Origin of the sequence: Thalassoglobus sp. JC818 (genome assembly GCF_040717535.1) — a bacterium.
Classification (GTDB): Bacteria; Planctomycetota; Planctomycetia; order Planctomycetales; family Planctomycetaceae; genus Thalassoglobus.
Genome location: NZ_JBFEFI010000005.1, coordinates 115343 through 173013, shown reverse-complemented (window position 1 = coordinate 173013; position 57671 = coordinate 115343). Strand labels below are relative to the sequence as shown.

Annotated in this window: 44 protein-coding genes (2 of these 44 running past the window's edge); 28 read left to right on the top strand and 16 right to left on the bottom strand. The window is 52.9% G+C overall.

The window, feature by feature from the left end:
* Together AB1L42_RS14675 and AB1L42_RS14670 are read left to right on the top strand one after the other, a co-directional pair.
* Window positions 1–293, top strand: the final stretch of a protein-coding gene (locus tag AB1L42_RS14675) for a PD-(D/E)XK nuclease family protein (RefSeq protein ID WP_367057040.1). The gene continues 2482 nt to the left of window position 1, outside the view; 293 of the gene's 2775 nt are visible here — the last part of the coding sequence; its start codon lies beyond the left edge, outside the window; it ends in the stop codon at window positions 291–293.
* Window positions 290–3538 (top strand): UvrD-helicase domain-containing protein, encoded by a 3249-nt coding sequence (locus tag AB1L42_RS14670; RefSeq protein WP_367057037.1) that lies wholly within the window; start codon window positions 290–292, stop codon window positions 3536–3538. Before AB1L42_RS14675 ends, AB1L42_RS14670 begins: the two co-directional genes overlap by 4 nt.
* A 67-nt stretch (window positions 3539–3605) precedes the next feature.
* On the opposite strand, the gene AB1L42_RS14665 is transcribed toward AB1L42_RS14670, so the two are convergent.
* Complete coding sequence (locus AB1L42_RS14665; RefSeq protein ID WP_367057034.1) at window positions 3606–4814, bottom strand: sialidase family protein; 1209 nt, start codon at window positions 4812–4814, stop codon at window positions 3606–3608.
* A 159-nt stretch (window positions 4815–4973) separates the two neighbouring features.
* The gene (locus AB1L42_RS14660; RefSeq protein WP_367057031.1) at window positions 4974–6437 is read right to left on the bottom strand and encodes a DUF1501 domain-containing protein; all 1464 of its coding nucleotides are present in this window, start codon (window positions 6435–6437) and stop codon (window positions 4974–4976) included.
* 456 nt (window positions 6438–6893) lie between these two features.
* On the opposite strand from AB1L42_RS14660, the gene AB1L42_RS14655 reads away from it, so the two are divergent.
* Together AB1L42_RS14655 and AB1L42_RS14650 are read left to right on the top strand one after the other, a co-directional pair.
* On the top strand, window positions 6894–7502 hold the full coding sequence (locus AB1L42_RS14655) for an RNA polymerase sigma factor (RefSeq protein ID WP_367057028.1): 609 nt from the start codon (window positions 6894–6896) through the stop codon (window positions 7500–7502).
* A gap of 196 nt (window positions 7503–7698) precedes the next feature.
* Window positions 7699–8520 carry a hypothetical protein gene (locus AB1L42_RS14650; protein WP_367057025.1) on the top strand — a complete coding sequence of 274 codons (822 nt, stop codon included), beginning with the start codon at window positions 7699–7701 and terminating at the stop codon, window positions 8518–8520.
* Window positions 8521–8559: 39 nt separating this feature from the next.
* Here the strand turns inward: AB1L42_RS14650 and tadA are convergent, their stop codons facing one another.
* Entirely contained in the window at window positions 8560–9048 is a 489-nt protein-coding gene (gene tadA / locus AB1L42_RS14645) for a tRNA adenosine(34) deaminase TadA (protein WP_367057022.1), read from the bottom strand.
* Between the two features lie 201 nt (window positions 9049–9249).
* Between tadA and holB the strand changes: the two genes are divergently transcribed.
* Window positions 9250–10251: a DNA polymerase III subunit delta' gene (gene holB, locus AB1L42_RS14640; RefSeq protein WP_367057019.1), complete on the top strand. Its 1002-nt coding sequence runs from the start codon at window positions 9250–9252 to the stop codon at window positions 10249–10251.
* A gap of 138 nt (window positions 10252–10389) precedes the next feature.
* On the opposite strand, the gene AB1L42_RS14635 is transcribed toward holB, so the two are convergent.
* Complete coding sequence (locus tag AB1L42_RS14635; protein ID WP_367057016.1) at window positions 10390–11802, bottom strand: PQQ-binding-like beta-propeller repeat protein; 1413 nt, start codon at window positions 11800–11802, stop codon at window positions 10390–10392.
* A 379-nt stretch (window positions 11803–12181) separates the two neighbouring features.
* Between AB1L42_RS14635 and AB1L42_RS14630 the strand changes: the two genes are divergently transcribed.
* The 5 genes from AB1L42_RS14630 to AB1L42_RS14610 all read left to right on the top strand — a co-directional run bounded on the left by AB1L42_RS14630 (window position 12182) and on the right by AB1L42_RS14610 (window position 18010).
* Complete coding sequence (locus AB1L42_RS14630; RefSeq protein WP_367057013.1) at window positions 12182–12625, top strand: tellurite resistance TerB family protein; 444 nt, start codon at window positions 12182–12184, stop codon at window positions 12623–12625.
* A gap of 85 nt (window positions 12626–12710) precedes the next feature.
* Complete coding sequence (locus tag AB1L42_RS14625; protein ID WP_367057010.1) at window positions 12711–13160, top strand: tellurite resistance TerB family protein; 450 nt, start codon at window positions 12711–12713, stop codon at window positions 13158–13160.
* Window positions 13161–13472: 312 nt separating this feature from the next.
* Window positions 13473–14870 carry a hypothetical protein gene (locus AB1L42_RS14620; protein WP_367057007.1) on the top strand — a complete coding sequence of 466 codons (1398 nt, stop codon included), beginning with the start codon at window positions 13473–13475 and terminating at the stop codon, window positions 14868–14870.
* Window positions 14871–15132: 262 nt separating this feature from the next.
* Window positions 15133–16377: a lactate racemase domain-containing protein gene (locus tag AB1L42_RS14615; protein ID WP_367057004.1), complete on the top strand. Its 1245-nt coding sequence runs from the start codon at window positions 15133–15135 to the stop codon at window positions 16375–16377.
* A gap of 208 nt (window positions 16378–16585) precedes the next feature.
* Window positions 16586–18010: a proline dehydrogenase family protein gene (locus tag AB1L42_RS14610; RefSeq protein WP_367057001.1), complete on the top strand. Its 1425-nt coding sequence runs from the start codon at window positions 16586–16588 to the stop codon at window positions 18008–18010.
* A 180-nt stretch (window positions 18011–18190) separates the two neighbouring features.
* Here AB1L42_RS14610 and AB1L42_RS14605 read toward each other — a convergent pair whose 3' ends face one another.
* The 3 genes from AB1L42_RS14605 to AB1L42_RS14595 form a co-directional block, all read right to left on the bottom strand.
* Window positions 18191–19180, bottom strand: coding sequence for an ROK family protein (locus tag AB1L42_RS14605; protein WP_367056998.1), 990 nt, complete (start codon window positions 19178–19180; stop codon window positions 18191–18193).
* A gap of 269 nt (window positions 19181–19449) precedes the next feature.
* Window positions 19450–20043 (bottom strand): hypothetical protein, encoded by a 594-nt coding sequence (locus tag AB1L42_RS14600; protein ID WP_367056995.1) that lies wholly within the window; start codon window positions 20041–20043, stop codon window positions 19450–19452.
* A 23-nt stretch (window positions 20044–20066) separates the two neighbouring features.
* On the bottom strand, window positions 20067–20372 hold the full coding sequence (locus AB1L42_RS14595) for a hypothetical protein (protein WP_367056992.1): 306 nt from the start codon (window positions 20370–20372) through the stop codon (window positions 20067–20069).
* Window positions 20373–20629: 257 nt separating this feature from the next.
* On the opposite strand from AB1L42_RS14595, the gene AB1L42_RS14590 reads away from it, so the two are divergent.
* The 9 genes from AB1L42_RS14590 to cydB all read left to right on the top strand — a co-directional run bounded on the left by AB1L42_RS14590 (window position 20630) and on the right by cydB (window position 30710).
* Entirely contained in the window at window positions 20630–22033 is a 1404-nt protein-coding gene (locus tag AB1L42_RS14590; RefSeq protein ID WP_367056989.1) for a trypsin-like peptidase domain-containing protein, read from the top strand.
* Window positions 22034–22342: 309 nt separating this feature from the next.
* Window positions 22343–23242, top strand: a complete 900-nt coding sequence (locus AB1L42_RS14585; RefSeq protein WP_367056986.1) for a hypothetical protein — start codon at window positions 22343–22345, stop codon at window positions 23240–23242.
* Window positions 23243–23415: 173 nt separating this feature from the next.
* Window positions 23416–24021, top strand: a complete 606-nt coding sequence (locus AB1L42_RS14580; protein WP_367056983.1) for a hypothetical protein — start codon at window positions 23416–23418, stop codon at window positions 24019–24021.
* A 96-nt stretch (window positions 24022–24117) separates the two neighbouring features.
* Window positions 24118–25245 carry an aldose epimerase family protein gene (locus AB1L42_RS14575; RefSeq protein ID WP_367056980.1) on the top strand — a complete coding sequence of 376 codons (1128 nt, stop codon included), beginning with the start codon at window positions 24118–24120 and terminating at the stop codon, window positions 25243–25245.
* Between the two features lie 277 nt (window positions 25246–25522).
* Complete coding sequence (locus AB1L42_RS14570) at window positions 25523–26482, top strand: hypothetical protein (RefSeq protein WP_367056977.1); 960 nt, start codon at window positions 25523–25525, stop codon at window positions 26480–26482.
* A 105-nt stretch (window positions 26483–26587) separates the two neighbouring features.
* Window positions 26588–27142: an RNA polymerase sigma factor gene (locus tag AB1L42_RS14565; protein ID WP_367056974.1), complete on the top strand. Its 555-nt coding sequence runs from the start codon at window positions 26588–26590 to the stop codon at window positions 27140–27142.
* Complete coding sequence (locus tag AB1L42_RS14560) at window positions 27135–27683, top strand: hypothetical protein (RefSeq protein ID WP_367056971.1); 549 nt, start codon at window positions 27135–27137, stop codon at window positions 27681–27683. Before AB1L42_RS14565 ends, AB1L42_RS14560 begins: the two co-directional genes overlap by 8 nt.
* A 288-nt stretch (window positions 27684–27971) precedes the next feature.
* Window positions 27972–29420, top strand: a complete 1449-nt coding sequence (locus AB1L42_RS14555; RefSeq protein WP_367056967.1) for a cytochrome ubiquinol oxidase subunit I — start codon at window positions 27972–27974, stop codon at window positions 29418–29420.
* 273 nt (window positions 29421–29693) lie between these two features.
* Entirely contained in the window at window positions 29694–30710 is a 1017-nt protein-coding gene (cydB, locus tag AB1L42_RS14550) for a cytochrome d ubiquinol oxidase subunit II (RefSeq protein ID WP_367056962.1), read from the top strand.
* Between the two features lie 126 nt (window positions 30711–30836).
* Here the strand turns inward: cydB and AB1L42_RS14545 are convergent, their stop codons facing one another.
* Window positions 30837–32354 carry a PQQ-binding-like beta-propeller repeat protein gene (locus tag AB1L42_RS14545; RefSeq protein ID WP_367056958.1) on the bottom strand — a complete coding sequence of 506 codons (1518 nt, stop codon included), beginning with the start codon at window positions 32352–32354 and terminating at the stop codon, window positions 30837–30839.
* 164 nt (window positions 32355–32518) lie between these two features.
* On the opposite strand from AB1L42_RS14545, the gene AB1L42_RS14540 reads away from it, so the two are divergent.
* From AB1L42_RS14540 to AB1L42_RS14530, 3 genes are all read left to right on the top strand, one after another.
* On the top strand, window positions 32519–33082 hold the full coding sequence (locus AB1L42_RS14540) for a DJ-1/PfpI family protein (protein ID WP_367056953.1): 564 nt from the start codon (window positions 32519–32521) through the stop codon (window positions 33080–33082).
* Between the two features lie 168 nt (window positions 33083–33250).
* The gene (locus tag AB1L42_RS14535; protein ID WP_367056948.1) at window positions 33251–34027 is read left to right on the top strand and encodes a DUF1080 domain-containing protein; all 777 of its coding nucleotides are present in this window, start codon (window positions 33251–33253) and stop codon (window positions 34025–34027) included.
* Window positions 34028–34743: 716 nt separating this feature from the next.
* The gene (locus tag AB1L42_RS14530; protein WP_367056943.1) at window positions 34744–37782 is read left to right on the top strand and encodes a sigma 54-interacting transcriptional regulator; all 3039 of its coding nucleotides are present in this window, start codon (window positions 34744–34746) and stop codon (window positions 37780–37782) included.
* An 83-nt stretch (window positions 37783–37865) separates the two neighbouring features.
* Here the strand turns inward: AB1L42_RS14530 and AB1L42_RS14525 are convergent, their stop codons facing one another.
* Window positions 37866–39299 carry a DUF1501 domain-containing protein gene (locus AB1L42_RS14525; RefSeq protein WP_367056938.1) on the bottom strand — a complete coding sequence of 478 codons (1434 nt, stop codon included), beginning with the start codon at window positions 39297–39299 and terminating at the stop codon, window positions 37866–37868.
* A 255-nt stretch (window positions 39300–39554) separates the two neighbouring features.
* On the opposite strand from AB1L42_RS14525, the gene AB1L42_RS14520 reads away from it, so the two are divergent.
* Window positions 39555–40406: an ABC-2 family transporter protein gene (locus AB1L42_RS14520; RefSeq protein ID WP_367056932.1), complete on the top strand. Its 852-nt coding sequence runs from the start codon at window positions 39555–39557 to the stop codon at window positions 40404–40406.
* A 31-nt stretch (window positions 40407–40437) separates the two neighbouring features.
* Here the strand turns inward: AB1L42_RS14520 and AB1L42_RS14515 are convergent, their stop codons facing one another.
* A complete protein-coding gene (locus AB1L42_RS14515) occupies window positions 40438–40575 on the bottom strand; it encodes a hypothetical protein (protein ID WP_367056928.1) in 138 nt (45 codons plus the stop codon).
* Window positions 40576–40639: 64 nt separating this feature from the next.
* Here AB1L42_RS14515 and AB1L42_RS14510 point away from each other — a divergent pair, with 64 nt between their 5' ends.
* Window positions 40640–41770, top strand: coding sequence for a methyltransferase (locus AB1L42_RS14510; protein WP_367056923.1), 1131 nt, complete (start codon window positions 40640–40642; stop codon window positions 41768–41770).
* Between the two features lie 12 nt (window positions 41771–41782).
* On the opposite strand, the gene AB1L42_RS14505 is transcribed toward AB1L42_RS14510, so the two are convergent.
* From AB1L42_RS14505 to AB1L42_RS14485, 5 genes are all read right to left on the bottom strand, one after another.
* Window positions 41783–43288, bottom strand: coding sequence for a sulfatase (locus AB1L42_RS14505; protein WP_367056919.1), 1506 nt, complete (start codon window positions 43286–43288; stop codon window positions 41783–41785).
* A gap of 245 nt (window positions 43289–43533) precedes the next feature.
* Window positions 43534–45102 (bottom strand): sulfatase, encoded by a 1569-nt coding sequence (locus AB1L42_RS14500; protein ID WP_367056914.1) that lies wholly within the window; start codon window positions 45100–45102, stop codon window positions 43534–43536.
* Window positions 45102–46520, bottom strand: a complete 1419-nt coding sequence (locus AB1L42_RS14495; RefSeq protein WP_367056906.1) for a sulfatase — start codon at window positions 46518–46520, stop codon at window positions 45102–45104. Before AB1L42_RS14495 ends, AB1L42_RS14500 begins: the two co-directional genes overlap by 1 nt.
* A gap of 137 nt (window positions 46521–46657) precedes the next feature.
* On the bottom strand, window positions 46658–48046 hold the full coding sequence (locus AB1L42_RS14490) for a neutral/alkaline non-lysosomal ceramidase N-terminal domain-containing protein (RefSeq protein WP_367056903.1): 1389 nt from the start codon (window positions 48044–48046) through the stop codon (window positions 46658–46660).
* A 4-nt stretch (window positions 48047–48050) separates the two neighbouring features.
* Entirely contained in the window at window positions 48051–49571 is a 1521-nt protein-coding gene (locus AB1L42_RS14485; protein WP_367056900.1) for a sulfatase-like hydrolase/transferase, read from the bottom strand.
* 276 nt (window positions 49572–49847) lie between these two features.
* Here AB1L42_RS14485 and AB1L42_RS14480 point away from each other — a divergent pair, with 276 nt between their 5' ends.
* Complete coding sequence (locus AB1L42_RS14480; protein ID WP_367056897.1) at window positions 49848–51200, top strand: formylmethanofuran dehydrogenase subunit B; 1353 nt, start codon at window positions 49848–49850, stop codon at window positions 51198–51200.
* Between the two features lie 266 nt (window positions 51201–51466).
* Here the strand turns inward: AB1L42_RS14480 and AB1L42_RS14475 are convergent, their stop codons facing one another.
* A complete protein-coding gene (locus AB1L42_RS14475; RefSeq protein WP_367056894.1) occupies window positions 51467–53479 on the bottom strand; it encodes a biotin/lipoyl-binding protein in 2013 nt (670 codons plus the stop codon).
* Window positions 53480–53630: 151 nt separating this feature from the next.
* Here AB1L42_RS14475 and AB1L42_RS14470 point away from each other — a divergent pair, with 151 nt between their 5' ends.
* The 3 genes from AB1L42_RS14470 to AB1L42_RS14460 all read left to right on the top strand — a co-directional run.
* Window positions 53631–54527, top strand: coding sequence for an efflux RND transporter periplasmic adaptor subunit (locus AB1L42_RS14470; RefSeq protein ID WP_367056891.1), 897 nt, complete (start codon window positions 53631–53633; stop codon window positions 54525–54527).
* Window positions 54528–54658: 131 nt separating this feature from the next.
* The gene (locus AB1L42_RS14465; RefSeq protein WP_367056888.1) at window positions 54659–56887 is read left to right on the top strand and encodes an efflux RND transporter periplasmic adaptor subunit; all 2229 of its coding nucleotides are present in this window, start codon (window positions 54659–54661) and stop codon (window positions 56885–56887) included.
* A 419-nt stretch (window positions 56888–57306) separates the two neighbouring features.
* Window positions 57307–57671 carry the start of a TolC family protein gene (locus AB1L42_RS14460; RefSeq protein ID WP_367056885.1) on the top strand. The gene runs 1624 nt beyond the window's last position, so the window shows 365 of its 1989 coding nt (coding positions 1–365); its start codon is at window positions 57307–57309; its stop codon lies beyond the right edge, outside the window.

Below are 57671 nucleotides of genomic sequence, written 5' to 3'. Positions count from 1 at the left end.
AGTGGGTCGATCTGCAGCTTCCACTTTATCGGCATCTCGCCAAACCGTTGGGAGTGACAGGGACTGTCAAGTTGGGTTACGTCACGCTTCCCAAGACGGAGTCGCTCATCGGGGCTCAACTCGCCGAATGGACTGAGGAAGAACTCAAAGATGCTGATCGCGTCACCCGTGAGACAGCTTCGAAAATCCTCGACGGAGAATTTTGGGTGGAACTGGAAAAGACTCCGGATTGGTATGAGCAGTTCTCAGCGATCTGTCAGGATTACATCTTCGAGCGCGAGGCGATCGTATGAACCGGACAAAACAGGGCTCACTCTTTTCTGACTCAACACCGACAGCTGGGGGATTCAATGGCCTGGATGGATCGGGGCTCACCATCCCTGCGGAAGAGCAGCGGCTGATGATTCGAGCTTCGGCCGGAACCGGGAAGACCTTTCAACTGGCGAACCGTTTCGTATCACTGCTTCGAACGTCTCCGCCCGACCGAATTCTCGCATCAACATTCACTCGAAAAGCCGCCGGGGAGATTCTCGATCGCATTCTCTTACGTCTCGCGAAAGCAGTCATTTCAGAAGATGATTTTCATTCCCTCCAGGAATTTGCTGGCGATCCGAAACTTCAACGAGAAGAGTGTGCCAGGCTTTTGACGAACCTCACGAGCCATCTTCATCGCCTCCGCGTTGGCACGCTCGACGGATTCTTCTCAAGGCTCGCAACGTGTTTCTCACTGGAGCTGCAGCTGCCTCCGAATTGGCGAATGATCGACGACCTCGAGGCTTCGCAGCTTCGGGAAGAAGCGATCAATTCGGTGCTGCATGCAGGTGAAGTTCAAGAACTGCGAACACTGGTGACGCAGATTGCTTCTGGAAATCCCGGAAGAAGTGTCCACTCTGTGATCCTGGATGCGATCGGCGACTTTTACGGTATTTATTGTGATTCCACCGGTGAAGCTTGGCGACCGTTTGGTGATCTGAAACCGCCATCACAAGCAGAGTGGGATGCCGCTACCGAACGTCTGCTCACTCTTCCGCTGAGTGAAAAACGTCTTGAGACTGCACGTCAGGGCGACCTGAAACGCGTGGAGAATCAGGACTGGGCGGGAATGTTGTCGAGCGGTCTGCTCATGAAGGCCGTCAACGATGAGACCTATTATCGCAAACCCTTGCCGGACGATTTGAAGCAGGTTTATCTCGAAATCTTCGCATTGATCCGCCGGCACGAACTCTTCATCTGGGGACGCAAGACAGAAGCGACCTACGAGTTGATCGAAAAGTTTGACGTCGAATACCGCCGCCTGAAACGACAGCGAGGAGGGTTAGAATTCAACGATGTGACGCGCTGTTTGGCTCAGTCGCTCGGAGAAAAGGCGACATCAGATCTCACCCATCGCCTCGACGGGCGCATCGATCACCTTCTCCTCGACGAGTTTCAAGACACTTCCCCGGATCAGTGGAATGTCCTGTATCCCTTCGCACGTGATGCAGTCGGGGCTGACGGAAAGTCGTTCTTTTGCGTCGGCGATGCAAAGCAGGCGATTTACGGATGGCGTGGGGGTGAGGCTGCCATTTTCGACACGCTCGCTTCGCAACTCAGCGGTCTCACACAGAAACCACTCAATAAAAGTTTCCGGTCATCGCCGGTTGTCATTGACGCTGTGAATCAAATTTTCCGTGGGATGATTGCTCACGACAATTTTGATCGTGAGATGAAGACCATTCAAAATTGGTCAGGTGCGTTCCCCGAACATGCGACAGCACGCACGGAGCTCCCGGGACATTTTTGTTTGCGAACGTCTCCCGACAAAAACGAAGACGGCGAAGATCTGCGAGGACAACTGTTCGAGTACGTCGCTCAGTTGGCGAAAGAGACGCTCGAAAAGCATCCACAGGGAACGATTGGGATTCTCACGCGAAAGAACGACGCCATTGGCCAGATCATTTTTGAACTTAATCGACTCGGAGTTGATGCGAGTGAAGAAGGCGGAAACCCGCTCACAGATTCGGCAGCGGTTCAATTGCTGTTGTCGCTGTTTCAACTGGCGGATCATCCCGGGCATACAATTGCACTGTTTCACGTGGCCAATTCGCCGTTGGGGCGAATTGTCAATCTGTCGCCTGATGACAGTGAGGAAGATGTTCATCGATTCGCGGAACGACTGCGTGAAAAACTGGTTCAGCGGGGATATGGAGATTTCATTTCATCTCTCGTTCCACAACTTGCGGTGCACTGTAGCCGTCGAGAACTTCGTCGACTCATTCAAATGACCAGTTTGGCGGACCAGTTCGACACGTTACCACATACGCTTCGACCGAGTGAGTTCGTCGAATTCATTGAGAATCAGAAAGTCAAAGAACCGACAGATTCCCGAGTTCGGGTGATGAGTATTCATCAATCGAAAGGATTGCAATTCGACACGGTGATTTTTGCGGAGGCGGATGGTTCCTGGTCGACGCCGGCACCGAAATTTTATTCGCTTCGTTCGCATCCCACCGAGCCTGCTGAAGTCGTCGTGACCGCTCGACGTCTGGAAGATCAACCGTTGTTCCCGACCGGCGTTCGTCGTGCTTTCGAACAGACGATCGAACGCGATATCACCGGGCAACTTTGTCTTCTCTATGTGGCATTAACGCGAGCCATCCATAATCTGCAGGTCGTGGTTCAACCCTGTAAGCCAACGAGCAAGGAAAGCTCTCTGCCAAAGACATTTGCGGGAATTCTACGGGCTGCCCTCGCTCCTGACAAACGGCGAACTCCTGAAACCATTCTGTACGAATCCGGTGATCCCAATTGGTTCGCAGGTCTTGCCAGGAAGGTCGAGAAGCCCAAAGACAAACCTGCACTTCAAACTCTGACGAAAGTTGAGTTCGTCAAAAAGTCGACTGTTCGTAATCTGGCTCGCGTGTCACCTTCTCAATCGAAGAAGTCGCCGAGAGTGCCGATGAAGACGGTTCTTCCCACCACGAAATCGCGCGGTCGCGAACGGGGAACATTGATCCACGCCTGGATGGAACAAGTCGTCTGGATCGAGAATCAGCCGCCCGAAGATGTCATGAGAAGGAGTTCGATCGCATACAGCTTCTCCTCTCAGGAATTAGACGGCGTGTATGCGGACTTTCTAAGGATGCTCCAGCGATCGGAAGTCAGAAAACTTCTCTCAGACGCGGAGTACCGAGCGAGCGTCTATTCATTGTTTCCTGAGAAACTGCAGGAAACGATTCAAAGTAAAGATGTCGTGATTGAGGTCCGCAATGAACGTAGATTTTCCGTTCCGGACAGAAACGGCCTGCTGGTCGGAAGTCTCGATCGACTCGTCACCTTCCGCGTCGATGGGCAAGTTGTGGCAGCGGATATCATCGACTTCAAAACAGATGGAATCGGCAACGACGTGATCGAATTTGAGGACCGGATGCAGGTCTACCGTCCTCAGCTGCGAAGTTATCGCCGGGCTGTCGAGAAGTTGTATGGGATTCCGCAGGAGTGCATCGCCGCCAGGATCGTCCTGCTTGCTGCCGGACGTGTGATTGAAGTTGATCCGTAACAGATCAAACAACAGGGCAAATTCGAATCCCAGACCTGCGAAAAGGCACGGGAACAATCAGCAACTGCTACGGATTTAATGAACCGGAAGATTCATCTTCGGAAGAAGAAGCCGCTTTGTCCGGGGATTGAAGCCACTCCAGGTTGAATCGTGCTAGGGTCAACGCATCTCCAGCAAAGCCCGGTTTCTTGCCGGTTCCGTAGAAGCAAAGAATCGTTCCGTCATGCGTGACTGCGATGTCGGAATACATGCTCGGGCCCGGTTCGAGAACCTTGCTGGTCGCCCATGAATTTCCTTCATCGCTGCTGATTTTCACGCTGAGGTTTTTACGTTGGCGACTCTTACCGGGTTCGGCCTTCCCTTTTCGGGCCCCGTCGAGGTTATGGGGATTCGAAAACAACAGCAGGTTTTCATCGCCATGGTCGTAACGGACCAACCCTCCCATGCAAATTGGCTCGAGCAATGACTCATCGAAGGTCGGCGTTGACCATCCAGAGATTCCGTCTTCGCTGATGGTGACCAGTCGACGATGTTTCTTCGATTCGTTGCGGACGTTCAGCATGACTCGACCGTCGCTCAGCTCGACAGCGACTGTTTCGTTCGGGTTGATCCACTCTTCAGTATTCGGAACAGCGATCTCTCCTGCTTGCCACGTCTTTCCTCCATCGTCGCTGTAAATCGTCGAAGTCACGGAGGGGCGATGGGCGTTTCCACCTTCACCGGTCGAGAGCCAGACAGGGATGAGAAGTCGCCCGTTCTGTAGTTGGATGCTGTGATTTGGCCCAGTCGCCAGAACTTTCCAGGGGTAATCCTTTTTGAACTGATTGAAAGCCTCCGTAATTTCCACCGGCTCGCTCCAACTGCGTCCATCGTCCTCGCTTTTCTGATAGAACGCACGCATGTACTCAAGGCAGAACACCATGTGCACAGTGCCGTCTCGATCGGCAATCAACACGGGATTGTTGTATGTCACGTGGGAGGTGTTGACGTTTTTGAGTCGCAGAGCGAAAGGGTTTTTGGGTTTCGGATCTGCAACTTCGACGATGCTCTCAGGCGGGCTCCATGACTTTCCATCGTCCTCTGACCGGCGCAGCAAGACGCGAATGTCGGACCAGTCGCCGCCACCGTGCCGTGCTTCGCACCAGGCCAAAACGGTGCCTTTCGCAGTAACGACAATTCCCGGGATGTGATAGAGATCGAAGTCCGGGTTGTCGCCGACTTCGAAAAGGTTCTGCTTACCGATGAAAGGTTCTACGCCTCTGGCAGATTGGGTCACTGCCAGACTCACGAAGAGAACGAAGAGGCCGGAGCAAGCGTTGGATTTCAAAATAGACTCCCGGTGTTGCGAGGTGAGAGGATTCCCGAACAGATCGCTACCAACAACGAATTGTTGGAGTTGGCTGTGAAGATGTTCAAGGTGTAGACAGCAGTCGTCTTAAGCGAAGATTTCTTTCACGACATGGCCTTCGACATCAGTTAATCGGAAGTCGCGCCCCGCGTGTCGATAGGTGAGCTGTTCGTGATCAACTCCGAGCAAATGCAGAACGGTGGCGTGCAGGTCGTGCATGTGAACTTTGTTTTCGACCGCTTCGTGCCCGAATTCGTCGGTCGCTCCGTAGCTGAATCCGGTACGAACACCACCACCTGCGAGAAAGTGTGTGAACCCCTTCGGATTGTGATCGCGGCCATCCGAATTTTGGGCAAAAGGATTCCGCCCGAATTCGCCTCCCCACCAGATGAGAGTGTCCTCCAGCAGGCCACGCTGCTTCAGGTCCTGAATGAGTGCGGCGACCGGTTGATCGGTCGCTTTGGCGTGGGTCGCGTGACGTTCCATTTTGCTGTGCTGATCCCAACGTGGGTTCGATCCATTGTCAGCATAGTTGACCTGAACGAAACGGACCCCTGCTTCGGACATCCTTCGAGCCATCAGGCACTGCCGCCCGAAGTCTTCAGTCTCCGGGTTGAGGAGTCCGTAGGCTTCGTGCATCGACTTCGGTTCTTGAGAAAGGTCGAGCAGTTGTGGTGCGTGATGCTGCATCCGCCACGCGAGTTCGTAGGATGCGATGACAGCTTGGAGTTCTGGATCAGGTTGCGAGCCAATTTGTTTTGCATTCAATTGGCGGAGCATTTCGAACTGCTCGCGTTGTTGAGCTGTGGACAGACTCGAGTTTTCGATGTGACGAATGGCAGCATTTCGAGAGGGCTGTTCGGCTCTCCCGAGCGGGGTCCCTTGATGACATGACGGCAGAAACGCGTTGGAGTAATTCCGGGGACCACCATTTGCAGAAGTTGGGCAGATCGTGACGAACGCTGGCAGATTTTCGTTTTCGGTTCCGAGCCCATAGCTGATCCAGGCGCCCATCGACGGTCGAATCAGATTTAGAGCACCGGTATGCAGGAAGAGAGTGCTCGGGCCGTGAGCGACTCCGTTCGTGTGCATACTGTGGATGAAACACAGGTCGTCAACTTGCTTCCCGATGTGCGGCAAGAGGTCAGACACCCAGTGGCCAGTTTCTCCGTATTGACGGAACTTCCACATCGGCCGCATCAACTTCTCTTCGGTGTCGTCACTGCCTTTGGCCAGCTTTCGAGCATCGCGAAACTTGAAAGACTCTCCGTGGTGTTTGAAGAGTTGCGGTTTGTAATCGAACGTATCGATCTGGCTCGGTCCTCCCTGCATGAACAGGAAGATGACTCGCTTCGCTCGCGGTGCGAACATGGGGGCGCGAGCGGTCAGCGGATTGGCTCTGAGAGATTGAGCGTGTTGCGAAGCTGCAGCTTCAGAAGTGGAAATATTCGGTCGGTCGGCACTGGCCTGCTGGGTCAGGAGGCTTTGCATTGCGAGCGATCCGAATCCGCACGCTGTCGATTTGAGCCAATGTCGACGATTGATGTGCATGAGGTGGGAGCCTTTAGTCAACAGTCGAAGATCGTAGGTGGGCTGACTCTGGCGGAGAGTCGGCCTTGAATCCTAACACATTCATCAACAAATTTTGACATCGACTTCCCCGATCGACGTAATTGATTGGCGGCGCGGGGTGAGTCACCCCCACACCTGGAATTCCTGACGACTGGTTCGAGTTGTGCTGTCCCCTCGCTGATTTGGCAAGGAGTTCGTCGTTTTCGAGGGTAATGAAACAGGGACAATCAGCTCAAAAAGCCCTCGAAGTGGGGCCAACTGTGGAGAGAGTGCCATTCTCTCCGTAAAAGTGTTCTACTGTCTGGTGCGTGGCATCCGCTGTCGAGAATGAACTCAGGCAGCGACCAGCGAGGCCAAAACCTCCTCAAATCCATTGGAAACTGTGGAAGATAGATGAAATCCTCAAATTCGGCACATTCTGTGGAATAAATGTCCGTGCGATTGGATCAAGATATTGAGGACATGCAGTCTGAGCGCTCATCACATCTGAACTCTGTCGGGGATCTCGTTGAAGATCACTACGCAGACCTATATCGATTCGCGTATCGGCTCTCCGGTAGTCACGCAGATGCAGAAGATCTGACTCAACAGGCATTCCTCACAGCTTGTCGTAAACGGCATCAGGTTCAAGATCTGGACCGGATTCGTGGCTGGCTGTTGACGATTGTCCGCAACTCTTTTCTCAAAGCTCGGCAACGGGACGAGAGAATGGTCGCGGCATTTGAGGAAGTAGCGGTTTCGTCCAACGACTCGGATTCTGAGACGTTTCTCTTCGACGAGGAGACGCTTCAGGCTGCGTTGAATGAGATTCCAGAACATTACAAAACCCCACTCCTTCTCCACTACTTCGAGGAGATGGGATACAAGGAAATCAGCGAGCTTCTGGGGGTTCCCATTGGAACTGTCATGAGTCGTCTTTCGCGGGCGCGAAGCGTCCTCCGTGAGCGTCTCTCCAGAGAAGATGGAACGTCAGACCTCGCTGAAGGTGATTCGTCCCGAGACAATCCTGCAACGGAAGTTCCGGCCGAACACCGGGATCGATAGAGCGTTTTGATTGAGTATTTTGCGTCGATTCGGATTCCCAAGCCCGTGATTCTGAGGTAACACTCAACGAGTAAATCTTGAATGCGGTGAACTCGGGAACATCGATCGAAACTTCAATAGATCACAACATCGAAGAGGCATGCGTCGAGCGGAATTCGCATCGAGAAGAATTCTCTCGTTTTGGACAGGACAACAGGTGAACATTCGAGAGTGCGACGGAATTCGTCAACGGATCGATTGCCTCCCCGCCGGGGAACGCGAGACCGATGACGTTCTGTCGTCTCATCTGGTGGGCTGTGCTGAATGTCGTCGCTATGCAGAACTTCAGACAGCCTTCGATCAGCAGCTTCGCCAGCAGCTACTCGATGTCGCAATTCCAGAGGGATTGAAAGATCGACTCCTGAACGCAACTTCGGCACTCGAAGATTATGATCTGAAAGAGTCAGTCGACGCTGTGCAATCTGACGAGACAGCTACTGATTCCGACATTCCAGCTAAGGTTCGGCAGGGCCATCGCGGACGGTCACTGCTGAAATGGGTGATTGCGGGGACAGCTGTCGCTAGCGTGCTCGTTGTGATGATGTTTCAGTGGACTCCTGCAGATCCACAGCAGCGTCTGACTTATGATGCTGCCAAAGAACAGCTGCTTGCTCAGCTTCAGCAGATGAGCCCTGAAGACTGGGATCGTTTGTCACCATTCGATCAGAGCTTCGAAACTCAGGGGCTTGTTGATCCACAGCTTTCTGAGTGGACGCGTTCAGAAACTGTGGGGTTGAGTCTCGATGATGACCCCGAACACGAAGTGGCGGTTTGCGAGTTCCGCTATCGTCAGTGGTCCGGGGTTTTAATCACTTTCAGTGCTGACGAATTTGATGGAGTGCCCGAACAATCTTATTCCGCTTCTGGCCAATCCATTTTGCAGTGGCGGTCACCGGGCGGTGATCTTGCCTACGTCTGCATTGTCGAAGAAGGCTCGGCTGAGGAACTGCTGACGCAGATTCTCGGAAACTTCGCTTAGACAGTTTTCATCGCGGTTTCTCACTTTATTCCGCAACGACTACTTCTTTCCCTTGGCTCGCTGCTCTGCGAAAAACTCCTGGAGCAGTGCACGACACTGATCGCGGAGGACTCCACCTGTCACGTTTGATCTGTGATTTAGCCGTGGATCGTCCGTAATCTGGTAGAGCGTGTTGCAAGCTCCTCCCTTCGGATCATCTGTTCCGTAGACGACATTCGGGAGACGTGATTGAACGATCGCACCGGCACACATTGGGCAGGGTTCGAGAGTGACGTACAACGTGCAGTTGATGAGCCGCCACGATCCCAGTGCTTCGGCGGCCTGAGTGATAGCGATCATCTCCGCATGGGCTGTCGGATCTTTGAGTGTCTCTCGCAGATTGTATCCTTCACCGATCACGCGGTCTTGATGCACAACGATGGCACCGACGGGAACTTCGTCCTGTTCAAAAGCACGATGTGCCTGATCGATCGCTTGCCACATCCATCGTTGATGGATTTCGTCGATGGTCATTGGCGTGTTCAGCATCGATTCTCAATACCATTTTAAATTCGAGTAAGCTGAGAAAGTGGAGTTCTTTTTCTCACCAATTGAGTCCGGGCGGAAACAGAATTCAAACCCGTGCGGTGAGGTCTTCAGAATTCAGCGTGATCCACTAAGATAGAAACGTGCTGGCACCTTGCCCAATTCCATTCAACTTGTCAATCACTTCAATCTTGAAATTTCGCCATGTGGCAACAACTCCGCGGTCATCAACAGCAGGTCGAGATGTTCCGCCGCGCAATTCAGCGAGGGCGGACCTCGCACGCGTATTTGCTGGTTGGTCCATCAGGCATCGGGAAGCGGCTGTTTGCCAAAATGTTGACGCAGGCTCTGTTTTGCACGACGCACGCCGATGAGGAGTTTGAAGCGTGCGGAGAGTGCTCTGCCTGCCGTCAGGTGATCGCAGGCACCCATCCGGATTTATTGACGGTTGAGTGTCCGGAAGGAAAGAACATTCTTCCCATCAGCTTGATCGTCGGTGAGGAAGAGAATCGCGGCCGCGAAGGTTTGTGTCATGATATTTCCATGCGGCCGATGTCTGCCAGCCGACGAATTGCCATCGTCGACGATGCCGAGAAAATGAACACCGAGTCGGCGAATGCGTTCCTCAAAACGCTGGAAGAGCCGCCACCGGGAGCGATGATTTTCATGATCGCGACCGAGAGTGACCTCATTCTTCCGACCATTCGATCGCGTTGTCAGCCCGTGCGTTTTTCTCCATTGCCGGACGAGGACCTCGCCGAACTGATGGTCGAATCGAAAGACGTCGAGACGCTGGAAGAGGCTCAGAAGATCGTTCCGTTTGCCGAAGGATCTCTGACAACTGCTCGACAATTCCTTGACCCCGCTTTGCTGCAGCTTCGCTCAGTGGTGGAGCAAACGTTCTCTGTTTTGCCGACGAATCCATTGCAAGCTTCCAAAATGCTTGATGCTGTCTTCGACGAAATTGGCGGCGATGCTTCACGACAACGTCAGACCATGCGTTGGGCGAATCGCTTCTTCATCGACGGAATGCGAAAACGGCTCAGAGCCGGTTCGGACCCGATGAGTGCGGATCGCCTCGGGAAAATGATCGATCGGTGCATCGAGACAGAGCTGCACCTCAATCAAACAATGCCAGTGCCACTTTGTCGTGCGTCGCTCATTGATGATCTCGGAAGACTGGCCCGCACTCCGGTTCCTGTGTAGAGCAAGTTGCAGCCACGCCTGATTTCTAGGTGATGGAGTGGGCTTCTTTAAAGCGGTCTGCGGTTACTGATCGATCAAAGTGAAAGATGAAGTTGCGCAAGGGCAACTTCATCTTTCATGTCTTGTCGTCTCGCAAACTTACTCTTCAGCGACGCAATAGAGGAATTTGTTCGAGCGGATGAACAGTTGTCCGTCGCTGATGGCGGGGGTTCCGCTGAAGTCGCTTTCGTCTTCTGAGAACTGGTTTGTGGCGAGTAGTTCATACTCATCGCCCAGGCCGACGACGTATGTCGTTCCGGATCGATCGACGTAGTACATGCGATTCCCAGCGACGACTGGAGAAGCATAGCTTTGGCCACCCATTCCGCCGCGTGAACGCCCTCCGCCTCCACGGCTGAATTGTCCACCGGGGCCACCGCGAGCACTTTCACGTGAGCCGTCGCGGTCGGAAGATTGTTGATCTCTGCCACTCTCTCCTCCGCTTTGGAGACGAGCTTGAAAGAGTTGGTCTCCGGTTTTGGCGTCGATACAACTGACGATCCCGCCGCTGATCCAGTAAATCCGTTGGTCGAAGAAGATCGGCGTCGAAATTCGACCCCGTTCCCGTCCCGACCAGAGAACGTTTGTCTCGGTGACATCACCCTTGCCACCAGAACGGATGGCGACCGATCCGCCGCTGCGACCTTCAATGAGGTAAATTGTGCCGTCGTGTTCAATCACGCTCGAGCACATCGAGTCGGAATCGACAGACTCCGCGAACCATCGCATTTTTCCGGTTTCAGGGTTGAAACCCCAGACCTCGTAGGGAACTCCAATGACTAGGTCTTCCAGTCCGTCTTCTCTTAGACAGACAACTGGTGTACCCCAGGTGCCGGTGAATCCTTGTGCTTCCTGACGCCAGATTTCTTCTCCGGTCTCTTTGTTGAGAGCGACGAGTGCCTGGCTTTCTGCCGTTGCGGGGATGATCATTTTGTCGCCGACCAGAACCGGGCTGGAGGCTGATCCCCAGCCACGCGGATCACTTTCTGTTCCAATTGATGTTTCCCACAAACGGTTTCCGTCGAGATCGAAAGCGACCGCGCCGGACTTACCAAAATAGCAGTAGATGTTTTTCCCGTCGGAAGCTGGAGTATGGGACGCATAACCATGCTGTGCGAACATGCCCCGGTAGTCTTCTTCTTTCCCGGTTGGTTCAATGTCGGCCGCCCAGAGGATTTCTCCATCGGTGCGATTCAGGCAGACCAGATGGAGCTTGAGGTCTTCCTTGCTGCCGGGATTGTCCGAATCAATTCCATAGCCTGACCAGCAGGTGATGAAAACGCGATCGCCCACAATGATTGGACTGGAAGAACCAGGACCGGGGAGTTCAGCTTTCCAGGATAAGTTCTCTGTGTCGCTCCACTCGGTTGGGATGGAATCGTCTGCGCTGACTCCAGATCCGTTTGGGCCGCGAAACCGCATCCAGTCGTCTGAATGAACAGTTGACGTGACTGTCAAAGATGCACACAGAGAAGCACACATCGACCAAGCAAGAAATCCACGTCGAATCATCCCGAGTCCTTTCCGCACGAATGGATGGCGATAAGCATTCTTGGTTGAAACGACGTGCAATCGGAATAGTTCCGAGAAAAGTCAAAATTCGCCACGAATTGTCTCAATCTGAATGGAGACTTTGGTTGAACGGCGGCGTTTCGAGAGATACCGTACAAACATAAGAGTAAGCTGATTTACCTTTCTGAGCTGATCGCTCATTACTTGTGAACTCCCTTGGACAATGCGATCTGGTCATCACCCAGTCAAGCCCGGGAGAGTTCGCTGACGACCTTTCCGATTTACGCTTCAGAACTTCGATTCCGGCAGACATCGTTTCCGATTTCTTCGCAGGCGGTGACTGATTCAACAAAGTCCGTTCCTGAGGAGACATCGTTCGATGGGTATCTTTGATTCGTTGTTTGGCGGCATGGAAGGTGGAGGCAAGTTGACCTCCCAAGAGGCGTTCGCAGGCATTCTACTCGGTGCGAGCGCGTGTGATGGACACATTGCTGATGATGAAGTTCAGGGGCTGGTCACTGCTTTGATCCGGATGAAACTCTACGAGCGAATGAACGAAAAGCAGTTCAATTCGATGCTCAACAAGTTGCACGGAGTCATTAAGAAGAAGGGTGTCGATTTTCTGATTGAAGGATGTGCTGCCGGATTGCCGGATGGATTGGGGAACACAGCCTTCGCAAACGCTTGCGATATTGTGCTGGCTGATGGAGTGGTGGAAGAAGATGAAAAGAAGTTCATCGAAAACCTGCGACGGAGCCTGAAAATCGACAGCGGCGACGCGAAGTTGATCGCGGAAATCATGATCGTCAAGAACAAGGGTTAACGACGAGAAATCCCGTTCGCTGCCAGTCTCAATCTTTCCTGGCCTCGGCATTTAAGCATCTTTCACCACGATTCAGGATACAATCATGTCACTGTTCGACGACGTTCTTGGCGATTCCGGTTCATTTACTGAAAAACCATTCGGACCCCAGGAAGGGGTTGCCGGTGTGCTGTTGGGAGCATCTGCCTGCGATGGTCACATCGCTGACGAAGAGGTCCAAAGCCTGATGACAATTCTCGGCCGGATGAATCTTTACTCCCGGCTGTCGGGGCAACACTTCGGAAACATGATGGATCGTCTGATGGGGACGCTCAAGAAAGGGGGGCCGGAGAAGCTGCTCGAAAAAGCGATTCCCGCTGTCCCGCCTGAGCTTCGCGAGACCGTCTTTGCTAACGCTTGCGACATTGTTCTGGCTGACGGAGTGGTCGATAGCGAAGAGAAGGAATTCATCGATCAACTCGTGCAGCGACTCGAAATCGAGGGAAGTCGTGCCAAGGATATCGTGAAAGTCATGGTCTACAAAAACAAAGGGTAGGGCACTCCGGCGAGAGTTGCGTAAGCGACTGTGCTGATCCTGCGAGAGGCTGATGCAATGTGTCTCGACGGACTCATGGCAACGGTCTCCAATTCTCGACATCGACCGAATGGGACGACCTAACGCGAGTGAGCGCTGCAGTCAAATTCCGTTCGACAGAGATCTGTCCAGAGAGGCTGAGATTCGACCAAGGTCGGTGACGAATGTTGCGGGTTTGTCATTCAGTTGTGATTGAATGAATTTTGGTTAACTTGATCCTCCCTGCCGTCAACTGTCGACGCATCAAGCCTGCCTTTCAACGGTTTCCTCAACATGTCAAATGAGAATACGTACTCCGAAGCAAGTGATGAGGAGGACGGTCCCGACCGAATCGGAATGTTGGTCAGCTCACTCATTCTGATGTTGTGTCTGGTACTGTGGGGAGTGAAAGCGTCGACGGGGGCATACTGGGCAGAAATCGGATTGCTGATCAGTCAGGTCGCGCTGATCTCCGTCATTATCTGGCAGGCGTGTGATCCATTCGCGGATGCCGCGCAGTGGATCGGCGATCGATTCCAACTCCCCGGATCTGTGCGGGGTGCCACATTGGATGCTGTGGCGAGTTCAATGCCGGAGTTATTCAGCGGAATCTTTTTCGTTGTTGTGGCAATCGCAGCGGTCGAGGGAGGAGTTCCTGAAGACCGCGTGACTGCCGGATCTGAAGGATATGGCTCGACGATCGCAACGTGTGCGGGCAGTGCGGTCTACAACATGATTCTGATCCCAGCCTTCTGCGGACTCGTGATTGCCTTTTCCCGCAAGAGTCGTCCGACGATTGATGTCGAGGACGAAGTCATCTCGCGAGATGGAATGTGGTTCGTCGGCTGTGAAATGCTCCTCATTCTCTTTCTTTTCCAGAACACGATGCACTGGTGGATGGGGATTGTGTTCTTGTGCTTGTACGCGGTCTACATCTTTCAGCTTTACCGCGATGCTGGGACCTATCGGAAAAAAGTCTCTGCGATCAGGCAATACGTCGCAGAGCATGGGACGGATGTAGGTGTGGGGAACATCATGGACGCGATGGCTCAGGCGGGATGGAAAGTCTCGCGAGAGCTGGTCATGACGACGCTGGCGGAAATTCGTGATGAGCTCGCTGATCGTGATGGCAACGAGGCGGAAGAAACTGAGAGTGCGGGAATCTTCTTCGGTCTCTTCTCGGTATCGCTGAACCCTGCGACGGTTTTTCTCGTGCTGTCGCTGTCGACTCTCGTTGCAGCTGGTGCTTGCTACTTTCTCGTGGAAGTCACTCTTGAGACGGCCAAGCTTCTCGCGGTTCCCACGTTCTTTGTCGCAGTGGTACTTGCCGCAGCTGCCTCTTCAGTCCCCGATACATTTCTGGCGATTGGGGCTGCCCGACGCGGCGATGATTCCGGAGCGGTCTCGAATGCATTTGGATCGAATATCTTCGATATTTGCGTCTGCCTTTCTATTCCGCTTCTCGTGAATTCCTATCTCACCGGTTGGCAACCGGTCGCGTTGCTGCAGGATGGTCGTCCGATCGCGGGGCTCGTGGGGCTTCGAATTCTGCTCGTCGTCCTTACGGTGTTGACTCTGGCGATCATGTGGCACAATCGACAGCTGACGTTTCGAAAGTCGCTCGTATTGTGTGCGCTATACGGAGTTTTCTTGGCGTATGCAGTTCTCGGTTCGTTGGGCGTTTTGTTCTAAGACGCTCGCTAGGTCACACTCTCGTCGTGCGTATCGCTCCTATTCAGCGATTCCGATGAGTTGAAGCGAATCGGAACCACGTACGGCAATGGAGTTTCAACAGCTGGTGGCTTCCAGGGCAGTTTTGAGACCACTTCTGGTGACGGCGTCGACAGCTGATCGCTATACTTCCGAAATTCGCCCGTCGAAACGTACGATTCGAGTTCGTGAGGGGTCCAATCCTCATTGAGACAAGTCCTGGTTCTTCAAACGAAAAGATCGAATGACATCAGTTCCGCAGCTCACAGAAGACGAAGTCCGCTCGTGGTTTGAGTCAGAACTCCCCATTGAGGATTTCTCAGGCAAGAAAGTTCTGTTGATCGTTCCGGATGCGACTCGAACGGCTCCCATGCCTCTTCTGTTCGATTGCGTCCATTCGAAGCTGAGCCCGCATGCAAGTCGGATGGATGTCATCTTTGCACTCGGGACACATCAGCCGATGCCGGAAACCCAGATGATGTCGCTGCTGGGAATGACAGCGGAAGACCGCTCGACGAAGTATCGTGATGTCAAGCTGATGAATCACCATTGGGATCGGGATGATGCACTCAGCACGATCGGTGAATTGAGTCCGGAAGAAACCGAAAAGATTTCGGACGGGCTGCTCTCGATGAATGTTCCGATACAGATCAATCGTTGCATTCACGACTACGATATTCTGCTGGTGCTTGGACCTGTCTTCCCGCATGAAGTCGTGGGCTTTTCCGGAGGGAACAAATATTTCTTCCCTGGAATTTCCGGTCCTAAATTGTTGAACTTCTTTCACTGGTTGGGCGCTCTGATCACCAATGTGGGGATCATCGGAGTCAAGAAAACTCCGGTCCGCGAAGTCGTCGATCTGGCCGCGACGCGCATCCCGGTTGAGCGGCGAGCGATTACATTCGTAGTGGCCTCCGACGGAACGACCAATCTGCATGGTCTGTTCTATGGGACGCCCGAAGATGCTTGGAGTCGGGCTGCGGATGTTTCTTCTCTGACGCACATCAAACGTCTCGACAAACCCTTTCAAACCGTCCTCTCATGTTCGCCCAAGATGTACGACGAACTTTGGACGGCCGGAAAGTGCATGTACAAACTCGAGCCCGTTGTCGCTGATGGGGGAGAGCTGATCATTTACGCTCCCCATCTCAGAGAAATCTCAGTGACTCATGACAAGACGATCCGGGAAATCGGTTACCATTGCCGAGACTACTTCATCAAGCAATGGGATCAGTTCAAGCATCTGCCTTGGGGAGTATTGGCGCATTCGACTCACGTGCGTGGATCGGGAACTTTCGAAAACGGTGTGGAAAACTGCCGAGTGAAAGTCACGCTCGCATCACAGGTCCCGCCGGAAGAATGTGAAGCGATCAATCTCGGATATCGAAACCCGGACGACATCAATATCGAGGACTATGCGAACCGCGAAGACGAAGGAGTGCTTCTCGTTCGCAAAGCTGGCGAACAGTTGTATCGGCTGGCAGAGTAAATCTGGTCTGAAGAACGTTCACCGTAAAGTCGATGATGGCATGGTGAGTTGATGAGATCGTTTGTCTGTGCGTGACGGAGCGGGTTTTGAAAGGTCACTTCTGATTGAACAGAAATGACGACTTTCTACAGTTGGTCGGCGCAGCTCACATCGTCAGGCGGACGGTGGCATCTGACCAGAGTGAACTTAAGAAGAGATTGACGGAGAGATGACGAAGCAGAGTGGAGCAGACGAACGTAGTACTCGCGTCGAAGAAGCAACACAGCGGATCGGTCGAGAGTTGTGGAGCCAGTTGGACCGCAGAAAACCGACCGTCTTCGAACGCAGGTGGTGGCTGGATCACATCCTGGAATGGGCGATGCAGGATGAGTCGGTCAAGATTCAGATGTTTCGCTTCGTCGATGTTTTGCCGATGCTTCGTTCGAGTGCAACGGTGACTCAACACCTGCAAGAGTACTTCGATGAAGTTCGTGACCATCTTCCGGTCGCTGCCCGGCTGGGACTCGACGTCGCGCAGCCTGATTCCATTCTCGGCAAAGCGTTGGCTCTCAACGCGCGGAACAACGCTCGAAAGATGGCAGAGCGTTTCATTGCAGGTGAGAAACCTGAAGAGGTACTCAAGAGCGTCAGCCGGTTGAGAAAACAGGGGCTGGCATTCAGTCTCGATTTGCTCGGTGAAGCTGTCATTAGCGACAGCGAAGCGGACGCTTACCAAGAAGCTTACCTGCACCTGATTGAGAATCTCGCTCCCGAAGTCAATCAATGGCCGGATGATGCTGTTCTCGACCAGGATCATCAGGGATGGATCCCCAAGTGCCAGGTATCTTTAAAGCTTTCGGGCCTCGTCAGTCACTTTCGACCTGTCGATGCTGAGGGAACAAGCCAACGAGTCAAGGAACGACTGCGGCCGATTTTCCGACGTGCTCGAGAACTCAACGCGTATGTTCACATCGACATGGAACATTACGAATACAAACCACTCACGCTGCAGATCTTCCAGGAAATACTCATGGAAGATGAGTTCCGCGACTGGCCGGATTGCGGAATCGTGATTCAGGCTTACTTGCCGGATGCGGGAGACGATTTGCAGGCTCTGTTGAGTTTCGTTAAAGAGCGCGGCACCTCGATCGGGATTCGGCTGGTCAAAGGGGCCTACTGGGACTACGAAACGATCACCGCCGAATATCGCGGCTGGCCGTGTCCGGTCTACACCAACAAGTGGGAGTCGGACCACAACTTTGAATTGCAAACACGTTTTCTGTTCGAGAACTACGAACACCTGCGACCAGCAATTGCCTCGCACAACTTGAGAAGCCTGGCCCATTCGATTGCCTGGGCGAAGGAACTCAAGATTCCGGCGAATGCCTGGGAAATCCAGATGCTGTACGGAATGGCAGAAGAGCAACAGCAGTTGTTTAGCGAATTGGGCCACCGGGTTCGGATCTATACCCCGTTCGGCCAGTTGTTACCCGGGATGTCTTACCTTGTGCGACGACTCCTCGAGAATACGTCTAATGAGTCATTCTTGAGGCTCGCTTACGATCAATCACGATCGATCGACGAATTGTTGAAAGATCCTCAACTGACAGGGGAACAGGCCGAAAGCCAAACTACCGTCGCATCCGGGGCATAAACTGGGCTAATCGAATCGCTTCAGTAGAAACAATTCGCCCGCTTACTCTATTGAGAAGCGGGCGAATTTACTTTGAGCATTTTCTGAGTTATTGGACACTCACTCGAACGAGCAAACTCGGCCTTTTGCCCGATGAAAAAGTTCAAGCGAGTGCACAGGAACGAGCAACTCGCTCTAATCCTACTTCTCGTCGGAAAGCTGATACTCCGCCCAGAGAGCTGCGCCCAAGACTCCTGCATCATCTTCCAACTTGGCAGGGACAACTGTGAAGCTGTCACGGTAGGCAGGCATGACTCGCTTGTTGGCTGCTTTGAAGACTTGCGGAATGAACAAATCCGGCATGGCTTCCACGAGTCCTCCTCCCAGCACAACGATATCGGGGCCGATGAGGTTGATCGCGCTGGCGACTGCGATTCCGATATATCTTGCTGCTTCGAGGATGATTTCCTCGATTGCTGTGTCACCTTTTGAGATGGAGGTGGAGAGTGCTCCGCTACGAATCTTGGAGAGGTCCACTCCGGAGTGTTCAAGCAAATTCGGCGCGTCACCCCGATAAGCAGTTCGCGCAGCTTGAGACGCGATCGCCAATCGGCTTGCTACGGATTCGAGACATCCACGTTGTCCGCAACCACAGCGAGGACCGTTCGACATCACCTGGATGTGACCAATTTCGAACGCCGAAACCTGTTTGCCTCGCAGAATTTCTCCGCGATAAACACATCCGCCACCGATTCCGGTTCCCGCGAAAACGCCGATCAAGCACCGTGCGTCTTTACCAGCGCCGACTCGATATTCGGCATAAGTTCCAGCATCGACATCGTTTAGAACTGCAACCGGGCATTTCAGGTCGGCTGAGACTTGATCCTTGAGCGGGACCGCTTCCCAGCCCAGATTGGGGAGATCGAGCAAGATTCCGCGATCCATATCGATCGGGCCGGGGCAGCCGATGCCGATGCCTTTTAAGTCGGTCGGTTTGAGATCGGCCTTTTTCAGAGCGTCGTTGATTGTGTCGATGATCCGGTCGACTCCGGCTCGTTCCGATGTTCCCGGCTTGGTTCGCTTTCGTTCTTTCGCGATGACCTTCCAGTTCTCGTCGTAGACTTGAGCAAGCATTTTGGTTCCGCCGAGATCGAACCCCATCCAGTATTGCGCTTTCGATTCGTCTCCCATCAGCTTCCTCTTTTCTGAATTTGTCTGAGGCTGCGAGCAGAGTTTGTTCTCGCCAACCTCTTAACGTTGTCTTCGATTTTGACGCAGTTTCGTAATTCGGATAGATCGCGAGCAGATTCAAGCACTTTTCTGAATAGTTTTCGTGTTTTGCCAGCGGCAAACAGAACGAAAACTGTGTCGAACGGTCCAGACGAGTGCAGTCAACGTGAGAAGGGTCTCAAGACAATTTAATCGATTGCCGGGTGCAAATGTGAGTCGCAGCAGGCGAATTAATTCTCTTGTAGGGCAAACCAGCGGACCATGATCTGCAGCCCGGTCAGCGTCTGTTCCAGTTGAAATCCGTTCTCGTATGACGGGACATGCGTAAACAGAAACCGGAAATTGGATTGAGCGGAGTTCTCGAGCAGGCTGGCGTAGAAGAGAAGATGATTGCACACGTACCGGCCAGCATCCTTGCTCAATTCGGAAGGAACGTTTGCTTGCTGAAGTTTTTCAAGAAGCTGATCGACACGATGGGGACAATATAGAAACGGGCTTTGGTCAGAGCGGATCGGCGTTCCCTGACGGAGCTCGCCGGAATTGTCGGGAATGGAAGCATCGTCGAGATTTTCGCCACAGGTCTCTAATCGCAATGTCTCGCTGTGTCTTCCGACTCCAAACGATAACACGACGTCCGGATTGGACATCTCGAGGATCTGATCCAGGGCGATCTCGACTCCGTTGTATTCGACCGGAAGCAAAAATGCTTCGATCGAGTGTCCGTCGATGAACGGAGTGTTTTGATTGAGAGTGTCGACGAGATCTTGAGTCGGGTTGGAGGGGGTTCCGGGAAACGCAGGGAATCCGGTGATCGCAAATTTCATCGTAGTTCTCGCTCGTTGGCGACTCACAAATTCTCGAGAAACTCGGTCATCTCTCCCAGCGCGTGAGAATCTCCGATTTTTTTGGCGACTTCGATTCCGTTTTGCAGCAGAGTTCGGGCTTCGCCCGTCTGATCTTCGGCTGCGAGCATCTGAGCCTCTTGAAAGTAGGCGGGAACATAGTCCGGGTTGATCCCTCGAACTTTGGCGAAAGTTCGTTGTGCCTCTTCGATTTCTGACTCTTTAGCCAATTCCATTGCATAAGCGTAATTGAGAAAGAGATCGTCTGGCGAATCTTGCAGCATCTCTTCGATTTTTTTCAGGCGATTCATCTTGTGGCTTTCAACTTGAATGAGGAGTGGCAGAAAGAGCGAGAAAGTGACTGAGAGGAGGACTGTATGCCGAAGGGTTTACCCAAATCAACAAGTGTCGGTTAGGTAAGTTTTGCGACGCCGTCTGTCGGGTTTCAAGGGGCAGCGGAGATCATTCCGATCATGCAAGTTGTGGAGATCAAAGGAGTGGGCTTCGGTCGGCCAGAGGGATCTCGCCCAAGAATGGACTCAGTACCCCACCTGGAACAGGTCCGCAGATGACGAATCACTTTCGCCAATTACACACATGGTTGGCTTTACTGACAGTCACTATTGCCACCTCAGCTTATGCTGAGGAAGAATTCGTTTCAGTGCGGAATACGCACCGAACGAGGATTGTTCAGCGAGCCCTCCAATCGAGTGTGAATATTCACACCGAGAAAAGACAAAAGTCGCTCGACGTCGTCTTTTCTGCCGGAAAAGCATCGAAGATCAACGGAATGGGTTCCGGGATCATTATCGATGAACGCGGTTACATCGTGACCAACTATCACGTCGTTCAGGATGTCGAACGTCTTCGCGTGACGACATTCGATGGAGCTGAGTACGAAGGACGCGTCCTTGCTTACGACGCCCAGAAAGATCTCGCGGTCATCAAAATCGAACCGCGAACCAGCCTCATCGTGGGGCAGATGGGGTCTTCGTCGGACTTGATGCTCGGTGAAGATGTCATTGCGATCGGCAATGCGTACGGTTACGAGTCGACCGTGACGCTCGGAATCGTCAGCCACAAGTCTCGCGACGTTGAGGTCAACGAAGAGCAGGCATACGAAAACCTGATCCAAATCGATGCTGCCATCAATCCGGGGAACAGTGGAGGACCGCTGCTCAACGTCGATGGCGATGTGATCGGAATCAATGTCGCAATTCGGGCGGGTGCTCAGCGAATCGGATTCGCCATTCCAATCGACGATGCTCGTCGAACTGTGGCACGGCTGATCAACATTGAACGGCACCATCAGACTTATCACGGCGTGCGAGCGATCGATTACAAGAATGGTCGCGACCGCAAATTCGTCGTGCAGTCGACGATGCCTGGATCACCAGCCAGTGCTGCCGGCCTTGAGAATGGGGATGTCATCATTCGTTCCGGATCAGTCGATGTTGTCGACGCTACCGATTTCGAACGTTCACTGTTCGGAAAGCGAGCTGGCGAAGCTGTTGATCTCGTCGTCCTCCGCGACGGGAAAGAAGAAAGCCTGCAACTGTCGGTGGGCTCACTGACAGGACAGCGATCGACGATGCAAAACCAGATCGCGAACCGGGCTCAGTCGCCAGATCGCCCGATGGTTTCTTCGACCGTGAATCAGGAAGACGAATCTGTCTGGCAAACGCTGGGGCTGAAGCTTTCGAAAGTCGCTTCGTCAACTCCTCTCCCACGACCCTATAACGGCGGGTTCGAAGTTGTCGATCTGCGACCGCAGGGGCCAGCGTCGACACGAGGAATTCAGCGTGGTGACATTCTCGTTGGTCTCGACAAGTGGGAAACCGTCAAGCGGGACGACATTGACTATGTTCTGAATCAGCACCAGTCACGGCTGATGGGGCCGCTGAAGTTCTACATCGTGAGGAATGGCGAGACGCTCTACGGAGAGATTCCTTTCGCGGTATCGCAACGATAATGACGGACTGAGGCCGGATCTTTTCAAAGGTTCGGCCTCCTTCGGTAGGAGACTTCTTGACGATCGACCATCACCGGCGATATTTTTAGAAGAGATTGGCGATCCGCTAAATTCCTCATTCCCGGTGTTTTTTAGGTCGAGATCGTCTGAAGTGGCTCACATGCCGATCTTCACATCAAAACCAATTCAGGAGGTGTGTGAAGATAGTTTCAGGTGTCTGCCAATCGGCAGAGACTTTGAAGTGATTCGGTCCGACAACTCCGAGAGCCAGTTTTCGGCCGTTCCTGGCCAAGTCGAGGAAACCTCGCGATGCATCTGTACGGTAAAATCTTCCTTTGGATGGCAGTCGTCATTCTTATTCCGGCGATCCTTCTCACTACGATGGCACTTGATATTCGCAGCAAGTGGCAGGCGGAGGTGAAGCAGCGCCAGGAGAAATTGAAAACCAGCGAACAGCAGTTGGCTGAGATGCGGCTGACGGTCCGCAATCTCGAGGAAGAGTTGCAGCAGGAATCGCACCTCTGGGGCGAAGTCTGGCAAGCTCCGGGTTCACGTTCACTGCTTCTGAACGACGGAATTCCACGTTTCGATTTCGGAGTTGGACAGAACGCTGGTTTGGGTGTTGGGCCAGACTCACAGTCTCCGACCGTCTTCGCATTTGTCGAACCACAGCCCGGCGAGTCATCCCGCTTTCTCGGCGAGTTTGAAATCGGCGATCTCAAAGCAGCTCGCTCTGGTGGTCGACTGTTGAGAAACCCATACCCCGGCGAAATTCAGACATGGCCTCAGCAGGGCAAGGTTCACTTGCGTCAAACTCTCCCCGGAAGCTGGGGAAGTGCTATCGCTCAGCTTGAGAGCTCAATCATCATCGCCAACTCCAAACTGGAAACGATGAAGATCAACGAAGAGATCGCATCGCGGCAGATCCAAAACTCAGAAGAGTCACTCGATCAGCGACTGGCCGAATTGAATGGTGACGGCAACGCTGCTGCCGGTGCAAGCGAAGAGGTTCTCAACGGTCTGGTCGAAACGCTTCGGAAGTACGATTCCGAACGGAATTCACTGCTCGAAAAAGTTCAGGAGCTGCGACGCAAGGTCGTCAACGACTACTTGTCCCTCACTCAGCAGATCAGCGAGAACCGAGACGAAGTCGAAGCTCGACAAGCGGGGAACTCTCCTGAAAAACCGGCTGTCGTGATCGCACAGTAAACCACGAGTAGTCAAAGTCTGTGATGGCAGCGAAGCAGGCAATTGCTTCGTGTTGCAATGCTTGTAATGTTGGAAGAAACGGGGCGGGGCTGCGCCCAATACTGAACATGTCTGACGGAGACTTGCGTTTGAGATGTTCCTCTTCCGCAGACTCTGCGAGGAACTGATTCCTCATGTCGGAAATAGAACGAAACGAAGTCTCTGACCGTCACTCTGCTGAGTTGGATCAAGGATTCGTCTCGACAATCAGTTCGCTGATGTTTTGGGGAACGTTTCTGACTGCTTCCGCGATGTATGCGGCTTTCGCTCTCGCTCCCTCGCTGGCCACGTTCTGTCGCGTTGAACAGCAGTGCCTGGCGTTGGAAGAACAACAGGCACGACGCTCTGCTGAAATCACGCACATGAAACGGGTCGAGGCTGCTCTGCGGAGCGATCCCGACTTTGTGCGGCGTCTGGCCGATCGTGAATTCGGAGCACTCAGCAACGAGGTCGGACGTTTTGACGTTCGAGAAGAACTCGGCTACGACGCTCGGATTCCGAGAATTGCGGAGGAGAAGGTCGTCCAGAAAGCTGACGGATGGGCTGCTCTCATCCCGGTAGAACTTCTTCAAATGTTTGCGAGTGATGCGATCTTTCGAACTCGATGGGGAGTTGCCACTCTCTTTCTCTATCTATTCGCGTTCGTATGCTTGAGCGACGGGTTTGCATCGGGAGCGATTGGGCGCGGAATGGTTCTCGGACTGGTTGCGATTGCGAGGCGGTATCAGACCTCTTCGTGAAATCGATTGGCACACGCTTGTGGAACCGGTCGCATGGTTTCAATAATCTTCGGATCAAACTCTATCGAAATGTTTTTAGATTCGGAGATTATTCACATGTGGCGAACCAGCCTTCAACTGGCAGTTGTCTGGCCATTGCTTTCTGCGACTGTCGCACTCTCTGACGTCCCCGAAGCCAAACCGTTCGGGAAGACGAAAGATGGTGAAGCGGTCGAGAGTTATACACTGAAGAACGACAACGGAATGGAAGTCCGCGTGATAACTCGCGGGACGACGATCACGAACATCTTCGTTCCAGATTCAGACGGCAATGTCGCCGACGTCGTGCTGGGTTTTGATGATGTCGCTGGGTATGAATCCGAAGACAACCAGTATTTCGGATGTACCGCCGGTCGCGTGGCCAATCGAATCGCCGAAGGCAAATTCTCTCTGAATGGAAAAGATTACTCGCTGGCGATCAACAACGAGCCGAACCATCTGCACGGCGGAGTCGAGCGAAGCCTCGACAAAGTTGTCTGGAAAGCGAAGCCATTCGAAAACGAAATGGGGCAGGGAGTTGTCTTCCGTTATGTCAGCCCACACGGGGAAGAAGGATATCCCGGAACGCTTTCCTCCGTTGTCCGAATGACATTGAAGAAAGACAAGAACGATCTCGTGATTCGGTACTCAGCGACCACCGATCAGGCGACGCCCATCAACTTGACGAATCACTCGTACTTCAATCTTGCAGGTGCGGGGAGTGAAACCGTTCTCGATCACGAATTGACACTCTTTTGCGATTCTTACACACCCGTCGATGAAGGCTTGATTCCAACAGGAGTGATTGAATCTGTCGAAGGAACTCCAATTGATTTTCGTGAGCCACATAAAATCGGTGAGCGAATTACCGAGTACGATGAAGCTTCGACAATTGGGTACGATCACAATCTCGTTATCAATGGCGAGGCTGGTAAGACTCGCAAAGCAGCAGAACTCAAAGATCCAGCGAGCGGTCGAGTCTTGACCGTCAAAACAGATCAGCCCGGCGTTCAGTTCTACTCGGGGAATTTCCTCAAAGGACAGACTGGAAAAGACGGCAAAGTTTATCCTCATCGCAGTGCGATCTGCCTTGAGACACAGCACTTTCCCGATTCGATCAATCAGCCTGAGTTTCCCAGTGTCGTCCTGGAGCCGGGCGAGAAGTACCAGCATGTCTGCATCTTTTCCTTCTCCACTGAAGAGTAGTCAGTAGATGGTGCGAGGATGATTGATGACGGCACCGAACTTCCGTAAACGAACGACGAGCGATGTCGCTGTTTGAACAAGAGGCTGAGACCCCAATGTGGGTGTCAGCCTTTTTCTTTGCGCTTTTGGAAGTTTTCTGGAAATGATGCGCGAAATCAGCACCTGAGCTTCGTTGAGGGAATGGAAGATTGGCGAGTGCGTTCAGCGGACCGGATCGAAGAGTTCTCGCTACGTCGTATGATCACGAAGCAAAATCACAATCTGCAAGGAGATGGAAATGCCGCAGCTCAATCGTTTTCGACTTGCCTGTCTGCTCGGAGTGTCGGTGTTATTCGTTGGTTTCGAACAAACGGCGATGGGGCAAGGTGGGTTCGGTGGCCCAGGCGGCTCGTATGGCTACTCCGGAGATTCTCGCCCGGAACCGGCGAAAGGGGATGTCTCCTTCAAAGGCGGAACACTCGAAGAGTTTGCGAAGGTCATGCGCGAGAGTTTTCAGGATCTGAACTTGATCGTCGATGAAGAGGCTCGGAGCGCGAAAGTCAACGAACTGGAAGTTCGGAACGTTTCTGCGAAGAGCATTCTCGATTTACTTCGAGTTTTAACCACTCCGCCTGTTCAAGTCTCGATCAGCCAGCCTGACATGATTGCGTATCTCCGAGCTGCTCCCGCTTCTTCCGGAATGGGAGTCGGATACGGCGGATATGATGGAGGGGGCGGATACGGAGCGGGCGGCTACGGTGGACTGGGAGATATGGGAGGCATGATGGGCAGTGGCTACGGTGGTGGCTACGCTGGAGTTCCTCAAAAGCCAAAGTTGATTATCGAGACGTTCCCAGTGGGGCCAATGCTCTCGGATGACTCGACGCTGCAGGCCGAAGATCTCCTCAGCACAATCGAAACGGCAATCGAACTTCGGGAGAACTCTGCGGAGTCGACACCGATTCGCATGAAGTATCATGCAAAGACGGGCTTGATGATTGTCGCTGGTACCGAGACTGACCTCCAGGTTGTCAGACAGATTATAGATGCATTGCAACTTGTCGGACATCATGAAGCGACAGCGAAGAAGATGAATGACGAACGGGAAGAGATGGTCAAGAATGTGCAGGACTACGCGCAGCGACTCCATCAATCCAAACAGAAAGTCGCTGAGTTGGAGGAATTGATCAAGAAGCGTGAGAGCGAAATTCTGGAGCTTCAGAAGCAGTTTATCGAAGCCAAACGATCTTCCCGATGATTGCTCTCTCTTTCGATCGGTGATCGATCGAGTCAGCGGGATTTTGACTCTCTGAATTCAAGTCCGTCTCGAACGCGGGTGAATACGTTTCTGCAGGAATCTGGGATGACGAGACCGGATGACACGCACGAACTGACCGAGCGTCTGATGGCCGGTGAAACAGAAGCGATTGAGAATTACTACGAGGAATTCTTTTCGACAATGTTTCATCAGGCACAGCGTTCGATTGGTGCGGATGAGCAAACGTGTCTCGATCTGGTTCATGATGCAATGCTGAAAATGTTGAAGTCGATTCGAGTCATGGAGAGTCGCTCGAAACTGAAAGCCTGGACAAGAAAGCTGGTCACTTCGGTCGCGATTGATTTTCTTCGAAAACGTCGATCCCAACTTCGGTTGGCACAGCGAGCCGCTGCGAACACGGAAACGGAAGCCTCAATAGAAGAGCTGGAACGTGTGGAAGCAAGACTTGTTTGGCTGAGCGAAAGTCTCAGCCTGCTCGATGCAGATTCTCGACGTCTCGTCACAATGCGTTACCGATGGGGATGGACACTCAAACGCATCGCCGATGCGATTGGGCTCAATCCGGGAGCGGTGGATGGTCGGCTCGGAAGAATCGTAGAGCAGTTGCGAAGTCAAGCGGAGGGTGTTGAACATGACTGAACACATCAACGTGACACTGAGTGAGTCAGGCCAACGACGTAAACAGGAAATTCTGTCCGATGTCGTTGGCGCTGCTCACAGCCTTCGCCGTCGTCGCCGACAAAGAAAACAGGCCACAATAGCAGTTTGTCTGGCGGTGCTTAGCGGACTCGCTCTCTGGCTAGCGATTCCAGGACCTGAGATGAAACAGGCCCATCGAGAAATCCCGGTTCCTCCTGCAGTCTCTCCCGTTGCCAACGAAGAACTGAATGTGGTCATTCCAGACACAACTGTTCCGAGTCCTGGCTCAGAAGTTGTCACCGAAGTGGTCACAACGCCGAAGCGATCACTCGTCGAGTTTGAAATTGTTGAGACGAGTGAAAGTGTGATGGATCGATATATCATCGATTCGACTGTGCCATCCACTGGGCGAGTGGTCTTCGAGATTCTCGATGATGATGCGCTCGTGCGCGAAATGATCTCCTGGAAACTTCCCTGGGGGCTGGCCAACTTTGAAGGTCACACCGTGCTGATTCCGCATGAACAGGCCGAGAATCTCTAGCGATTGACGAACGCCAATCGTCTTTGGAAGCAACGCTTCACGTCTTCCAGCATCTTATTCACCAAGGCAATTCGATTTCATTCCCTCATATTAAGAATCACGAATTCTAGGAATGAGGAAGTCGAACATTTGTGATTTACGGTGACACTTTTCCGGTTCAATCCTTTACGATAGCGAAGCGTCACTGCCACTCATCGCTTTCTCTGGCGAGCGTCATGTTTTGATTCAGTTCAGGAGTTTTGACGCTTTGGAGAAATCGCATTCGGGTGAGTGCAGAGATCCACGAGAATGGTCTATCGGGAAAGTGAGGAAACCGTGGACGTCCTGTTCTTGTCGCGGCTGCAATTTGCGCTGACGATCATGTTTCACTATTTGTTTCCCCCATTAACAATCGGGCTGGGGATCATTCTCGTCTACCTGAAGTGGAAGCACATTCGGACTGACGAAGCGATCTACGACGCGGCAGCACGATTCTGGACGAAGATTTTCGGGTTGAACTTCGCCCTCGGTGTTGTCACCGGGATTGTGATGGAGTTTGAATTCGGGACAAACTGGGCGGTCTATTCGCGGTTTGTCGGAGACGTTTTCGGGTCAGCACTGGCTGCCGAAGGGATCTTCGCATTCTTTCTCGAGTCCGGATTTCTCTCCCTGCTCCTGTTCGGTTGGGATCGTGTCGGAAAGTGGACGCACTTCTTCGCAACGCTCATGGTCGCGATTGGCGGGATCTTTTCTTCAGTCTGGATCACCGTAGCGAACTCGTGGCAGCAAACTCCGGCGGGGCATGTCATTCGTGATCACGTGATCAACGGTCACACTTTTCAACGGGCTGAAATCGTCGATTTCTGGGCAGTCGTCTTCAATCCGTCGTCGGTGCAACGTCTCATTCACGTTTGGATTGGGGCGTTCATTCTTGGTGCTTTCTTCGTGATGAGCATCTCTGCCTGGTATTTGCTCCACAAAAAACATGTCGAGTTTGCCAAGCGATCGTTCACTGGAGCATTGATGCTGGCAACGGTTTCGTCACTGGCCCAATTGGTCTCCGGACATTTCCAAGCCGATACCGTTGCAGAACATCAACCTGCGAAGTTGGCCGCGATGGAAGGCGTCTATCATTCCACGAATGGTGCCGAGTCATACATCTTCGGTTGGCCTGACGATGAGACCGAGACGGTCAAGTACAGCTTGGGGATTCCCGGTGGCCTCAGCATGTTGATTTCAGGTGATCCCGATTCCCATGTCATGGGATTAAACGATCTCGAAGAGACATGGGGGCGACCACCTGTCTGGTTGACGTTTCAGGCCTTTCATCTCATGGTCGGGATTGGAATGCTCTTCATTCTGACCACGCTCTATGCATCGTTTCTCCATTGGCGAGGCACGCTTTTCGAAACGCGTTGGCTGTTGTGGTACTTCGTGTTCGCCGTCGTTCTGGCGTTTATCGCCAATGAAGTGGGGTGGGTAAGTGCCGAAGTCGGACGACAGCCGTGGATTGTGTATCCGACCATCGTCGACGGAGAACCTGTTGGCGGCCTTCGCACAAGTGAGGCATTGTCAGAGGTTGTTCGAGCAAGTCAGGTGCTGACGTCGATTATCTTCTTCGGAATGATTTACAGCTTGCTCTTCGTGCTCTGGATCATGCTGTTGCACCAAAAAATTAAACAGGGACCGGACTGGCCCCCATCCGGAACGGAAGAAAAAGAAGAATCCGTGTTACGACGAAAAGAGTCATTGGCGTAGCCCGTCGACGATTCAGATGCCGATTTTGAATGACAATCAATTCGACATCAGAAATGACAAGCATCGCCAAACGGTAAGTGAAGCCGTTCGGAGCATGTACTGAGAAGTATCACAGACTGAAGGCTGCTCGGGAGTCCGAACTGTCAAAGTGGATCGAGTATCTTCAGGTTTGGTTTGCACTCTCTCACATGAGCGAACACAGCCTTTTCCTGATGAAACATCACAAGCGAGTGCACAGCTAAGAGCAACTTGCTCTAGAAAGACGATTTCGAGATGGATTGGAATCTGCTCTGGTTTGTCATTTTGGGGATCTTGCTCACCGGCTATGCCATTCTCGATGGCTTCGACCTGGGAGTCGGAATGCTGTCTCCGTTGGGAAAGACCGACAAGGAAAAGCGGATCATTCTCAACTCAATCGGCCCGATTTGGGACGGCAATGAAGTTTGGCTGGTGACATTCGGAGGGGCGATGTTTGCAGCTTTTCCGGAAGCTTATGCGACGGTCTTCTCCGGGTATTATGAAGGTTTCATGGTCATTCTGGCTGCGTTGATCTTTCGAGCGGTGTCGATCGAGTTTCGCAGCAAGCTGCAAATCGCAACGTGGCGAGGAATCTGGGACAAGGTCTTCTTCGTCTCCAGTCTGACCGCTTCATTCGTATTCGGCGTGGCAGTCGGCGGAGCAATGACCGGAGTTCCTCTCGATGGTCGCGGCATCTTCCGGGGAAGTGTCAGCGATCAAATCGATTGGTATCCGGTGCTGACCGGTTTTCTCACGATCGCAATGTTCCTGATGCACGGGGCAATTTACTTGACTCTCAAGACCGGCGGAGAACTCAGACAGCGTGCTCGGCGCTGGATCTGGATCGGCTACTTCGCCTTCCTGGCTCTCTACCTGGCGCTGACCGTTGCGACGTTGACCACAATTCCAAAAGCACTTCACAACTTCCACGAATTCCCATTTGCTTACGCTGTCGTCATATTGAACGTCTTAGCGATCATGAACATCTCGCGCACGGTCAAGATGGAAGCCTTCGGTCAGGCATTCTTGTCGTCTGCCTGCACTATCGCCGCGCTCGTCTTTCTCTTCGGAGTCTCTCTGTTCCCGAATCTGGTCGCCTCTGACCCGCATCCGGAGAATAGTTTGACGATCTACAATGCTGCATCGTCAACAGCGACGCTCAAACTGATGACTCTCATCGCAGTGATCGGAATGCCATTCGTGCTCGGCTACACAGGAGCCGTCTACTGGACGTTCCGAGGCCGAGTCGAATTGGACAAGCACAGCTATTAATGACTTCAAATCATTCATGAAGTGGAATACTTTTCAGAGCGGAGAATGCTCGTCTCCTGTCTCGAAGGAAAAGTCTTACCAGTTGAGAGCAACACTTACAGTGACGTATTCAGAGTAGAGCACGCGCTACTGCGGATTCGATGCCTTCAGGTCGAGGCAGACGAGGGCGTCTTCGCAGCGAAGGTAGAGCAATCCGTGGGAGAGGACTGGGGCTGTCCAGCTTGGGTATTTCATTCTCGGGGCTGAGCAGCGTGAGATTTCTTCCCAGCCTTCTGTTGTCGCTTTGCACAATGCGAGCGTTCCACGTTCGGCAAGAATGATGAACTTTCCGTCAGCCAAAATCTTCGAACCTCGACCATAAAACGGAAACGGAACGGTCTCTCCGGTCTTTGCGTTAACAATCGATCCGTCAAAGGCTCGTTTGAAGGAAGCATCTTCGGATGCACCAGTGGTCGACCATTTCACTTCTCCGGTTTTTGCATCAATGCATCGCAACTCCCCTTCGTTTTCGTGTCGACCGCTGAACCCGAGAAAATACCCGTCCAGAGGAATCGACGTCGACCAGTGAGTGAGGAGATTACGTGGATCACTCCAGACGACTTCGTAGCTTTTTCCATCGGGTTGCACACGAAGAAGCGTGGCTCCCACACGGTATGCAGCTGAAAGCAAAATCGTATCGTCGACGACGACTGGCCGGGCTGCGTTGACCGATTCGTGAGTTCGAGAGCGAAACCAGTGACGAAAATTCTCTTCGCCGGTTTCTGGGTTGAGAGAAACGAGGCCGTGACGCATCAGGCAGAGGATGTGGCGTTGACCATGGATGGTCGCGGCGATTGGTGAAGAGTAGCTAACGACCATCTCCTCACCGGTCCAGTCGTAGGTGTCATCAGAAGCCCAGCCAGTAGAAACGCTGTCCCACGTCGCTTGGCCAACAGCGCTCCAGAGCGGTTTTCCCGTGTTTTTGTCGAAAGCAACGATTCCCGAGTTGGGTTGTCCCCCGACCGGGACGATGAGGCGATCGCCTTCCAGAATCGGAGTCGAGCCGACTCCAAAAAATCCGTCCGGAATATCGTACTCATCGCGGAGTTGCCGCTCCCAGACGAGAGAGCCAGCTGTCAGCTTCAAGCACAGGAGTCGTCCTTCTGCTCCCAGCGTAAAGCAATGTTCGTCAGTCAGAATCGGGGAGCAGCGCGGACCGTTGTTGTATCCGTATGGGTCCCGGAAGCGACTTGGCGAAGAATAACTCCATTGCTGTTTGCCAGTTTCAGCGTTAAAGCACTCGACGATTTCTTCATCGTTGATCCGGTGATGAAGCACGAGCCGGCCATTTAGAATTGACGGGGCACTGTAACCGGTTCCAACTTCCCGTTCCCAGACAAGTGGCGGTCCGTCGGCTGGCCACGAATCGAGCAATCCGGTTTCCGTCGAAATGCCGTCGTGAGTCGGACCAAGAAAGTGCGGCCAGTCTTCACCTGTTCGGGGAACAGCCGGAGCAGCAGCTTCTGTCTTAAACGGTTGAGCTTCTGCTGATTGAGTCGGTTCCTGCCCGTTGCTGCAGGCGGAGCAGAGGATGCAGGCAAAAAACGGAGCGAACAGAAAGCTCAGTGATCGGAGTTGGTTCAACTGCAGCAGGGGATATGTCATAGTGGTGTTCTGGCGAGAGGAAGTTGGTGGGGCCACATTTCGAATTGAACTGACAACCGGCGGGAATTTCAAGATCAGCCGGAACTGATACCTCGTTGATCCTGAACAGCAGACTGGATTGGCGCAGCTGGAAATTACTTTCAAATCAACAGGATGAAGCTCGAATGCATAAGGTTCTGATTGTCATTGGAGATGCAGCGGAAACTCTCGACACGATGTATCCCTTTTATCGACTGATCGAGAGCGGTTTTCAGCCCGTCGTGGCTGCTCCGGAAAAGCGACAGTATCAGATGGTGATGCACGAGGTGAAACCGGGTTGGACGATCACCAAAGAGTGGGAAGGGTATACCCTCAACGCTGACGTTGCCTTCTCAGAGATTGATCCCAACGAGTATCTGGGGATTCTTTACTCGGGTGGAAGGGCTCCGGAATACATTCGCTACGATCCTGATCTCGTCCGGATCACCAAGCACTTTTTCGAGACAAACAAGCCGGTTGGCTGCGTCTGTCATGGGGTGGAGATTCCCGCCTATGCTGACTGTGTCAGAGGACGAAAGATGGCGACTGTTGCGAAGTGTCGCTTCGATCTTGAAGTGTGCGGGGGCATTTTCGTCGACGAGCCGTGTGTCATCGACGGCAATCTCGTGAGCGGAAGAACGTTCCATGACAACGGGCACTACGTTGGCCCATGGATTAAGCTTCTGGAAGAGCAGCGCGAAGCTCTGTAGTCGTCTCTCTGAGCTGTTCGCGAACCCCTCTGGTTTGGTCACCTCGATGCGTGTCTGCGATCGCTTCGTGCGCTCAGTTGTTTGCGTTTTGGAAAAATTGTGATTAACTTATCGCTGTTGGCGTGGGAAAAGACTTGATTTCAGAGTGGTTCCCGTGCGCAGACATCTATGATTGACTCTCTTGTATATCGTGTTCTCAGTCGAGCAGGTCGCTTTTGCCTTGTGACCGCGTTTCTCGGCGTTCAGTCGCTTCTTGCTCAGGCGACGGAAATTGACGGCTCAGCTGAAGCGACGACGAAGGTCTCGCTGATCGGCTCCGATTTCCCCGGTGAAGCTTGGGAATTTGTCTCCGGCAAGAAAGGGGCTCCCTTCTCAGAGACCTGGACGCTGGCCACTGACGAGGAAGCCAAGCTCGACTACATTATCTGCCGAGGCCAGCCTTACGGGTACATCCGGACGAAAAAGATCTATTCTGACTTTGAGTTCAGCCTGGAATGGCGATTCCCGAAGGACGAAAACGGCAACAGCGGTGTCTTGTTGTTCACAACTGGCGAGGACAGAGTCTGGCCGACAGCTGTGCAGGTCCAACTTCACCAGCCGGTCGCTGGCAGCATTTTTCCGGGTGGAAGTGCGAAGTCTGCGAACGAAGTACGGAACGTCGAGATGCTCGCTCGGCCCGTCAATCAATGGAACAAGTGCTTCATTCGCTGTCAGAATGGAACAGTGACGGTCACGATCAACGATACCGCAGTTGGCGAGGTGACAGGGTGTGATCCTCAAGTCGGAGCGATTGGCCTGCAGAGTGAAGGCTCCGAGGTCCATTTTCGCAAGATCTGGGTGAGAGAACTCAAAGCGCCGACAGAAGTCGAAGCCATCGGCGCCCGTCCGATTCGGCCACGACAACAACTCAAACGACTTGCAAGGCAATTGGCCAGCTTCCGGTAATGATGGTCCTCTGTTTGCCGCAAAACAGAGGCTTGAGTTGCTTCTGGCATTCTATTGGAAAAAACACTGCAGCCGAGGATCTGTGTGCTGGGTTCGGAATTTTTTGAACGCCACCAGTTCAAGATCTGAAAGTGTTTGTCCAAAGTTCCTGCGCCAATCAGGTCTGACACCTGTGCAGGGAGCCTCAGCTCGAAGTCTGTGTTTGATCTCGAAGATCCGCCTCATGAGCATGCTTGATACAGCTGCCTCGAACACTGCCCAGTTTTGGGAGGTTATTGAAGGCTCAGGAAGTGGCAGAGTAAAAGTCACCATACCTCCTTTTGTGCCTAGTTTACTGCAGCAGCGCAGAGTTCTTATATTGATCTCTTAAGATCGTTTGCTCGAAGCGATTGGCAAGAAAGAAAACAACCCCTGAGGGTGAGGAAAACTGCCGTTGGCTCGTGGGTAAAAGAGGTTGGTTGCAGAGTGGGAAGCTGCAATCAAAAAACGAGCAGTTTCGGGTCTCACCAGCTCAAGGGGCATGGTTGGGTGCGAGAAGGAAATGCAATTGGCGCACCAATCAGATGTCGAACTGTGTCGTTTTTTCCGTTTTCGCTCAAGTTGCATTAAAACCGTGATAATCTGTGCGTTCTGAAGGTTGTGATCGACAGAAATTCTCGGTAACGTGGTGCTGAGACGCGCCGATTCGGCGCCGAATCAACGAAAGATTCAACAAAATGGATATGTTTCGGCAGTCCACAATTCGCTTTCGGATGATCTATGCCTTGGCAGCGTTTTCGGTGCTGTACGGGTTGGTCGTTTTGTGGTATGTGCCGACACAGCCAGCGCTTCCGTTCAATTGTCTTGTTTCCAATGATGACCAGTTCGCACGACCTGGCGCCGAAATTCGCTATGTGTCAGATGAGGATCGATGGAAGGGCAACATCCCCGAAGTCGGTGATCACATCATCGAACTGGGCGGTCGACGCATCCATTCATTCGTGGACTTCGTTCGAGTGCAGCGAGAGTGGCGAAATCTCTCGGTCGGATCGGAGGGGACGATTGAGTTCGGGCTTGATCCATCTGAAGAGAAGTACGCTGGGAATCTTTCCGTTGTCGAATACCCCGATAAATCTCGTTACGTAAAGTGTTGGCTGTTGAGGAGCGGCGACGAACGTCCGCTCGAAACCTGGGTTCCGCTGATTCCTCAGCCGATCTCAGGCATTTCAATGGTCCTCTTCTGGTTTGTGCTCCAGATGTTCGTTGTAGTGATCGGTGGGGTGGCGTACTGGAATCGGCCGTTCGATCAACCGGTGCGAACATTCTTCGCTCTCGCTTCGGTGACGACGTGTGCATTTCTCGGGGGAAGTCACTGGTGGGTGGTCGCTTCCAGCCCGTTTCTGATTTCTGTCTTCGCGATCGCTGGGTGTTTCCTGCCAGCAGTCTTGCTGAATTTCTTCGTCGTCTACCCGTTTCCAGTTCGCTTTTATCGAAATCGACGTGGTCTGAGTCTGGTGGCGATGTATGGCATCCCGTTGGTGGTCAGTGCGGCGTTGACTTCGCTGATCGCAGCCACCTGGTTTTTGACAGCAGATTGGGGATCGGGACCGTTCGCTGAAACTCTCGAGTCCGTGTTTCGGAACGTGGTTCGAGAGTTGATGCCATTTTTAAGACGGGCTGCCCAGATCGGAGTGTTGTTCGCCGTGACATGTTTCGCAGGTTGCGTCGGTCTGCTGGTCCAAAGCGTTCGGTCGACTCGAAATGCTCTGGAGGCGAATCAGGTTCGGTCAATTCTGGGAGCGGCGTTGTTCTCGTTGATTCCCGTCGCTTACACCGTCTATCTGTGGTTTTTCCATCCCGTCGAGTTCGCCTTGGGTTGGGCGAGGCTGCCGATGTTTCTCGCGAGCGTCGCGTTCATGTTTGCGTACGCTGTGGGAATCGCGAAGTACAAACTGCTGCTCGTTGATCAAATGGTCAGTCGAGGTGTGTGGTATTACAGCTTGAGTCTGGCCTTGGTGTTGATGTTCTGTGCTCTGATAGCGATTGGAGCAGTGACGGCTTTGCATCAGGACTTGGCAATTTTTGGGAGAACGATTCCGCTCGTCATGGTGCTGATGATTTCTGTTCTGGTGCTCACCTGGACACGCGATGCATTGCAGAGAAACCTCGATCGCCACTTCTTCAGCGAGAAGTATCAGTTCGATAAAGCTCTGAAGCGGATGAACAGCGTAGTCACCGGAGTGCTAGAGCCGGAGCAGGTTTCGGCGAGTCTCCTCGATTCCTGTCGCGACGTTTTGCACGTGGGTGAAGCAGCTCTCTACCTTCGAAAATCGGAGCGGGCCGTCTTTCGAATGCTGATCGCGTCTGGACGTTCGAACTTTCCCGTTCAAGTGGTTCTTGAGGAGGAAGTCTTCAGCGCTCTGGAAATGAATCGCGTCTGGCAAAAGACTCCGCACGCGAGATCTCCTCTGCAGGAACTGATCAGAAGATTGGGGGCCGAAGCCATTCATGGATTGGAAATTCAAGGCGCTCTCGCTGGGATTCTTGTGCTGGGAGCGAAGCCTGCTCACAAAAGCTATTCGGCAGAAGATGTCGCGTTCGTGACCGCCATGGCTCGAGTGGCATCGATCGCATTACATTGTGCGACGGTCCAAAAGGATGTGTCGCGGCTGAATCAGGATTTGAAGCTGAAGATTGAGAAGATCTCCGATCAGGAACGTCAGCTTTCGGCGCTGCAGAAGGAATTGGGAGCGATGTCGACGTCGACGACTCCTGTTTCAGAGACAAAGACCTTTCATCGGGCTGGGATTGTCGGCACAGGCGAAGCGATGTCGACGCTCTTGGATACTGTCCGAAAAGTGGCGGCCAGTGATTCTTCTGTCTTGATTCGAGGCGAGAGCGGAACGGGAAAGGAACTGCTTGCACGCTCGCTTCACGAGAACAGTTTGAGAAGCAGCGGGCCGCTTGTCACGGTTCACTGTGCGGCACTCTCGCCGACGCTGCTGGAGAGTGAATTGTTCGGGCACGTGAAGGGCGCGTTTACCGATGCTCGGGAAGACAAGCAGGGTCGGTTTCAATTGGCTGACGGAGGAACCCTGTTTCTCGACGAAATCGGTGATATTTCACTCGATGTGCAGGTGAAACTGCTGCGAGTTTTACAGGAGCGTGCCTTTGAACCGGTTGGAGGAACGAAGTCCGTTTCCGTAGATGTTCGTGTTGTGGCTGCCACTCACCGAGATATCGAACAATTGATCGAAGATGGCAAGTTCCGCGAAGACCTGTTCTATCGGCTGAATGTCATCAGTCTGGAGGTTCCGCCACTAAGACACAGAAAAGAAGACCTCTACGAATTGGCGAGACACTTCCTTAAACGGGCGGCCGAAAAGGCATCCAAGCAAATTGTCGGGTTTGATGATGCCGTTCGGAAAATTCTGGAGCGATATGACTGGCCGGGAAACATCCGCGAATTGCAGAATGTGATCGAACGCGCTGTTGTGCTGGCCGAAGACCGATTCGTCCATGCTGAAGATCTCCCGGAGGAACTGTCTCAATCAGCTCCCCGCAGTCGTTCCATTCAGATGCCGAAGTCAGTTGGCTCAGTTGCGGTTCCGCACAGCTCAGTCGCTCGACGGACAACGGGTGATTCTGAATCAGAAGCGAGCCAGTTGCGCGAGGCACTCGAGCAATGCGAGGGGAATAAAGCCGAAGCGGCCCGCATGCTTGGAATGCCAAGGAGTACATTCTTCAGCAAACTGAAGAAGCACAAGATTGTTTAGACTCTTCCAACGCTTCCCCGTAAGCATATGTGGCTACGAGTTTCGCCGAATGTACTGAGCGCTCGCGAAACTTGTCACTGTGATTAAGCGATGATGTCGTGGGCGACGTTTCCAGCGACGTCGGTGAGTCTGAACTCTCGGCCCTGAAACTTGAAGGTCAATGCTTCGTGATTGACTCCGAGTAAGTGCAGAAGCGTGGCGTGGAAGTCGTTGACGTGCATCGGGTTCTCGACGACGTGGAATCCGATCTCGTCGGTCTTGCCATATGTGAATCCGCGTTTGACGCCTCCTCCGGCCATCCAGACTGTGTAAGCATCTTTGTGGTGATCACGGCCTGCATTGGCTGGGACCCCTTCATCGGCATTCCCTTGAAGCATGGGAGTGCGTCCAAACTCAGCTCCCCAGACGACCAATGTTTCGTCGAGCAGTCCGCGTTGTTTGAGATCGGCGATCAGGGCAGCGATGGGGCGGTCGACTTCTTCTGCCTTCTTCTTCACGTTGCTGAAGACATTGTTGTGGTGGTCCCAGCCTTGATCGTAGAGCTGCACGAAGCGGACGCCGCGCTCAACGAGTCGACGTGCTAGCAAGCAGTTGTTGGCGAAGCTCGTTTTGCCCGGCTCTGTTCCGTACGCTTCGTGAGTTTCTTTCGTTTCTCCGTCAATCTCCATCAAATCTGGCACAGCGGATTGCATACGAAAGGCGAGTTCGTATTGAGCAATTCGGGTCGCGATCTCTGGATCTCCGACGTCGGCCAGTTGGATCTGATTGAGGTGATTGATGGTGTCGATCATCCGTTTTCGATCGACGGGAGTCACGCCTTCTGGATTCGAAAGGAACAGGACGGGGTCTCCCTGTGTTCGGAATTCAATCCCTTGAAAACGGCTGGGTAGGAAGCCGCTTCCCCATAAGCTGTTGCCTGCTCCCGCAACGTTTCCAGTGATGAGAACGACGAAGCCGGGAAGGTCTTCGTTCTCTGAGCCAATTCCATAGTTCACCCATGAACCGAGTGACGGCCGACCGAAGCGGGGGAAACCGGTTTGGAAAAAGAGTTGAGCGGGCGCGTGATTGAAGTGTTCCGTGTGAAGCGACTTGATGACGCAAAGTTCATCGGCGACTGAAGCAAGATGTGGCAATAGCTCGGAAAGCTCGACTCCTGAGTTACCATGCTTCTTGAACTCGTACTTCGACCCCAACAGCTTCGGTTGGTCGCGGATGAATGCGAGCCGCAGGCCTTCCCAAAGATGATCGGGAACCAATTCTCCGGTGAGCTCTTTCAGTCGAGGCTTATTGTCGTACAGGTCCAGGTGTGAAGGGGCTCCCACCATATGGAGGAAGATCACATTCTTGGCACGCGGGGCAATCTGCTGCAGACTCTCAGCGGTCGGTTTGGCCTGAGCTTCCTGCTGCAAGAGAGCAGTCAGCGCTAAGCTGCCCAAGCCTGCTCCCACACGCTGGAACATTTCTCGACGAAGTAGGGGAAGGCGGGGGCTGAAGAGATCAGGGCGGGAAGTTTGCATGGAGAATTCTTCTGTTCGAAGACATAGGAGTCGGTGCGTATCATATCTTCATTTGTTGATCGATGCACTGCCATTCTCGCCTCATCCAGTGTTTCATTGTGGAACTCGGTTCCGACTCGCATACGCACGCAACGAGCCCTATTATGAGTCGTTTTGAGAAATCTGCCTGTGCCGGGGAGTTGGCTTCCCGAAACATCCTTCTGGCCCTGATCCAATTGCTTTTCGTTTGAATACTGAGCTGAGAGTTCCAGCAACATGATGAGTTCCGAGTCTGCAATTCATCCATTCGCCCGATTTCGCGTCTCCCTGATGATTCTCAGGACCGCGATCGCTGAGCGGTTGATGTATCGTGCAGATTTCGCGATGGGGACTCTGTTTCGATTCTTGCCGATCGTGACTCAGATTTTTCTGTGGGGAGCGATTTTCTCAGTCGGAACACAGTCTGAGACGAAGTCGATCGCTGGGTATTCGTATGAAGAGATGATTGCGTATTACCTGCTGGCGATGCTGGCCCGAGCATTTTCGAGTATGCCGGGACTCGCGAGCGGGATTGCCCGACAGGTTCGTGATGGCACGATCAAAAAGTTTCTCACGCAGCCGATCGACTTGCTGGGATACCTTTTCTGGCACCGTGTGGCTCATAAGCTTGTTTACTATGCGGTCGCAGCCGGACCATTTGCTCTGGTCTTCTTCTTGTGCCGTGGGTTCTTGCCTGAATGGCCGGGAGGCTGGGTTTTTCTGGCGTTCCTGGTGTCGCTGGTGATGGGCTTTCTGATGGGGTTCCTGATCGAGTCGCTGCTCGGACTGGTTTCGTTCTGGTTTCTCGAAGTGAGTTCGCTGCTCTTCATCTACATGATGTTCAACTATTTTTTGTCGGGGCACATGATTCCGCTCGACTTTCTCCCGGAACCGATTCTGATGTGGATCGAGTTTATTCCGTTTAAGTATCTGGCCTATGTGCCGGCGGCGATACTGTTGGACAGATACACGGGGCCCGAACTCGTGCAGGTCCTGGTGATCGAAGTCATCTGGATTGTCGGACTGTTGATTCTGAACCGTCTTGCGTTTTCAAGAGGCGTCAAGCGGTACAGTGCTTTTGGTGGTTGATTGCCAGCGACGTTGTGTGAATCAACCTACTTCAATCAGGCAGCGAATCTTCGAGAGCTATTTCGAAACCTTGTTTCGAGAGGACAGTGCTGCCTGTTGCCTCGACACTCCCATCGCTGGCAGCGGGAATGAGTGTCTTCAATTTTTCCTCTTTTACTTTCCAGACCATTTTCAAATTTCGTTTGCACACACTCGCACGAACAAACTCAACTTCTTGATGAGTGAGACAGCGCATGCGAGTTCACAGGAAAGAGCAACTTGCTCTATCGGCCCATATGTCACAGCTTGAAAATCTACTTGAAAACTCGCGGTTTGGGATTCCCGTCTCTGAACAACTCGCGATGAATGCAACACTGGATCTCTCTGCGTCGCGGGTTTTATGCCTGACATCGGGACGCGGGCAGACAGCGATTCAGTTGGCGGATCGTCTGAAGGATGCACGAGTGATCTGTCATGTTCTCGAAGCGTTTGCTGCTTCGGAGACCGCCGAGTTGATCGACGAGTGCGACTCGAATGTTCTGCTCGACTGTTCGGCCGATTTGCCGGAGGAAGACTTCGATTTGTGTGTGCTTCCAATGTCTCGTTCGGGCGAAACAGGTTTGACTCGCGACTGGCTGCAGCAGGCTTATGATCGACTGGCCATGAACGGGATGCTCGTCGTGACGATCGATCAGAAGAAAGAGACCTGGTTTCATCACGAGCTTGAGAAGTTCGGGAAAAACCTGACTCGCATCCCGAAGCGGAAGGGCGTCGTCTACAAACTGAAGAAGCTTAAAACGCTCAAGAAGTTGAAGGACTTCAGCACCGAATTCGCATTTCGCGATCAGGAACAACTGATCAAAGCTGTCAGTCGACCCGGCGTGTTCAGTCATCGGCGGCTTGATCTCGGTGCCCGAGCCCTGATGGAGTCGATGGAGATTGAAGCGGGGGATCGCGTGCTGGATATCGGATGCGGTGCGGGAGTGGTGGGACTGGCGGCGGCAAAGCGGGCAGCTGATGTGTCTGTCCACTTTGTCGATTCGAATCCGCGTGCTCTTGAGTGTGCTCTGGCTGGGGCAGAATTGAACGGAATCAGCGACGTGGATGCTACGCTGTCACATGATGGAGCGATTGGATCCGAAGAGGACGACATGCGAGGCCAATTTGACGTTGTCCTCGGAAACCCGCCTTATTATTCACACTTCCAGATTGCCGAGATTTTTCTGCAGTCCGGTTTAAAGGCATTGCGGCCCGGCGGAAGAATTCAAATCGTCACGAAGAACCAGGAATGGCTCCAAGCTCGGATGGAACAACTCTTCGACGAAGCGACAACGACCGAATGTCGCGGATATTCGATCGTGTCGGCCATTCAGCGAGGGAGTTAATTCGTCGCTCGATTACGGACGCTCTTTCGGAGCAGGCAGTGAATCGAGGATGGCGCTGAGTTGCTGAACGACATCCGGACGATCTTCGGCGAGATTCTTGGATTCGAGTGGATCGTCGACATAGTCGAACAATTCGTACTCAGCCTGATCAGCCGAAGCGTTGAATTGCTTCCACTCAACGAGTCGATAGCGTTCTGTGCGGATCGCTCTTCCGAGTCGTTTTCCTCTTGGGAAACAGTGATAAGCGTATCCGCGATGTGGTGCGTCAGGATTCTTGAGCAGCGGAACGAGGCTCTGCCCATCAATCGTTTGCTTGACTGCTTCTGATTCCTGAGGAGCAGGAAGGCCCGCCAGTTCGGTAAGAGTCGGGAAGATGTCGACAGTCTCGATGAGTGCTGAAGAACTCGTTCCGGGCGTCGTCGTGCCCGGTGCAACAACGAGGATTGGAATCCGATTGGCTTGTTCGTAGTTGGTGTGTTTCGTCCAGGCTCCGTGGTCGCCGAGATGATATCCATGGTCTCCCCAGAGGACGATCAAGGTGTCTTCGGATAGTCCGAGTTCGTCGAGTTCATCAATCACTCGGCCCAGTTGAGCATCCATGTAGCTGAGAGCGGCGTAGTAGCCATGGATGAGGGTTGTTTCCTGTTCTTGCGACAGGGGAGGGTTCTCCGGAATCGGCTTGTATTGATTCAGCTCGCCGAGCGGTGACTTTGCAGCATATGCAGGAGATCCGGCTGGGTACTCGCGGATTGAAATTCCCGGAAGTTGCTTTGGATCGTAGAGATCCCAGTACTTTTGCGGAGCACAGAACGGAAGGTGCGGTTTGGTGAAACCGACTGCCATGAAGAACGGCTGGTCTCGTTCTTTTGCGTCCTTCAACTGGCGAATGGCTTCGTTGGCGATTCGACCATCAGCGTAGGCGTCATCTTCAACGTCGGCTGCTTCCCAGGCTGCTCCGCGTGGGAGCGATCGGATGTTTCCAAGTTTCTGATTGCTGAAGTAGGCCTCTTCTCGAGTCAGTTCTCCGCCGGTGCTTTCCGGCAGCACGTAATCAATCACTTTGTCCGGATGAAACGGAACGCTCCATGACTTGTCGTCTCCGACGTTTCCATGACCGATGTGAAACACTTTCCCGATGCCAGAAGAATGGTAGCCGTGTTGTTTGAAATATTGCGGGAGCGTGACGGCATCAGGAACCGCCTTTCGAAAGTTTGTTCCCAAGCTGTAGACACCCAGAGTTGTCGAACGTGACCCAACGAGCAAGTTGTTTCGAGACGGGGCGCAGACAGCTTGATTGCAGTAGGCCATGTCGAAACGCATGCCGCGTTCAGCGAGTCGATCGAGGTTCGGCGAATGAACCCACTCTTCTCCGTAGGCTCCGAATGAAGGTTTCAGGTCGTCGACCAGAATCAGAAGGACATTCGGACGCTCAGCGGCACTGGCGACTGTTGACGTCGCAAATAGAATGGCGACTTGAAACAGGATCACGAATCGGAGCGGGATCGAACAATTGTTCATCGTTGTGATTCTCGATTGAGCGCAGTTTGAGTGGGTAATAATGATTTGTTCCGGACAAGTTGATGGAGACTGTCCGGCGGTTTTCGGATTGAATTTTGACTGCGTCGTCAATTCGTCTCAATGGCGTGCGTTGATGAGTCCTCGGTTTCACTGAAGATTGACGATGAAGTCCAGAAGAACTACAGGTTTCGCGCAGCCTCTCTCTCGATGACCGACAACCTCCCAGCAGAAGCGGATTGCTTCCCTCAGTTCTTTTCCGAAGTGTTCTGATCCAATGGCGTCGCTCGCCGTGCCTGAGCCCCGTTGGGCAGTTCGTACAGGTATTGCATGAGCCTGTTGCGGAGCATCATCGTTCGCATCGGTTGTGAAGCAGAGAGATCATTCTGCTCGCTGAGATCCGTGCTCAGATCGTAAAGTTCGGAGCGATCATCTTCGTCGAAGTACAAGAGTTTAAATTTCCCCGAACGGATCGCTGATTGCGGGCGGGTCTGACTCACGGCGAAATCATTCACTCCGATCTCAGGGAGAGAATCAGTGTACCCTTTTTCCGGATGATAATACGGAAAGTGCCAATAGAGGTCTCGGGTCTGGGTACTCTCAGGGTCCTTGAGCATCGGAAGGAAACTGACTCCGTCGATGGTTTCGGGGAGAACATTTTTCGCAGAGGCATCGGTTCGCGAGGTGTTTGAACTGGCGATGTCGACACATGTCGGAGTGATGTCGTACCCGACGACTGGTTGATCGCAAGTCGTTCCTGCTTCGACTGTCCCCGGCCAGCGGACGATCAGCGGGACGCGGATTCCGCCTTCGTAGAGATTCCATTTCGAACCGCGAAGTGGAGCATTCGAAGCGAACTCTGGATGGCCTCCGTTATCGGAAGTGAAGATGACGAGAGTGTCGTCAGCTCGCCCGCTGGCTTCGAGTGCTTGAAGAAGTTCGCCGACGTAGTGATCGAGTGTTTCGACGAATGCTGCGTATCGAATTCGGGCTTCCCGGTGCGGTGAAGTCTCTTCAAGTTTCGCGGAATACTTCTCGATCAGCCATTGGCACGGCGTCTTGACCGGAGTGTGCACATAGAAGTGGGAGGCCATCATGAAGAACGGCTGCTGGTGGTCCTTCTGAATTGCTTCACACATTGCATCGACGAGTGAGTCCTGAGGATACTCGCCGACTTTCTCGATCGTCTTCGGTGGTGACTTTTTGTAGCTGTAAGGATGTCCTCCGAAGTCTTGAGTTGCGAATTCAAATCCCTGATTTGGCGGACCATGTGTCGGGCTCCAACCCAGATAGCCGTTGTGATGAGCATTCAGGTGCCATTTTCCGAAGAAGTAGGTTTGATAGTCGAGTTGCGAAAGTGCTTCCGCAATGGTGACTTCTTCAATCGGCAGATTGAGAGTGAAGGGCGGGCTGCGAAGCTTTTGACCCGGCTGCGGTTCTTGTGATCCAGCGGTTTCTTTCGTCACGAATTCAAAGTGCAGCCGAGCGGGTGTCTTCCCGGTTAATAAACCAGCGCGAGATGCGGAGCAGATCGGCGCAGCTGCGTATCCATTCGTGAATCGCATTCCCTGTCGGGCGAGCTGGTCAATATTAGGCGTATCGTGCAGGGTGTTGCCGTAGCATGCCAGATCAGACCAGCCCAAATCATCTGCGAAGATCAGAATGATGTTTGGAGAAGCCTCCGCCGCTCCGGCTGTGCTCGCAGTTAAACACCACAAACCGACGACCACAGCACTGATGAATCGCGACAGGGAGTTCCGAATTCCTCCTGCTGCGCGACAAAACGGTTGCGCAGCAGGAAACTCAACTTGAATCATTACTTCGACTTCCTTTTCGAGTTCTTCTGTTGTTTCTTCTTCTTTTGAACGTGGGAATTGGCGGACAATTCCGTTTCGATTCCCTCGTCGCCTTGCTGCTTCATCCATTTGTCGAGAACCCAACCCAGCTCAGCAATTTCGTCTTTGTATTGCGGATCGTCGGCAAGATTGTTGAGTTCCAGTGGGTCATTCACGACATCGTAGAATTCAATCTCTGGTCGATGTTGATAGCGTTCCACGAGTGCGGCAATTGTCTCGTTTCCGTTTTCGGCGGCTTCGACCATCGACAGATAAGGTTGAGTGCTTGTGCACGCGTTCGTGAATTCCTCTTCGAAATTCAGGTTGCGAATCAGTTTGAATTTTTCGGATCGAACCGAGCGGATCGGATAACAATCGGTTCCATTGATGATGCCGTGCGTGGTCATTTCACCAAACACGTAGTCCTTATGGTGATCTGCCTTCCCCAACAGGACAGGCAGCATGCTTTTACCGTCCAGTTCAGGTGCGAGCTTGCCGCCGGCGATGTCAACAAAAGTGGGGGTGACGTCGCAGTATTCGACCATGGCGTCGGTTGTCGAACCGGGTGCGATGTGCCCCGGCCAGCGGACGATCATTCCGGATTGAAGCCCGTTGTCGTAGCAGGTCCATTTCGCGAAGGGGAGGGAGTTGCCTTGCTCAGAGACCACCATCACGACGGTGTTGTCGACGAGATTGTTCTTCTCGAGCAGGTTGAGGATGTCTCCGACTTGCTGATCGAAATAAGTGATCTCCGCGAGGTAGCGACTGAAGTGCTCGCGGACAGTCGGAGTGTCTCCGATGTATGGAGGCAGCACAATTTCCGAAGGTGGATACTGTGATGCATCGCCTTTGTTCCAGGGGGTGTGCGGCTCGTTTGAGCATGCGAAGAGGCAGAAGGGAGTGTCCGACGACTGGCATTCTGAGAAGAGCTGCGAGATGGCTTCCATGTCGGGATTGTTGTTTTTGCCAGTGTATTCGAACTGGAAGAGATTTCTTGGCCCGATGTGAGTCTTACCGGAGAGCGCAACTCGATAGCCGAGCGCCGAAAGGTAGTGCGTGATGTTCTTCACGTCGTCATAAGTCTGAGTGTGATTCGGATAGGCTCCCGTCTTGATGGGATATTGTCCGGTGTAGATGTTGTGTCGCGTCGGTGAACACATGGGAGCAGTCTGAAAGCATCGAGTCATCCGCATTCCTTGAGTCGCGAGATGATCGATGTTCGGGGTGTGAGCTTGGCCTCCATAAACGCCGAGGTCACGAAACGTCAGATCGTCTGCGATGATGAACACGAAATTCGGCTTCGAATCATCCGCATCCGCACGGATCGTCATCCCCATGAGGACGAAGAAACATGTCGCAGCTAAGACAATTCGGCATTTCGCCAGCGGGGAGTGAATCATACAAGTCTTTCTGAATCGCGATCGTCGGACAGACATCGCTAAAAAGTTCAGGACACAGGTCCTCAGGGGGAATCTTTTCGGCAAAGAGTGAGACGAATTCCCGTTTGCTAAAACGGTGAATCGTCGCTGTTTTCACTTTAGCGTTCGTTGATGAGTTGGTGAACCGTGTCGAGGATTGTGGTCTCGACCGATTCCGCCCAGACGGTGGGAAGTCCGTAATAAATCATGGCTCCTCCACCCTCGTATCCCCCTTCAAGCAGAACTCGACGCGAAGGAATGTAGGCCATCACATCGTTCGCATAGGCGGTACACCAGACATCCGTCAGGTCTGCGTCTGTCTCTCCGTGATTCGATTTGATCGACAGGGCATAGTCGACCACAACTTCTCCACCGAGAAAGAACCAATTGACCTGATCGCCGAGATTCCAGAATTGAATGGGATAGGGATACGTCGGAGAAAGTTCCTGCCCGCCTTCGACCTGTTCGATTAAAGATCGGGCGCGTGCTGCTTCGTAGCGATTTTGCGATTCGGCCTGCGTTCGAAGGACTTCCAAAGTCGGAAGAGTTCCGAAAGAGATATCGACTTCCCGGTAGCTCGTCTGCAGTTGCGGAGAAACGTCGTGAGTTTGACCTTCGATGACCTGACTGACCGCGTGGGCGAGATGGGAACCGTATCGCTGGGCGAGTTCGACTTTGCGGCGTGGAAGCGGGTTTTGATCTCCTCCGCAGCCAGCCCAGAACATCGCCACACAGCCGGGATAAATGTCTTCGAGCTCAGATTGAGCGAACCCGGCGTAGTCCCCGGACCATTCGAAACCACTGAGAACGGTGCAGTGGCAAGCGTATCCGAAAACGACAGCTTTGAGTTGCCCGTTCTGCCGGACCATCAGGACGGGGACGTCATGGTCATACGGGCCGGCAAGTTTGCCTGAAGCTCTGAGTTCCGGAATTTTTTTCTCTTCATTGTTACGACGATTCACTGCAAACTCGGCATTGCCACTTCCCCAACTCAGTGAAGAAGGAGCAAGCGTTTCAAAGGCCTGATCGACACACGTCTCGATCGACTCTTTGAGGAATTCGGAATACTCAAGAGTTAAGTTGAGGTTCGCTTCGTTGAAGTGCAAAGCATGCATGGGACGCAGTGTTCCCGCGACGACTGGCCCGGAGTGAGTGTGTGAACTGCATATCGCGATCTGGCTGCGATCGAGGCCGTGCTTTTTCATGATCGACTTGCAGATTCTCTGAGACAACTTGCGATCGATTCCGAGCAAGTCGAGCGTGACGAGGACAGCTCGCCGCTGGGATGCGTCCTCAAGAATCAGCGTCTTTGCCCAGAGTTCGTTGAGTGTTTCGGTCGCGTGTTTCTCACCGCGCGAGGCATACCCTGCCATCGTCATCGACTGTTGGGGAGTGATGCAGACAGTCGCTGTCCCGCATTTCCAGGGTTGGTCATTCGCAGCAACAAGGTTTGGAAGGAGTGCGATTGCGATGACGAGAAGCGCGGGGTAGGTTGTCTTTTGAGACATGCGTTCATTTCTCCACTGAAGAGGAAGGCGAGGGGGAGAAGAGGAGTTCGCTGGTAGTGCCGTCCCACCATTCATCAAGTTGCGTTCTCAGAAACGCAGCTTGCTCACGGTAAGCGGGAATATCGATCACGTTTGTGGTTTCATCTGGATCTGTTTCCAGATCGTAGAGAGCGTCTTCTGTCAGATAGCGTCCCCAAGGAGCGGATCCATCTTGTTCGTAGACAGTGATCAGCTTCATTGATCGGTGTTTCGCCCAACGATAGGCAATGTGGTCTTCCGGGTGTCCGAGAGTCTTTGCATCTCCCGGATAGATTTCGCCGAAGAGAACGCGATCCGCATCAAGCGTTGATTGCCCGCAAGCAGCGTTCCACAGATTGATCCCGGGAAGTTGCGGATGTTTTCCGTCGAGATTGAGAACAGAAAGAATTGTCGGAACGATGTCGATGCTGCTGACCGGTTGATCGTGTGTTGCAGCAACCGTAACACCATCCCATGAAAACAAAACCGGTGTACGTAGTCCCGGTTCGAACGGGGATCGTTTGCTCGTTTTTGTATGTTCGAACTCTTCCGGTCGAGCTTTCGCACGCTCCTCACTCGCTTCCCATCCATTGTCGATTACGAAAATGAAGAGCGTCTTCTCGGTGAGGTCGCGTGCTTCGATCATTTCGACAAGCTGACCGACGGTTTCGTCGAATTGAGTGATCGATGCATAGTAGGGAATCCTGTGTTCCGGGACCGAATCACGTTTCCGATACAAATCGTAGAAACGCTCTGGTGAGTCGTGAGGTTGGTGCGGAAGGTAGGGGGCGTACCAGATGAACTTCCGGGATGAAGGATGATCGTCGAGAAATGTTTCGATTGGGGCCATTGTTTCTCGGCCAATCTTGAGGCCCCAGTCTCCGTTTCCATGAGCAGCGAGTTGCTTGTTCTTCAGCGTGCGATTGCCTCCGAATTCTTGTCCCGGCACCGGTTTGAAAATGGTCATGCCTTCGGTGAATCCGGCGTTCGAGAATTTTCCTTCCCAGAATTTTCCGGTTTGCAGGCTGCGATAATTGAGTTCGTCGGCGAGAATGCGCGGGAGGGTTGGCAAGTTCCGAATGATCTCGAAACTCTCGCTGCGCGCTCTTTCATACTCTTCCACCGAAGTCATCTGATTGAATGCAGTATTTCCCGGCGGAGGATGATTGAAATGCAGCCCGCTCTGGTGCGGATAGAGACCGGTTAAGAGAGTTGCTAGTGATGGGCTGCAAACACTTGTGGGGACAGAACCATTGACGAACCTTGCTGACTTTGCAGCGAGTCGATCGATGTGCGGCGTGATGACATCGGGATTGCCCATGAATCCGAAGTCGTCGGCAAACATGTCGTCCGCGATGATCAAGACAATGTTAGGGGCATCATCCGCGATGCTAGTTCGACTACTCACTTGCAAGGCGATGAGTATGGCAACGAGAGCAATCAGCTTCGCGACGAAACTTTGCTCGCTTTGAGTGTTGCGTTTGCGAATTGAAATGGCTTTCGACATGTCGATGGGGACGAGCCTTGGAGAAAGGAGGGAGTGTGGAAACTGTGGAAGCGTCGACGAGGTTGTGAGGAGGGAGTGATTGTCGAGGCGATCGTTATGATGAGTAGACGATGTCGCCGGAGAATTATCAACTCAGTTCATTGTTTGACATTCAACGGAGTGGAATTGAAACTTCTCCGATCACAGATTAAGAAGACGTTCAACAGGTCAACAAATTGAAGTCGCAATTTACAGCTGGCAGCGTAGCTGAAAACGTTGTCAGGTGGCTGGCTCTGAATGCGAAGTGGGATTGAAGATTCGAACGTGTTGCAAGCTCGACAGGATGGAATGAATAGCCAGCAAGTTTTCACTGATGTCGCCTGTACGCTTTGCGGATGCGTTTGTGACGATCTGACTTTGACCGTGGTCAACAATCGGATCGAGTCGACCAAACATGCTTGCGAGAAGGCAGCTTCGTGGTTTCAGAATGTCGAGACGATTGTTGATCGCGATCGGCAGTCAAAAGACTTCTGCAAGGTACGCGGGGAGACTTCTTCACTTGAGAACGCTCTCGAATTGGGGCGGACTCTGCTTTCTGAAACTCACCATCCGCTTGTTTATGGTTTGTCGTCGAGCAGCACAAAAGGCCAGGGGCTGGCCGTTAAGCTGGCAGACCAATTCGGCGGCGTGGTTGACTCATCTGCCTCAGCAGGACATACGCCCTCTGTTGTGGCATTTCAAAGAGTCGGAGAAAGTACGTCTTCGCTGGGAGAAGTCAAAAGCCGGGCAGACGTGGTTGTGTATTGGGGATCGAACCCGGTGGAGAGTCATCCACGTCATCTGGAGCGGTACACTCGCTGCGGAACCGACGCAGCGAGTCGAACTGGCGTCTCTAAGTCATTTCTCATCGTAGTCGATGTCGTCGAAACCGAAACCGCCCGACAGGCGGATCTGTTCGTGAAGATTGAACCGGGAAGCGATTTTGAAGTTCTGTGGGCACTGCGAGGTTTGATTCAGGGGATCGAGCTTCAGGAAGAGAGTTGCGGCGGTGTGAGTCGTGATGAGCTTGTGGCTCTGGCAGAGAAAATGACCTCCTGCAAATACGGAGCTTTGTTCTTCGGGATGGGGCTTACGCAAGGTCCGTTGTCTCACTTGAACGTGGAAGCGGTCCTGCAACTGGCGACAGACCTGCATCGTCATACGCGTTGGGTTGTTCGCAGGATGCGGCGATTCGGCGATGTGGCAGGAGCGGACAACGTGCTCAGCTGGCAGACGGGTTATCCCTTCGGCGTGAGCCTGTCGCGTGGTTTTCCTCGTTATCAGCCTGGCGAATTCAGTGCGCAACACGTCCTCGAGAATCGCGAGGTTGACTTGTGTGTGATGGTCGGAGCTGAGGGTGTTCAATACCTGTCGCAAGAGGCTGTTGACTCTCTCTCAGAGATTCCAACCATCGTTTTGAAGCATCAGCAGACCGAGCTTCCATTCACTCCGACGATTGAAATTGCCGTTCAAATGTATGGTGTTCAGAGTGCAGGAACTGCGTACCGAATGGATGATACTCCAATCCCGCTGCGATCGATTTTACAGTCGGATCTTCCCACAGATGTCGAGATTCTGGACGAATTGTTGGCCAGCTCTACGCGAGAATAGAACGTTGGCAATGTCTCTCAAGATTCTGAGTGACTGAGAATCTCATGAGAAATGGGCAGTCGTTAGAGCATTTTTTGATTTGATGTGCACTCTGTCGCACGAGCGAATACTGCCTTTTATCTTGTGAAACAGAGCAAGCGAGTGCACAGGCAAGAGCAACTTGCTCTAGAATCGTTCCATTCAACATGCAGCTCTTCTGCCTCGCGGACAAGAGCGTTTTGACTGATGGTATCGCACACCGCGGCAGCAAAAGCATTGGAAATGCTCTAGAACCAGAGATGTCGCTGGAAGAACTCGACGACGTCTCCGAAGAGCACGTAAAACAGGCTCTTCTTTCCGCAGTTGATTTTGGCACTGACGTCAGCCCCAATATTGAGGTTGGGCAGATCTTCACGATCGATATCAACGAAGACTTCGAATACGGTTCCGTCTTCTTCAGACTCAGCGGAACGTGTTGCGATTTCTCCGCTGCGGAGGACTCCGTTGTGACTCGTTTCGACGGATGTCGCGAGCACATATTCGACGGGAAGTTCCTCGGAATCGAGCGTTTCGAAGGCTCGCATCACGTGGCCCATTCTGTATTCGGGAACGTCCACTTCCAAGTGCCAGGGGCCATTAGGTTGCATCACTTCCACGAGCAAGTCGCCCCGTCTGACAGGCCGGTTCCGAAGAACCTGATCCACTTGAAACGTCGCGATCACTCCATCGTCCGGGGCAGTGACGGTGAGGTCTTCGATTCTCAGCGTGACTAGATCGAGTCGGTTCTTCGCACCATCTCGTTCGACGGTCGCTTTGGCGAGTTCTGCGGTGATTCGAATGAACTCGCTTTCATCATCTCGTTTGATTGCTTCAGCACGTTGAGAAGTCAGGGCAGAGACGAGTTTGTCTTTCTCAAGCCATTCCGTGCGGGCGGCGATTCGTTCGGAATCGAGTTCGTCGCTTTCAATTCGAAGCAGCAAGTCGCCCTGTTGCACGGTTTGACCGCTGCGAACGAAGACCTCCACGACATCCCCATCCCAGGGAGCAAAGACGCGGTGCTGGATGACGGGCATCGCCTGTCCGGTGCCTTCAACGCGATAATCCCAGGGGACGACGGCCAGCATGGTGGCTAATCCCACAACACTTCCCAGAATCGCCGCTGCGATCCAGAGACGGCGTCCTCGAAACCAGCGAATCGTGCGTCCGATGCCTCTCCAAAGCGGCAACAGAAAAATTGACTCGTGAGAGTGGCAGTTCTGAATCGCGACTTCGATGTGATCCCGAATCAGATCGGACCGATCCACGACATGTTTTTTGGGTCGTGCCTCCGTGGCTTGTTCGATGATCAAACATCCAATCACAGGCGGAGAGTCGAGAGAAGCATGATCATCCGCGTCGGAGTCTTCGCGATGTGACTCTGCGACTTCCTTGAGTGGAAGCAGCATGACCATTCGAGTTCGACTTTCCGCCAGATAGTCTGCGAGTGGTTTTTCCAGCTCAGGAGGAAAGTCCTCGATCGAACCTTTGTAAGTGATCGGAGTGCCAATTTTGATCGCAACTTCCGCCAGTTTGGCCATCGATTGAACGAGGTTCGCCCGATGTTGGACTCCATCTTGACCGCTGATGCCTTGAACTTTGGTCTGTTTTCCGTACTTGAGAGCAATGGCAACTCGGTCCGCCCCTGTCAGTACACGTCCATCGTTGACGGCGACTGCAATCGTCTTCTTCAAGTCGAGTGATTTTTGCAGGCGAAGGAGAAATGAGTCGAATCGCTGCCAGAAGGCTTCGTCGGTGACTGCTTCCTGGCTGTCTTTCTTGTTTGTCAGGTATCGAATGAAATAGCTCGCGAGAGTCTCGGTGACTTCTCGCAGGAAAGCTTCGTCGTGCGAAGTTGCTTCGCCCAGCATCAAAACTTCGACCACATGAGGCGGATTGGCGGTGACGACAATTGGGGCGATGGCCAGCGAATGGGGTTTCAGTTGTGCTTCGGGCAGCACTCGATTCATCATCAGCTTCGGTTTGCCCTCGCGAAGCGACGATCCCATCAAAGAGATGTTGTCGAGGTCGAGGCTGAAGAACTCGTCTTCGCTGACTGACGCGAGATTGGCCTCGGCGACGACGCGCGGTTCATTTGCCTTGGAAAACGCGACCATCGCGACCGCGTCGATCGAAGGTGTTTCCGCCACGAACTGAAAAACGTCCCGAACATAGGCCGCGTAAGTCGGCGATTCATCGAGAAATCGGTCACACTGTTGGCGGATCCAGTCGAGACTGTCCTGCCCTGGAGTCTGTTTTGACATCGAAGAGGGTCGTGGTATTGGTCCGCGAGGGAATTGAGATTGATGTTGACGCCATGGGGGCGAGTGGCTCGAATTGTTGTGAATGGCGTGTCAGAATGCTATGTAGACAACACCAATTCGCTTAAATCTCTATATGGTCGAAATCACGACGATGCACACCAGAAACTTGCTGCTTACCTATGTTCTCAGTCTTTCCTGTGTGCTCAGTTCGCCATTGGTTCTTCCCGACACGTTGAGAGTTTTGGTCGCGGAAGAAGTTCCCGTTAAAGACTGTCGACTCTCATTTGTCAATCGTACGACCTATTCGACCCAGCGTCCCGGAGTGGTTGCGTATGTTCCACGCGAAGGTGCGAACATTGAAGCGACCAAGGTCGTCGTCAAGCTTCAGGATGAAGTCGCTGATGCAAATTTGAAGCTGGCCGAAGCGAGAGCTGAAACCGATATCGAGATTCAGTCAGCCCAGAAATCCGCATTGGCTGCGGCGGCTGAATACGATGCAGCCGTTGAAGCGAACAGAATTTCGTCCGCTTCGAACCCGGTTTACCCTTCGACTCACATGACCCGCTTGCGTCTTGATGCCGAAGCCGCCCAGCTTCAGGTCGAAAAGGCCCGTCACGAACAGCATCTCAATCAATTGGCGGCTGAACAAGCACGAGCGGAACTCGGGACCTATCACGTCTTCGCAAAAGACAAGGGATTGGTAACACGAGTCTTCAAACGCATCGGCGAAGGTGTTCAGCAAGGTGAGTCGATCGTGCAGGTCGTGAATACCGAAACGATGAGAATTGAAGGGTTTGTTGACGTCGAAGCTGTCGAAAAAGTTCGTGTTGGAATGCCAGTGCGAGTTACGTTTCAGGTTCCTGGAAGTGATGCGATGAAAGCGTCCAAACCTTATACGGGAGAACTTGGCTTCGTCGATGTCTCCGTACAGAACCTCTCGCGAAACGTTCGCGTCTGGGCAGAAGTCTCGAACCCGGATGGACTGTTGAGAGAAGGTCTCGATCCCACAATGGCTATTCTGATCGAAGCCGGCGGGCAATCGCAGTAAACTTCGAGCAAGTCGGCAACGGATTTTGTTAGTTCGCCAACTGTTGAGCACGCGGTAAGTTCTTGTTTTCAGCTGGCGAAAATGTGTCAGAAGTTGAATCCGAAATGCTCGGCTGCTCTTAAGATGATCTGATGCAACAGCAGACAACACAGTCCGCACTCGTTTCAACGACGGAGAGACCCGTTCCGTTGATCGGGCGTTCAGATCTCGACATCAAGGAAATCGAGTACCGTGGCGTTCCATATCCGGTCATCAAAGATCCAGTCGGGTTGAAATACTATCGACTGCAACCGGAGCAATACGCAACGTTCTTGCTTCTGGACGGCCGTCGCAGCTTGCGTGATGTGCGAGACGAACTGCTCAAGAAGTTTCCGACGCTGCACGTCACCACTCGAGATGTCCAGGGACTGGTCACGGATCTCCACGAAAAGGGATTGCTGTGTAGTTCGCGTCTGGGGCAGGGCGAACAGGTTTTGGATCGCAGTCGAACTGAGAAGTGGAAGAAGATTCGTCAGTCGATGATGAATCCGCTCTACATCAAACTCCCCGGGTGGGACCCCGAACGAACTCTCCAGCGACTGGAACCCTGGTTCGGCTGGATGTTCACACCGCCCGCCGGTCTTGTGATGATGATGTTCGTGGCGTCATCGTGGTTGTTTCTGGCAATCCGCTTTGATGCGGTCCGGCAACGACTCCCGGAGTTTCAGCAGTTCTTCGGCTGGCCGAATTTGATCTATCTGTGGATCACACTCGCTCTCGCCAAGATTCTTCACGAGTTTGGACACGGAATCGCGTGTAAGCACTATGGTGCTGAATGCCATTCGATGGGGATTATGCTTCTCGTGTTCAGTCCAACGCTCTATTGCGATGTGACTGATTCATGGATGTTGAAGAACAAGTGGAAGCGAATCGTCATCGGTGCTGCGGGGATGTACTTCGAAATGATCCTCGCAGCCGCAGCTTTGTTTGTCTGGTACAACACAAAACCGGGGCTGGTCAATCATCTCGCGTTAAACATCTTCTTCGTCTCGACGGTGACGACAGTCATTTTCAACGCCAATCCACTGCTCCGCTACGACGGCTACTACATGATGTCGGACTGGTTGGAGATTCCGAATCTGCGGAGCAAAGCGACCAAAATGCTCTCGGAAACATTCTCCTGGTGGACATTGGGGATTGAGAGCCCGGTCGATCCGTTCATGCCGACCACCGGCAAGGCTTGGTTTGTGCTGTTCGCGATTGCTTCGTCGCTTTACCGCTGGTTCGTCCTGTTTGCGATCACGATTTTTCTGTATACCGTACTCAAACCGTATCGACTTCAAAGTCTCGGAATTCTGCTGGCCGTCGGATCACTGGTGTCGATCGCAGTTGGAATGGGAGTCAATTTCTACAAGCTCATGTCTCGACCTCGTCAAGATCCAATTAGCCGCGTCAAGGTTTTCATCACTGGCACGATCGCCACGGGACTGATCGCTTTGATTCTGTTCGTTCCATTTCCATGGTTCGAAGAGGCAGCGTTTTACATCGAGCCTGCCAACGTTTCGCATGTCTATTCTGTGGTTCCGGGATTTGTGGAAGAGGTCTTCGTGCGTCCAGGCGATCACGTGATCGCGGGACAGGAAATCGCGACACTGAAAAACCCGCAGTTGTTTGACGAAGAAGTTTCACTCACTGTTGAGGAACAAGCTCAAGGTTTTGAGCCTGAAATGTACCGACAGCTTGCGGACCCGGACGGTCAACGGCTTGCAGAACGCCGACTTGAAACGATCGAAGAACATCATGTGGATGTTCGAGAACAACTGGAAGATCTGAAGATTGTGGCACCGGTGGCTGGCACGGTTGTCGCTCCCAATCGGCGCCCCCAATCTCATCGACAAGATCATACGAGCCCGCTCCAGGGATGGTATGGCAGCCCGTTGTCGCCAGAAAACACTGGGGCCTACCTTGATGAGCAAACCTCGATTTGCAGCATCGCCCCCAGCAAGGAATACCTTGCCATTCTCCTGATCAACCAGTCAGACCGAGAAGATCTGGGGCTCAAGGAGGCAGTGCGTCTCAAGGTTGATTCGCTTCCGGAGCGTGTCTGGCAGGGACGAGTGATCGAGTTTTCCGACCGGCATCTCGAATATGCTCCTCCAGCTTTGTCCAACAAATTCGGTGGGCCATTGGCGACGGTGACCGACGCTGAAGGGCGAGAGCAATTGGCGGTTCCCGTCTATCAAGCCAAAGTGGAATTCGATGCTCCTCCGGAGTATCTGCGAACCGGCATGCGGGGAACAGCCCGATTTGTTGTGGCGGAAAGAACTCTCTTCAACTGGTTCTGGAGATGGTTCCGGCAAACGTTCCACTTCCGACTCTGATCGAAGTCGCCACGATGACTTCTCGCTTTCGAATATGCCTAGTCCGGTGTAAATCCGGTCAGAGAACAGAGGAGAGTCGAAAACAAACAGATCATGAGTTTTCGATCAGTCCGAGGCCATTCTGATCGACTCTTGCATCGTTTGTCGGCTCGATTCGAGCAGTTTGAAGCTTGAGGATTGTTTTCCAAAGTGTTCAAAGTTTTCGAGATTTCGGCAGCTGTGAACGACAACTCTGACACGTCTTCCCATCTTAAAACCGGTCTTGTCGATTCTACGGAATTGACCGTCAAATTTCCCAAATAGGCTGAGACCGAGTGCTGTGACAACACGAAGAATCTGAAAGCATGGTCGTGCGCACTCGGGGGGAGCGTGCCGCATGCGCCACCTCAGGGTGGGATGGATTTGAATCAGGGACTGTCATGACACCTCGCGGTCGTCACACACGCTGGAGGCGCTTGAAACCACTTTCGCTTTGGATTGTGGTCGGAAGCTGCCTGACGATGATCTCCGCATGTCGTCAACGCGGAGAATTACCGACCTATCTCGGGACAGAGCATTCTGCAGATTACCTCGATCGAGCGACGCAGATTGCCTACACAGACTTGGAAGGTCCGGTTTCTTCAAAGGTGAACTTCGCTGTTCCGCCGCGACGCATTCGAGATCGCACCAAAGATGAGATCTGGGATTTGAGTCTGGCGGAAGCCATCCAAACGGCCCTGTTGAACAGCCACGTGATTCGAAGTTCCGGACAGTTCTTGAGTCCCGGGAATCCGATTCTGGCGAA

Coding starts and splice junctions, on each gene's coding strand:
- AB1L42_RS14670 (WP_367057037.1), top strand. CDS start 290: ATGAACCGGACAAAACAGGGCTCACTCTTTTCTGACTCAACACCGACA.
- AB1L42_RS14660 (WP_367057031.1), bottom strand. CDS start 6,437: ATGCACATCAATCGTCGACATTGGCTCAAATCGACAGCGTGCGGATTC.
- tadA (WP_367057022.1), bottom strand. CDS start 9,048: ATGCTGAACACGCCAATGACCATCGACGAAATCCATCAACGATGGATG.
- holB (WP_367057019.1), top strand. CDS start 9,250: ATGTGGCAACAACTCCGCGGTCATCAACAGCAGGTCGAGATGTTCCGC.
- AB1L42_RS14635 (WP_367057016.1), bottom strand. CDS start 11,802: ATGATTCGACGTGGATTTCTTGCTTGGTCGATGTGTGCTTCTCTGTGT.
- AB1L42_RS14630 (WP_367057013.1), top strand. CDS start 12,182: ATGGGTATCTTTGATTCGTTGTTTGGCGGCATGGAAGGTGGAGGCAAG.
- AB1L42_RS14625 (WP_367057010.1), top strand. CDS start 12,711: ATGTCACTGTTCGACGACGTTCTTGGCGATTCCGGTTCATTTACTGAA.
- AB1L42_RS14620 (WP_367057007.1), top strand. CDS start 13,473: ATGTCAAATGAGAATACGTACTCCGAAGCAAGTGATGAGGAGGACGGT.
- AB1L42_RS14615 (WP_367057004.1), top strand. CDS start 15,133: ATGACATCAGTTCCGCAGCTCACAGAAGACGAAGTCCGCTCGTGGTTT.
- AB1L42_RS14610 (WP_367057001.1), top strand. CDS start 16,586: ATGACGAAGCAGAGTGGAGCAGACGAACGTAGTACTCGCGTCGAAGAA.
- AB1L42_RS14605 (WP_367056998.1), bottom strand. CDS start 19,180: ATGGGAGACGAATCGAAAGCGCAATACTGGATGGGGTTCGATCTCGGC.
- AB1L42_RS14600 (WP_367056995.1), bottom strand. CDS start 20,043: ATGAAATTTGCGATCACCGGATTCCCTGCGTTTCCCGGAACCCCCTCC.
- AB1L42_RS14595 (WP_367056992.1), bottom strand. CDS start 20,372: ATGAATCGCCTGAAAAAAATCGAAGAGATGCTGCAAGATTCGCCAGAC.
- AB1L42_RS14590 (WP_367056989.1), top strand. CDS start 20,630: ATGACGAATCACTTTCGCCAATTACACACATGGTTGGCTTTACTGACA.
- AB1L42_RS14585 (WP_367056986.1), top strand. CDS start 22,343: ATGCATCTGTACGGTAAAATCTTCCTTTGGATGGCAGTCGTCATTCTT.
- AB1L42_RS14580 (WP_367056983.1), top strand. CDS start 23,416: ATGTCGGAAATAGAACGAAACGAAGTCTCTGACCGTCACTCTGCTGAG.
- AB1L42_RS14575 (WP_367056980.1), top strand. CDS start 24,118: ATGTGGCGAACCAGCCTTCAACTGGCAGTTGTCTGGCCATTGCTTTCT.
- AB1L42_RS14570 (WP_367056977.1), top strand. CDS start 25,523: ATGCCGCAGCTCAATCGTTTTCGACTTGCCTGTCTGCTCGGAGTGTCG.
- AB1L42_RS14565 (WP_367056974.1), top strand. CDS start 26,588: ATGACGAGACCGGATGACACGCACGAACTGACCGAGCGTCTGATGGCC.
- AB1L42_RS14560 (WP_367056971.1), top strand. CDS start 27,135: ATGACTGAACACATCAACGTGACACTGAGTGAGTCAGGCCAACGACGT.
- AB1L42_RS14555 (WP_367056967.1), top strand. CDS start 27,972: ATGGTCTATCGGGAAAGTGAGGAAACCGTGGACGTCCTGTTCTTGTCG.
- cydB (WP_367056962.1), top strand. CDS start 29,694: ATGGATTGGAATCTGCTCTGGTTTGTCATTTTGGGGATCTTGCTCACC.
- AB1L42_RS14545 (WP_367056958.1), bottom strand. CDS start 32,354: ATGACATATCCCCTGCTGCAGTTGAACCAACTCCGATCACTGAGCTTT.
- AB1L42_RS14540 (WP_367056953.1), top strand. CDS start 32,519: ATGCATAAGGTTCTGATTGTCATTGGAGATGCAGCGGAAACTCTCGAC.
- AB1L42_RS14535 (WP_367056948.1), top strand. CDS start 33,251: ATGATTGACTCTCTTGTATATCGTGTTCTCAGTCGAGCAGGTCGCTTT.
- AB1L42_RS14530 (WP_367056943.1), top strand. CDS start 34,744: ATGGATATGTTTCGGCAGTCCACAATTCGCTTTCGGATGATCTATGCC.
- AB1L42_RS14525 (WP_367056938.1), bottom strand. CDS start 39,299: ATGCAAACTTCCCGCCCTGATCTCTTCAGCCCCCGCCTTCCCCTACTT.
- AB1L42_RS14520 (WP_367056932.1), top strand. CDS start 39,555: ATGATGAGTTCCGAGTCTGCAATTCATCCATTCGCCCGATTTCGCGTC.
- AB1L42_RS14515 (WP_367056928.1), bottom strand. CDS start 40,575: ATGGTCTGGAAAGTAAAAGAGGAAAAATTGAAGACACTCATTCCCGCT.
- AB1L42_RS14510 (WP_367056923.1), top strand. CDS start 40,640: ATGCGAGTTCACAGGAAAGAGCAACTTGCTCTATCGGCCCATATGTCA.
- AB1L42_RS14505 (WP_367056919.1), bottom strand. CDS start 43,288: ATGAACAATTGTTCGATCCCGCTCCGATTCGTGATCCTGTTTCAAGTC.
- AB1L42_RS14500 (WP_367056914.1), bottom strand. CDS start 45,102: ATGATTCAAGTTGAGTTTCCTGCTGCGCAACCGTTTTGTCGCGCAGCA.
- AB1L42_RS14495 (WP_367056906.1), bottom strand. CDS start 46,520: ATGATTCACTCCCCGCTGGCGAAATGCCGAATTGTCTTAGCTGCGACA.
- AB1L42_RS14490 (WP_367056903.1), bottom strand. CDS start 48,046: ATGTCTCAAAAGACAACCTACCCCGCGCTTCTCGTCATCGCAATCGCA.
- AB1L42_RS14485 (WP_367056900.1), bottom strand. CDS start 49,571: ATGTCGAAAGCCATTTCAATTCGCAAACGCAACACTCAAAGCGAGCAA.
- AB1L42_RS14480 (WP_367056897.1), top strand. CDS start 49,848: ATGCGAAGTGGGATTGAAGATTCGAACGTGTTGCAAGCTCGACAGGAT.
- AB1L42_RS14475 (WP_367056894.1), bottom strand. CDS start 53,479: ATGTCAAAACAGACTCCAGGGCAGGACAGTCTCGACTGGATCCGCCAA.
- AB1L42_RS14470 (WP_367056891.1), top strand. CDS start 53,631: ATGCACACCAGAAACTTGCTGCTTACCTATGTTCTCAGTCTTTCCTGT.
- AB1L42_RS14465 (WP_367056888.1), top strand. CDS start 54,659: ATGCAACAGCAGACAACACAGTCCGCACTCGTTTCAACGACGGAGAGA.